Source organism: Paeniglutamicibacter sp. MACA_103 (assembly GCF_045798555.1).
GTDB lineage: Bacteria > Actinomycetota > Actinomycetes > Actinomycetales > Micrococcaceae > Paeniglutamicibacter.
In genome coordinates this window covers 1-43,547 of record NZ_JBIXLN010000043.1, presented here as the reverse complement: position 1 = coordinate 43,547, position 43,547 = coordinate 1, and the positions used below count along the sequence as shown (strand labels likewise).

Annotated in this window: 36 protein-coding genes and 1 tRNA gene; 5 read left to right on the top strand and 32 right to left on the bottom strand. The window is 69.7% G+C overall.

Annotated features, from left to right (window positions below; genetic code table 11):
* Positions 1 to 287: 287 nt before the first annotated feature.
* The 11 genes from ACIPVK_RS17665 to ACIPVK_RS17615 form a co-directional block, all read right to left on the bottom strand.
* Positions 288 to 363, bottom strand: a tRNA-Ala gene (locus ACIPVK_RS17665).
* Positions 364 to 435: 72 nt separating this feature from the next.
* Entirely contained in the window at positions 436 to 849 is a 414-nt protein-coding gene (gene rsfS / locus ACIPVK_RS17660; protein WP_407613289.1) for a ribosome silencing factor, read from the bottom strand.
* A gap of 39 nt (positions 850 to 888) precedes the next feature.
* A complete protein-coding gene (locus ACIPVK_RS17655; RefSeq protein ID WP_407613288.1) occupies positions 889 to 2,523 on the bottom strand; it encodes a hypothetical protein in 1,635 nt (544 codons plus the stop codon).
* Positions 2,524 to 2,535: 12 nt separating this feature from the next.
* Positions 2,536 to 3,165: a nicotinate-nucleotide adenylyltransferase gene (nadD, locus tag ACIPVK_RS17650; RefSeq protein WP_407613292.1), complete on the bottom strand. Its 630-nt coding sequence runs from the start codon at positions 3,163 to 3,165 to the stop codon at positions 2,536 to 2,538.
* Between the two features lie 4 nt (positions 3,166 to 3,169).
* Positions 3,170 to 3,394: a hypothetical protein gene (locus tag ACIPVK_RS17645; protein ID WP_407613287.1), complete on the bottom strand. Its 225-nt coding sequence runs from the start codon at positions 3,392 to 3,394 to the stop codon at positions 3,170 to 3,172.
* A 103-nt stretch (positions 3,395 to 3,497) separates the two neighbouring features.
* Positions 3,498 to 4,817: a glutamate-5-semialdehyde dehydrogenase gene (locus ACIPVK_RS17640; protein ID WP_407613286.1), complete on the bottom strand. Its 1,320-nt coding sequence runs from the start codon at positions 4,815 to 4,817 to the stop codon at positions 3,498 to 3,500.
* Positions 4,818 to 4,898: 81 nt separating this feature from the next.
* Positions 4,899 to 6,038 (bottom strand): glutamate 5-kinase, encoded by a 1,140-nt coding sequence (gene proB / locus ACIPVK_RS17635; protein WP_407613285.1) that lies wholly within the window; start codon positions 6,036 to 6,038, stop codon positions 4,899 to 4,901.
* Between the two features lie 9 nt (positions 6,039 to 6,047).
* A complete protein-coding gene (gene obgE, locus ACIPVK_RS17630; protein ID WP_407613284.1) occupies positions 6,048 to 7,619 on the bottom strand; it encodes a GTPase ObgE in 1,572 nt (523 codons plus the stop codon).
* Between the two features lie 150 nt (positions 7,620 to 7,769).
* Positions 7,770 to 8,024 carry a 50S ribosomal protein L27 gene (gene rpmA, locus ACIPVK_RS17625; RefSeq protein ID WP_217387816.1) on the bottom strand — a complete coding sequence of 85 codons (255 nt, stop codon included), beginning with the start codon at positions 8,022 to 8,024 and terminating at the stop codon, positions 7,770 to 7,772.
* Positions 8,025 to 8,072: 48 nt separating this feature from the next.
* Positions 8,073 to 8,381, bottom strand: a complete 309-nt coding sequence (gene rplU / locus ACIPVK_RS17620; protein ID WP_407613291.1) for a 50S ribosomal protein L21 — start codon at positions 8,379 to 8,381, stop codon at positions 8,073 to 8,075.
* A 192-nt stretch (positions 8,382 to 8,573) separates the two neighbouring features.
* Positions 8,574 to 11,936, bottom strand: a complete 3,363-nt coding sequence (locus ACIPVK_RS17615) for an Rne/Rng family ribonuclease (RefSeq protein WP_407613283.1) — start codon at positions 11,934 to 11,936, stop codon at positions 8,574 to 8,576.
* A gap of 565 nt (positions 11,937 to 12,501) precedes the next feature.
* On the opposite strand from ACIPVK_RS17615, the gene ACIPVK_RS17610 reads away from it, so the two are divergent.
* Both ACIPVK_RS17610 and ACIPVK_RS17605 read left to right on the top strand, forming a co-directional pair.
* The gene (locus ACIPVK_RS17610) at positions 12,502 to 13,131 is read left to right on the top strand and encodes a vitamin K epoxide reductase family protein (protein WP_407613282.1); all 630 of its coding nucleotides are present in this window, start codon (positions 12,502 to 12,504) and stop codon (positions 13,129 to 13,131) included.
* 16 nt (positions 13,132 to 13,147) lie between these two features.
* Positions 13,148 to 13,549 (top strand): DUF2809 domain-containing protein, encoded by a 402-nt coding sequence (locus tag ACIPVK_RS17605; RefSeq protein WP_407613281.1) that lies wholly within the window; start codon positions 13,148 to 13,150, stop codon positions 13,547 to 13,549.
* A 91-nt stretch (positions 13,550 to 13,640) separates the two neighbouring features.
* Here the strand turns inward: ACIPVK_RS17605 and ndk are convergent, their stop codons facing one another.
* Genes ndk through ileS form a run of 4 tightly spaced genes read right to left on the bottom strand, consistent with a single transcriptional unit; the run spans position 13,641 to position 19,239 of the window.
* Positions 13,641 to 14,057, bottom strand: coding sequence for a nucleoside-diphosphate kinase (gene ndk, locus ACIPVK_RS17600; protein ID WP_407613280.1), 417 nt, complete (start codon positions 14,055 to 14,057; stop codon positions 13,641 to 13,643).
* 49 nt (positions 14,058 to 14,106) lie between these two features.
* Positions 14,107 to 14,568 carry a DUF4233 domain-containing protein gene (locus ACIPVK_RS17595; RefSeq protein WP_407613279.1) on the bottom strand — a complete coding sequence of 154 codons (462 nt, stop codon included), beginning with the start codon at positions 14,566 to 14,568 and terminating at the stop codon, positions 14,107 to 14,109.
* Positions 14,569 to 14,572: 4 nt separating this feature from the next.
* Positions 14,573 to 15,937, bottom strand: coding sequence for a bifunctional folylpolyglutamate synthase/dihydrofolate synthase (locus ACIPVK_RS17590; RefSeq protein WP_407613278.1), 1,365 nt, complete (start codon positions 15,935 to 15,937; stop codon positions 14,573 to 14,575).
* Complete coding sequence (ileS, locus tag ACIPVK_RS17585; protein WP_407613277.1) at positions 15,934 to 19,239, bottom strand: isoleucine--tRNA ligase; 3,306 nt, start codon at positions 19,237 to 19,239, stop codon at positions 15,934 to 15,936. The genes ACIPVK_RS17590 and ileS overlap by 4 nt, the downstream gene beginning before the upstream one ends.
* A 389-nt stretch (positions 19,240 to 19,628) precedes the next feature.
* On the opposite strand from ileS, the gene ACIPVK_RS17580 reads away from it, so the two are divergent.
* Complete coding sequence (locus ACIPVK_RS17580; RefSeq protein ID WP_407613276.1) at positions 19,629 to 21,410, top strand: DUF222 domain-containing protein; 1,782 nt, start codon at positions 19,629 to 19,631, stop codon at positions 21,408 to 21,410.
* Here ACIPVK_RS17580 and ACIPVK_RS17575 read toward each other — a convergent pair.
* From ACIPVK_RS17575 to ACIPVK_RS17515, 13 genes are all read right to left on the bottom strand, one after another.
* Positions 21,407 to 21,781 (bottom strand): DUF898 family protein, encoded by a 375-nt coding sequence (locus tag ACIPVK_RS17575; RefSeq protein WP_407613275.1) that lies wholly within the window; start codon positions 21,779 to 21,781, stop codon positions 21,407 to 21,409. The two genes, ACIPVK_RS17580 and ACIPVK_RS17575, sit on opposite strands and share 4 nt — an antisense overlap.
* A 179-nt stretch (positions 21,782 to 21,960) precedes the next feature.
* Positions 21,961 to 23,472, bottom strand: coding sequence for an FAD-dependent oxidoreductase (locus tag ACIPVK_RS17570; protein ID WP_407613274.1), 1,512 nt, complete (start codon positions 23,470 to 23,472; stop codon positions 21,961 to 21,963).
* Positions 23,473 to 23,574: 102 nt separating this feature from the next.
* On the bottom strand, positions 23,575 to 24,843 hold the full coding sequence (gene cobA / locus ACIPVK_RS17565; RefSeq protein ID WP_407613273.1) for a uroporphyrinogen-III C-methyltransferase: 1,269 nt from the start codon (positions 24,841 to 24,843) through the stop codon (positions 23,575 to 23,577).
* 83 nt (positions 24,844 to 24,926) lie between these two features.
* On the bottom strand, positions 24,927 to 25,913 hold the full coding sequence (locus ACIPVK_RS17560) for an ABC transporter permease (protein WP_407613272.1): 987 nt from the start codon (positions 25,911 to 25,913) through the stop codon (positions 24,927 to 24,929).
* Entirely contained in the window at positions 25,903 to 26,625 is a 723-nt protein-coding gene (locus ACIPVK_RS17555) for an ABC transporter ATP-binding protein (RefSeq protein WP_407613271.1), read from the bottom strand. The genes ACIPVK_RS17560 and ACIPVK_RS17555 overlap by 11 nt, the downstream gene beginning before the upstream one ends.
* Positions 26,622 to 27,734, bottom strand: coding sequence for an ABC transporter substrate-binding protein (locus ACIPVK_RS17550; protein WP_407613270.1), 1,113 nt, complete (start codon positions 27,732 to 27,734; stop codon positions 26,622 to 26,624). The genes ACIPVK_RS17555 and ACIPVK_RS17550 overlap by 4 nt, the downstream gene beginning before the upstream one ends.
* 70 nt (positions 27,735 to 27,804) lie before the next feature.
* Entirely contained in the window at positions 27,805 to 29,184 is a 1,380-nt protein-coding gene (locus tag ACIPVK_RS17545) for a sulfate adenylyltransferase subunit 1 (protein WP_407613269.1), read from the bottom strand.
* Entirely contained in the window at positions 29,184 to 30,146 is a 963-nt protein-coding gene (gene cysD, locus ACIPVK_RS17540) for a sulfate adenylyltransferase subunit CysD (protein WP_407613268.1), read from the bottom strand. Before cysD ends, ACIPVK_RS17545 begins: the two co-directional genes overlap by 1 nt.
* Positions 30,147 to 30,228: 82 nt before the next feature.
* Entirely contained in the window at positions 30,229 to 30,981 is a 753-nt protein-coding gene (locus ACIPVK_RS17535) for a phosphoadenylyl-sulfate reductase (RefSeq protein ID WP_407613267.1), read from the bottom strand.
* The gene (locus ACIPVK_RS17530; RefSeq protein ID WP_407613266.1) at positions 30,978 to 32,711 is read right to left on the bottom strand and encodes a nitrite/sulfite reductase; all 1,734 of its coding nucleotides are present in this window, start codon (positions 32,709 to 32,711) and stop codon (positions 30,978 to 30,980) included. Before ACIPVK_RS17530 ends, ACIPVK_RS17535 begins: the two co-directional genes overlap by 4 nt.
* 76 nt (positions 32,712 to 32,787) lie before the next feature.
* The gene (locus ACIPVK_RS17525) at positions 32,788 to 33,540 is read right to left on the bottom strand and encodes a sirohydrochlorin chelatase (protein ID WP_407613265.1); all 753 of its coding nucleotides are present in this window, start codon (positions 33,538 to 33,540) and stop codon (positions 32,788 to 32,790) included.
* Positions 33,537 to 34,307 carry an SDR family oxidoreductase gene (locus ACIPVK_RS17520; RefSeq protein WP_407613264.1) on the bottom strand — a complete coding sequence of 257 codons (771 nt, stop codon included), beginning with the start codon at positions 34,305 to 34,307 and terminating at the stop codon, positions 33,537 to 33,539. The genes ACIPVK_RS17525 and ACIPVK_RS17520 overlap by 4 nt, the downstream gene beginning before the upstream one ends.
* A 74-nt stretch (positions 34,308 to 34,381) precedes the next feature.
* Positions 34,382 to 34,765: a DUF488 domain-containing protein gene (locus ACIPVK_RS17515; protein ID WP_407613263.1), complete on the bottom strand. Its 384-nt coding sequence runs from the start codon at positions 34,763 to 34,765 to the stop codon at positions 34,382 to 34,384.
* A gap of 133 nt (positions 34,766 to 34,898) precedes the next feature.
* Between ACIPVK_RS17515 and ACIPVK_RS17510 the strand changes: the two genes are divergently transcribed.
* Complete coding sequence (locus ACIPVK_RS17510; RefSeq protein WP_407613262.1) at positions 34,899 to 36,587, top strand: glycoside hydrolase family 13 protein; 1,689 nt, start codon at positions 34,899 to 34,901, stop codon at positions 36,585 to 36,587.
* Positions 36,588 to 36,781: 194 nt separating this feature from the next.
* Positions 36,782 to 39,409 (top strand): valine--tRNA ligase, encoded by a 2,628-nt coding sequence (valS, locus tag ACIPVK_RS17505; RefSeq protein ID WP_407613261.1) that lies wholly within the window; start codon positions 36,782 to 36,784, stop codon positions 39,407 to 39,409.
* A gap of 446 nt (positions 39,410 to 39,855) precedes the next feature.
* Here the strand turns inward: valS and ACIPVK_RS17500 are convergent, their stop codons facing one another.
* The 4 genes from ACIPVK_RS17500 to ACIPVK_RS17485 all read right to left on the bottom strand — a co-directional run bounded on the left by ACIPVK_RS17500 (position 39,856) and on the right by ACIPVK_RS17485 (position 43,328).
* Positions 39,856 to 40,479: a disulfide bond formation protein DsbA gene (locus ACIPVK_RS17500; RefSeq protein ID WP_407613260.1), complete on the bottom strand. Its 624-nt coding sequence runs from the start codon at positions 40,477 to 40,479 to the stop codon at positions 39,856 to 39,858.
* 84 nt (positions 40,480 to 40,563) lie between these two features.
* Complete coding sequence (gene clpX / locus ACIPVK_RS17495; RefSeq protein ID WP_407613259.1) at positions 40,564 to 41,856, bottom strand: ATP-dependent Clp protease ATP-binding subunit ClpX; 1,293 nt, start codon at positions 41,854 to 41,856, stop codon at positions 40,564 to 40,566.
* Positions 41,857 to 42,023: 167 nt separating this feature from the next.
* Complete coding sequence (locus ACIPVK_RS17490) at positions 42,024 to 42,686, bottom strand: ATP-dependent Clp protease proteolytic subunit (protein WP_407613258.1); 663 nt, start codon at positions 42,684 to 42,686, stop codon at positions 42,024 to 42,026.
* A gap of 45 nt (positions 42,687 to 42,731) precedes the next feature.
* The gene (locus ACIPVK_RS17485; RefSeq protein WP_407613290.1) at positions 42,732 to 43,328 is read right to left on the bottom strand and encodes an ATP-dependent Clp protease proteolytic subunit; all 597 of its coding nucleotides are present in this window, start codon (positions 43,326 to 43,328) and stop codon (positions 42,732 to 42,734) included.
* Between the last annotated feature and the right edge of the window lie 219 nt (positions 43,329 to 43,547).

The following is a 43,547-nucleotide window of genomic DNA, read 5'->3' as shown; positions in this document are numbered from 1 at the left end:
CCGGAGGAAGGGCTTTGGGCCAGGAAGGGATGGGCCGGCAGACCCTGCTAAACCGTGCCCTGACATGACAAAGCCCCGGGTGACACACCCGGGGCAGACACACTTTTTGTCCTATATGCCGCATGAATGCGATCCGACCGGCCGGCAGGGGGGTGAAGGACTCGACGTGAAGACCACCTGTTGCTTCGGCGGCGCAACCCGAAGGCCCCGGCGGGCCGGCCGGGGTTGACGGCACAAACGCGAAAAGGCCCCCGGCCGAAGCCGGAGACCTTTTCATTCACACATTTTGGTGGAGGTAAGGGGATTCGAACCCCTGACCTTCTGCATGCCATGCAGACGCGCTACCAACTGCGCCATACCCCCAAATGAGAGCCGCCCTTGCGGGCAACTCAACCATCATAGGCCACACAAAACGTGTGGCGCAAATCGAGGGGCCTAGAGCGAATCCGGGAGAGTTTCGACGTGCGACATGTCGGTGGCCGGTTCGCCGGTCGTCGGCAGTTCAATGACCGGGCAGTCGCCCCAGAGGCGCTCCAGGGCGTAGAAAACGCGGTCCTCGTTGTGCTGGACGTGGATCACGACGTCCGAGTAGTCAAGCAGGACCCAGCGGCCCTGGCCGCGGCCCTCACGGCGAACCGGGCGGATCTCGAACTTCTCGGCAAGCTTGTCTTCGATCTCGTCAACAATCGAATTGACCTGGCGCTCGGATGCCGCGGAGGCGATCAGGAACGCATCGGTGACGCCGAGGCGTTCGGAAACGTCCAAGGCTACGAGGTTCTCTGCCTGCTTCTCGGCTGCGGCAACGGCAGCGGTCTGCACCAAATCGATGGAATGTTCGTGGGCGCTCATGGGGTTCTCCTTGAGAAATTGGGTGCGACGCGGTGGGCGCTAGTTTGAGTTCAGGAACATGATGAGACCGGCAACGAGTGCCGCGCCTCCAACGGACAAAGCCGCGATGACCATCAAGTACATGTTGTTGGCACGGCGCATTCCGGCGGTCTGCACATCCAGTGGCTCAAGCCCCTGCGCGCGAACGGCACGCACGGGTGGGCGAGCCAACGAAGGCCCAACATTTTCGGCGGGGGCATCCTTGGTATCGGGTGCTTGCCCTGCCTTGCCGGCGCCCGGGGCCACGGGGGCCTTGGGGCCGGCGGGAGCGGCGGCCGCGGGCTTGGCCGCGCCCGTCCGTGCCGGTGCTGCTGCGGCAGCTTGTGAAGCGGCGGGCGACGTGGAGTCGCGAGCCGGTGCCTGGGCCGGAGTAGCAGCCTTTGGCTTGTGCGCAGGTGTGACCGCCGGGGCTTTCGCTGCCGGGGTCGTCGGCTTCGGCGCGTGGGGCGCCGAGGCCGGAGTCTTGGTGGCCGGAGCCTCGGGGGTTTGCCGGTTCTCGACAATGGTGCCCTGGTCGGTCATGGCGATGTTGTAGCCGCGCGTCAGCGGACCGGAGATGCCGGTGTTGACCAGCTTCTTCTCGATGTCCTCTTCGCGCAGGTGGTTCATCGCCCCGGTGAAGGGGTCCGAACGGCGGGCGCCGGCACGCTGGCTGTTTTCGTCCTGCATGCGCTGGCGCTCGGCGGCGCGGCGGGAAATGATCGCCGCACGGGCCGCAAGTTCGCGCTGCTGGGCCAGGACCTCGAGGTCCACGTCCGCCAGGTTTTCCTCGGGCTGGATCAGCAGCGGCTCGCTCGGGGCGGCTCCGCCGGAGCGCCGGCGCAGCGCCAGTGCCTCTTCGACGCTCATCTGCGGTGTCGGCGCAGCGGGAGCCGGTGTGGCAGGACGCACGCGCGGCGTGCCCGCGGCCGGCTTGGCGGGCGCGTTGGCAGGAGCCTTCGCGGCGGCCGCGGACTTGCCTGCCGCAGGCTTCGCTTCGGCAGGCTTGGATGCTCCGGGATTGCCCGCGGCACCGGCCTGGGGACGGGCGGGGGTCTGGGTCGCGCCCGGATCGGAGGCGGCGCCAGCGTCCTTGGCGGTGTTGAGCGCCTGGAGGCGCATCTGCTTGCGTGTCAGCGGTGCGGGATCGTCGGCAGGAGACGGATCCTTGGGGGAAAGCTCGGAGACTTCCTGTTCCAGCCGGCGGCGGGTGCGCAGGGCCTCGCGGTCACGTGCACGCTGCAGGGAAGTACGTTCGGTGCGCTGGGAAACGGCGTCGACCACTCCCGCGGCGGCGCGGCGGCTGCGCACGGGCTCTTCGCCCTGCGGCACGGGCTTGGCTGCGGACCCCGCGGCGGCCGGGGCGGCAGCTGCCGGCTTGGCGACCGGGTTGGCAGCCGGCGCCGGAGCCTTGGTGGCGGGAGCAGGGGTCTTGGCCTCAGGTGCGGGTGCCTTGGGCGCGGGCGGCGCCTTTGGCGCCGGGGTGGCGGGAGCGGGCACGGAAGGCTTGGCGGTCGCCGGCTTGCCGGCGGGGGTTGCCGGAGCCTGGCCCGGCGCCTGCTCTTGGGCAAGCTGGGCTTCGGTCTCGGCACGTCGCTGCTCCCGCAGGGCTCGCCTGCTGAGCGCGGGCCCGGTCTCGTCGCTCATCTTGTCCATTCCCGGCCGTCTCTATTCCTGGCCGTTGCTTACTGCGTTGTTCTTGTCGTTGTACAGCTTGTACTTGGCGATGTATTGCACCACGCCGTCCGGCACCAGGTACCACACCGGATGTCCGGTCCGCACCCGTTCCCGGCAATCCGTCGAGGAGATCGCCATGGCGGGGACCTCCATCAACGAGACGTCGTTGCGGTCCAGCACCGGCAGCTCGTGGCCGGGTCGGGTGACCCCCACGAAGTGCGCCAGTTGCCAGAGTTCCTCGGCGTCCTTCCAGCCCAGGATCTGGGCCATGGCGTCCGCGCCGGTGATGAAGAACAACTCGGCGTCCGGACGCTGCTCGCGCAGGTCCCGCAACGTGTCGATCGTGTACGTGGGCCCGGGACGGTCGATGTCCACGCGGCTCACGGTGAAGCGCGGGTTCGCCGCCGTGGCGATCACCGTCATCAGGTAGCGGTGCTCGGCCGGGGCCACGTCGCGGTCCAGCTTCTGCCACGGTTCCCCGGTGGGCACGAACACCACTTCGTCCAGGTCGAAGACCGCTGCGACTTCGCTGGCGGCCACCAGGTGGCCGTGGTGGATCGGATCGAACGTGCCGCCCATGACGCCCAGGCGAAATGGGCGGTCCGTTCGTTCGGCCGTCAGACGACTAGTGATGGCCGTGCTTGTTGGTGTGCGTGCGGTGCGTGTCCTCGGGCTCCGGCTTGACCTGGTGGCGGTTGCCGACGTTGGAGTAGGACATGGTGATCAGCAGCATCAGCAGGAACAGCAGGAAGATGCCGCCCCCGACAAGCAGTGCCTGCGTTTCGGTGGACATGCCGCCAGCGGCGCTTTCGGAGGCGGCAAGGGCCGCGTTCAGGGACTGGGTAAACATGTTTCTCCAGGTTGTTGCGTACCGGACGCGCACATGCGTGCACGGCACTGTGTTGTATCTTTTACGACTCGTTAGCCTCTATCGTACCCACCTTGGCACGCGGCTACGAACGAACATGCCCATCGCCCTGCACAATCCACTTGGTGGTGGTGAGCTCGCGCAGGCCCATCGGACCGCGCGCATGCATCTTCTGCGTGGAAATGCCGACCTCGGCACCCAGGCCCAGCTGTCCGCCGTCGGTGAAGCGGGTGGAGGCGTTGACGATCACCGCGGCCGAATCGACCTCGGCAATGAAGCGCTCGGCGTGGGCGAGGTTGTTGGTCAGGATCGCCTCGGTGTGCCCGGTGCTGTGCGCACGGATGTGCTTGATGGCGCCGCCCAGGTCATCGACCACGGCCACGGCCAGGTCCAGGTCCATGTACTCGGTGTCCCAGTCCGCCTCGACGGCGTCGATGGTGGGTACGCCTGCGGCCAGCACCTTGGCGCGGGCGTCCACGTGCAGGCGCACACCGGCCTTGGCCAGCGCCGCGAGGACCTCGGGCGCGGCCTTGGAGTGCACGTTGAGCAGCAGCGTCTCCACGGTGTTGCACACGCTGGGGCGCTGGGTCTTGGCGTTGAGCAGGATCGGCACGGCCATCGCGGCATCGGCCGATTCGTCGAGGTAGATGTGCACGTTGCCCTCGCCGGTCTCGATGACCGGGACGCTGGCGGTGGTGACCACGCGCTGGATCAGCTCGCGGCCGCCGCGGGGAATCAGCACGTCGATCTTCCCGCGCGCGCCCATCATCGCGTCGGCGCCGTCGCGGCCCCAGGCATCCACCGAGGACACGGCGTCGGCCGGCAGCCCCACGGATTCCAGGGCGTCGCGGATCAGGGCCAGCAGCGCCACGTTGGAGTGCGCCGCCGCGCTGCCGCCGCGCAGCAGCACCGCGTTGCCGCTTTTCAGGGCCAGCCCGGCGATGTCGACCGTGACGTTGGGGCGGGCCTCGTAGATCGCGCCGATCACGCCCATCGGGACGTGGACCTGGCGCAGCCGCAGCCCGTTGGGCAGGGTCTGGCCGCGCAGCACGGTGCCCACGGGGTCCGGCAGCCCGGCCAGTTCCTCCAGCGCGGCGATCAGCGCGTCCACGCGTGCGTCGTTGAGCTTGAGCCGGTCCAGCAGCGCGTCGGAGGTGCCGTTGGCGCGCCCGGCGGCGATGTCCTTGGCGTTCGCCTTGATGACGGCGGTGCGCTTGGCATCCAGCGAGGCCGCGATGGCCAGCAGCGCCCGGTCCTTCCAGTTGCGGTCGGCGCGGGCCAGCACGCGCGAGGCGGTGCGGGCGCGGTCGGCCAGCTTGCCCACGGCCACGCGGGCATCCTGGATGCCGGCGGCGGACCCTGCTACGTCGGAAAGAATCTGCGATGCGTCAATGTTCTGGCTCATGATCCCCCATTCTACGGTGGATGCGGCGAAGCCCGCCCCCATGTTAAGCACGGGGACGGGCTTCATCGCGCGGTCGCGACGCTAGACCACGACCAGGTCGTCGACGTGCACCACGGCGCGTTCGAATTGGCTGCCCAGGTCCTCGCCGAGTTCCCGGGTGGAGCGGCCGAGCATCTGCGGCAGTTCCGCGGAGGAGAAGTTCACCAGCCCGCGGGCGATCACCTGCCCGCCGGCGTCGGTGATTTCCACCGCGTCCCCGGCCTCGAAGGAGCCGTTGACCCCGGTGATCCCGGCCGGCAGCAGCGAGGCGACGCCGGAGGCCACGGCGCGCACGGCGCCGGGATCCAGCAGCAGCCGCCCCTGGGTGGTGGCCAGGTGGGCCAGCCACAGCATCCGGGTGGAGCGCCGTCCGCCGCGGGCGGAGAACCAGGTCCCCACGTCTTCCCCGGCCAGTGCCGCCGCAGCGTTCGCGGTGGAGGTGACCAGGGCGGGGATGCCCGATTCGGCGCTCATCGTGGCCGCCTCGACCTTGGTGGCCATGCCCCCGGTGCCCAGCCCGGCTCCCCCGGTGGACCCGATGCGCAGCGCCGCCAGGTCCTCGGACCGGTCGACGCGCGGCACCCGCACTCCCCCGGCGTTCGGGGGCGCGTCGTAGACCGCGTCGACGTCGGAGAGCAGCAGCAGCGCATCGGCCTTGACCAGGTGCGCCACCAGGGCCGCGAGCCGGTCGTTGTCGCCGAAGCGGATCTCGTGGGTGGCCACGGTGTCGTTTTCGTTCACGATCGGCACCACGCCCAGGGCCAGCAGCCGGTTCAGCGCGCGGAACGCGTTGGCATACTGCTGGCGGCGGATCAGGTCGTCGGCGGTCAGCAGGACCTGCCCGACGGTGACCCCGTGGGCGGAGAACGCCTGCGTGTACCTGGCCATGAGCAGCCCCTGGCCCACCGAGGCGGCGGCCTGCTGCGTGGCCAGGTCGCGCGGGCGGCGCCCCAAATCCAGGGGCGCCAGCCCGGCGGCGATGGCGCCGGAGGAGACCAGGATCAGCTCGGTTCCCGCGGTGCTGACCGCCGCGAGGCGGTCGACCAGGGAGCTGAGCGCCTCCTCGGAGATGCCGCCGGCGAGCGTGGTCAGCGACGAGGATCCGACCTTGACCACGATGCGGGAGGCACGGGGCAGGTCCCCGCGTTGGATGATGCCCGAGGGCTGGTTGGTGGCGCGCACGGTGCTGTGTTACTCCCCGGACTTGGGTAGCTGGTGCTTGTAGTTGACCGACTCCGTCCAGATCCCGGCCTTGCGCTCGGCTTCCAGGTCCTCGCGTGCCGCGGCCTTGGCGCCCTTGCGCGCCTCGTGCTGCGCCTTCTTCTCCTCGCGGGAGGGGCGTGCGCCGAATTCGGCCAGGCGCTCGTCCTGTCCGCGGCGTGAGCCCAACAGCTCGGCGCCGGCGGCCATGGTCGGCTCCCAGTCGAAGACCACGGCGTCGACCTCGGAGCCGATGACCACGGCGTCGCCGGGCTTGGCACCGAGCTTGTAGAGCTGGTTTTCGACGCCCAGCTTGGCCAGGCGGTCGGCCAGGTAGCCCACGGCCTCGTCGTTGCGGAAGTCGGTCTGCATGATCCAGCGCTCGGGCTTTTCGCCGATGACGCGGAAGAGCGGCTCGAGGTTGCGCTCCTCCTTGCGGATCACGAAACCGGCCTTGCTCTCCTTGGTGGCGCGCGGGCGCAGCACCTCGACGGCGACGGGAAGCGGGGCGGCCTCGATCTTGGCGCGCGCCTCGGTGACCAGCTCGGACATCGCGAAGGAGAGCTCGCGCAGCCCCTCGCGGCTCATGGCCGAGACCTCGAAGACGCGGTAGCCGCGCTTCTCCAGTTCGGGGCGCACGAACTCGGCCATGTCGCGTCCGTCGGGCATGTCGACCTTGTTCAGGGCGATCAGGCGCGGGCGTTCGTTCAGCGGGATGATCTGGCCGTCGGCGCCGGCGAACGAGGAGTCGACCTCGTAGGCGTCCAGTTCGGCCTGGATGGTCTCCAGGTCGGCCACCGGGTCGCGGTCGGTTTCCAGCGCGCCGCAGTCAAGCACGTGCACCAGGGCGGCGCAGCGTTCGACGTGGCGCAGGAATTCCAGTCCCAGGCCGCGGCCCTGCGAGGCACCGGGGATCAGGCCGGGCACGTCGGCGACGGTGTAGCGCACCTCGCCGGCCTGGACCACGCCGAGGTTCGGGACCAGGGTGGTGAAGGGGTAGTCGGCGATCTTGGGACGCGCTGCGGAGAGCGCGGCGATCAGCGAGGACTTGCCGGCCGAGGGGTAGCCCACCAGGGCGACGTCGGCGACGGACTTGAGTTCGAGGACGACCTCGGCGGCGGTGCCGGGGGTGCCCAGCAGCGCGAACCCGGGGGCCTTGCGGCGCTGGCTGGAGAGCCCGGCGTTGCCCAGTCCGCCCAGGCCGCCGGAGGCGACGACGTACTCGGACCCGTCACCGATCAGGTCGGCCAGGATCTCGCCGTCGCGGGTCTTGACCACGGTGCCCTCGGGCACCGGAAGGATGAGGGACTCGCCGTTCTTCCCGGGGCGCAGGTCGCCCTTGCCGCCCTCGCCGTTTCCGGCGTGGCGGTGCGGCGAGTGGTGGTAGGAAAGCAGCGTGGTGGTCTGGGCGTCGACGCGCAGGATCACCTCACCGCCGTTGCCGCCGCTGCCGCCGTCGGGTCCGCCCAGGGGCTTGAATTTTTCGCGTTTGATGGAGACACAGCCGTGTCCACCGGAACCACCGGAGACATGGAGGACCACTCGGTCGATGAAGGCTGCCACGGTTGAAAGCTCCTAGCAAAAAAGGGTGGCGTCTTCCGCTCGACGGCACTGGGCCGAAGCGCGGTAAAACACTGGGGGGTTGAAAAAACACATAGAGGGTGAGCCGTGCGGCCCACCCTCTACAGTGTAATGAATGCGGTTACGCGCTAGTTAGCCAGCGGTAACGATGTTCACGACTTTACGGCCGCGGCGAGTGCCGAATTCGACAGCCCCGGCTTCCAGTGCGAACAGGGTGTCGTCCTTGCCACGTCCCACGCCGGCGCCCGGGTGGAAGTGGGTGCCACGCTGGCGAACGATGATTTCGCCGGCCGAAACGACCTGACCACCGAAGCGCTTTACGCCAAGGTACTGGGCGTTGGAATCGCGACCGTTGCGAGTGGAACTCGCGCCCTTCTTATGTGCCATTGAAAATGCCTACCTTCAGGTAATGAGAATTCTTGGAATCAACCGCAATTAAGCGATCGAGGTGACCTTGACCTTGGTCAACATAGCGCGGAAACCCTGGCGCTTCTTGTAACCGGTCTTGTTCTTGAACTTCTGGATGACAATCTTCTGGCCGCGAAGGTTCTCAACGACCTCAGCGGTCACCGTTACCTTGGCAAGCTCATCGGCTGCCGAAGTTACCTTCTCGCCATCTACCAGCAGCAGGGCCGGCAATTCAATGGAGGCGCCTGGGGCAGCCTTCAGGCGGTCAAGGGTAACGAGGTCTCCAACAGAAACCTTTTCCTGGCGGCCGCCAGCGCGGACAATTGCGTACACCACGTGGGTACTCACTTCTACTCGACGTTCAATCTGTCTTGCTGCGCATCACTACCCCAAATGAAACCGGGGATTGCGCTGTGCTGGCACGCCGAGCGGAAGAATCCGATAGCTGGCGTTCGCACCGAGGATCTAGACTACGCTAAAAAGCGCTGCGGGGGCAAATACGGCTTGCCCCGCGAGTCGCCCAGATCCCTACTCTTTCAACTCTTTGACCGGCACCCCGACACCCAGCATAATCGGCGCATTGGCGGCGATTGGCGGCTGTGGGGCCTTGGATGGGTCAGCGAGCGAAGCGACATGGGAGGTACCCGATGCCGCCAGCGTGTCCGATGCCACAGAAACTGCGGTGTCGGATCCACCCTGCGGGCTCGTTGCACGGCGGCTGCGCTTGACGCGCGCCACCGGCTCGATGCCCGAAGTCTTTTTGGTTGCCGTTGCCGCCGGCGCCTCGGTGGGCGCATCGTCGGAGGCCTGCCCGGCCACACCGGAGATCACGGGTGCGGCTGCCGCTGCCGGCTGTTCACCGGTGGTTGCGGCATTCGCCTCGGGAGCCTTGGCGCGGGGCTTGCGGCGGGTGCGGGAGCGGGCCGGACGTGCGGAAGCGGACTCCGCTTCCTCGGCCTGGGCCGGTGCGTCCGTCGCCGGGGAATTGTCCGGCAGCGCGGCTTCCAGGTTCTCCAGGGTCAGCGACGGCGCGGTGGCCTCCGAGGAGGCGGCACGGCGGTTGCGGCGCGCCGCGGGAACCACGACGGACTCCCCCGCCACGGTCAACGTGGCTGCCTCTGCCTCTGCCTCGCCGTGTTCGTGGGCGGCGTGTGCCGCCGCGGCGATGTTGGCGAAGGCGGTGCGTGCGGCATCGGCCTTGGCGGCGTCCTCCGGCTCCCTGGCCTCGACCGGGGCGCCCGCGGCATGCTGGTCCTCGGCGTGCGCCTCGGATTCCGGACCGCGGTTGCGGCGGCGGCGCTCGGCCCGCGAGGGCTTCTGGTCGGCGCGGCTGCTGGGGCCGTGGGCCTCGCCCGCCGAGTTGAAGGACCGGCGGTGCTCGACCGGCACGTCGTGGGTGATCACGCCGCGGCCGTTGCAGGCCTCGCAGTTCTCCCCGAAGACTTCCAGCAGGCCGGTGCCCATGCGCTTGCGCGTCATCTGCACCAGTCCCAGGGAAGTGACCTCGGCGACCTGGTGCTTGGTGCGGTCGCGGCCCAGGCACTCGACCAGGCGGCGAAGCACCAAATCGCGGTTGGACTCGAGCACCATGTCGATGAAGTCGATGACGATGATGCCGCCGATGTCGCGCAGGCGCAGCTGGCGCACGACCTCCTCGGCCGCCTCCAGGTTGTTCTTGGTGACGGTTTCCTCGAGGTTTCCGCCCGAGCCGGTGAACTTGCCGGTGTTCACGTCGACCACGGTCATGGCCTCGGTGCGGTCGATGACCAGCGAGCCGCCGGAGGGCAGGAAGACCTTGCGGTCCAGTGCCTTGTGGATCTGCTCGTCGATGCGGAAGGCGCCGAAGATGTCCTCGTCGTTCTCCCACTTCTCCAGGCGCGAGACCAGGTCCGGCGCCACGTAGGTCACGTAGGCCTCGATGGTGTCCCAGGCCTCCTCGCCGGAGACGATCAGCTTGGTGAAGTCCTCGTTGAAGACGTCGCGGACCACCTTGATGGTCAAATCCGGTTCCCCGTAGAGCAATTCCGGTGCCAGGGTCTTGGTGGACGTCGAGGCGGCCTCGATGCCTTCCCACTGGGCGCGCAGGCGGTTGATGTCGTTCATCAACTCTTCCTCGGAGGCGCCCTCGGCGGCGGTGCGCACGATGACGCCCGCGTTTTCCGGCAGGTGGTCCTTGAGGATCTTCTTCAGGCGGTTGCGTTCCACGTCGGGAAGCTTGCGCGAGATGCCGGTCATCGAGCCGCCCGGCACGTACACCAGGTAGCGGCCCGGCAGCGAAATCTGGGAAGTCAGGCGGGCGCCCTTGTGGCCGACCGGGTCCTTGGTGACCTGCACCAGGACGGTGTCCCCGGACTTCAGGGCGTGTTCGATGCGGCGCGGCTGGCCGTCCAGTCCCGCGACGTCCCAGTTGACCTCGCCGGCGTAGAGCACGGCGTTGCGTCCGCGTCCGATGTCGACGAAGGCGGCCTCCATGGAGGGCAGCACGTTCTGCACCTTGCCGACGTACACGTTGCCGATCAGGGAGTCCTGCTGGGTCTTGGAGACGAAGTGCTCGGCCAGGATGCCGTCCTCAAGGACGCCGATCTGGATGCGGTCCTCGCGCTGGCGCACGATCATCTGGCGGTCGACGGATTCGCGGCGGGCCAGGAACTCGGCCTCGGTGATGACCTGGCGGCGGCGGCCGGACTCGCGCGAATCGCGGCGGCGCTGGCGCTTGGCTTCCAGGCGGGTGGATCCGCGCACGGCGGTGACCTTGTTGGAGACCACGGGTTCCAGGGTGGTGCGCGGGGCACGGACCCGGGTGATGGTGTTGGGCGGGTCGTTTTCCGAGCCGCCGGCCAGTTCCAGGTCGGCATCGCCGCGGCGGCGGCGACGGCGGCGGCGCGAGACGGCACCGGAGCCGTCGGCGTTTTCGTCCTCGGTGTCGTCGTGGGCGGACTCGCCGCGGGTGCGGCGTCCGCTGCCGGAAGGCTCCTCGTGCTCGTCGGTCTCGGAGGCCGCGCCGGCGGCGGGAAGGCTCGGTGCCTGGAAGATCAGCGAGAGCGCGGATTCGGGGATGGCGAACGGGTCGGTGATGGCCGCCGGCTCGATCTCGGTGGCTGCTTCCTCGGCCGTCTCGGTGTCCTCGTCCGCGGCGGGGGCCGCGGCCGGGGTTGCCTCGGCGTCCTTGGCTTCTGCTTCCTGGGTGGCGCGGGATCCGCGGCCGCCACGGGCCGGGCGGCGGCGCGTGGCCTTGGCCGGCTCGACGGCTTCGGCCGGCTGCTCGGCGGCCTCGACGGACGCCTCTTCCTCGGGGGCTTCCTCGGCTGCCGGCGCCTCGGTGTTCGATGCGGGGGCGGTGGCCTTGCGGCCGCGGCCACGGGCCGGGCGCTTGGCGGCGGTCTTCGGCTCGGCCGCCTCCGCGGCGGGGGCCTCGGACTTCTCTGCGGCGATTTCGGTCTTGGCTTCGGCGGCGGCCTGGGCTGCCGGTGCCTCGATGACCACGGGGGCTTCCGCTGCTGCCGCGCCCGGGGAGGTGACCCCGGAGGTGGCACGGCGCGGGCCGCGGCGTGCTGGGGCCTTGGCCGGGGCCTTCGCGGCCTCTGCCGCGGGTGCCTGGACCGGTGCCTTGCCGGTTGCCTCGGCCACGACCGACTCAACGGTGGCGGCTTGGGCCGGGGCGTTGCGGGTGGGCGCACCGCGGCGGGCGGTGGCGGTGCGCGGGGCAACGTTGGCGCGCACCTTGCGCGTCGGTGCGGCCGCGGCGTCGTTGAGCTCGGCCAGGGTCATGGCGCGGCGCGGCGGCGGCGGGGAGGGTTCGTTGAAGTTGCCGCGCGGTGGGCGGGTGGTGCGGGTGCGGCCCTTGGGGCCCTGGCCCATCGCTGCCTTTGATTCGTCGCGATTCAGTGCCATGTTAAAAGAGTGCTCCTCGGCGGGTCGGCTGCTCCCACAGATAGCGCGTCTTCCCTGGTTGGTTCGCCGGACCGGGCCTTGTGGCCGCGTGTCCCAGCGGAAGTCCTTGTAGTCGTCCTGACCGGGTGCGCCAACCATTGCGGGGCGCGGCATCCGTGCAGGACCAACGGCCCTTTTCCAAGCAAGCCGCTTTACGTTGCGGCGACCATATCGCGGTATTCGCTGAAGACCTTCGTATAGGCGGTCTCTACGCAGCAGATGCATCGCAATCGGGCTTGAAAGCCTGTCGTTGGGTTGAAAGCAGACTGTGGATCCACGAACAACCACTGCAATTGTCTCACATCGACACGCCGATGGACGCCGCGCCGCAAATCGGGGCGACACGCACGCGCCCGGCACATTGCCCCGCCCCTTGTGCCAAGCCCCGGCGCGGGGCGGGGGCGGGGCCCGGGGCGGCCACTAGACTTCAGGTACGGCCACCCGCCATTCCCGGCCCCGCCCGGCATCCACGCCGCGTTCCGGGGTGGCCGCACGCCGGAAAACCGAAAACCACGAGGGAGCACCGATGAGCACGTCCGAAGCAGCAGCGCCGCACAGCGAAGTGGACGCGGTGCCGCGCATGGCCCGGGCCCGGCCCTTCGGCCTGTTCCTGGTGCTCACCGGCGCGGTCGCCTGGATCGCCTCGGGCATCCTGGTGCTCGAGCGCATCGCCCTGTACAAGGACCCCGACTACGTGACCAGCTGCGATTTCAACCCCTGGGTTTCCTGCGGCACCGTCATGAAAACGACGCAGGCGGCCCTGTTGGGCTTCCCCAACCCGTTTTTGGGCATCGTGGGCTTCGGCATCGTGATCACCATCGGCATGGCGCTGCTTGCCGGGGCCCGCTTCGCCCGCTGGTACTGGGTCGGCGTGCAGGTCGGCGTCACCCTGGCGATGGCGTTCATCGTGTGGCTCTGGTCCCAGGCCCTCTACGAGATCAACGCCCTGTGCCCGTACTGCATGGTCGTCTGGGCGATGATGATCCCGATGTTCCTCTACACCACGGCGCGCAACATCGCCCACGGCGTGATCCCCGCCCCCGCGGCGCTGCGCCGTGCCGCGGGCGAATGGACCTGGGTTGCGGTCATCGTGCTGCTGGTCATCACCGCGGCCACCGTCGTCCTGCGCTTCCCGGGTGCATTCGTTGGCGCCTGAGGCCCCCGCCACCCGAATGACTCGGACGCGCTCCCGGCGGCTGGCCGCGATCGCCTGCGTGCCGCCGGTGATCGCCCTGGGCCTGGCCGCCCGATTCCTGGGCGCCGGCCTGCCGGCTGACCTGGCCGGCGGCGTGCTCTACGCGGTGCTTGTCTACGTGCTGCTCACCTTCCTGCGCCCGCGCGCATCGGCCTGGTCCAACGCGGCGATCGCCCTGGTGCTGTGCGTGCTCGTCGAGCTGCTGCAGCTCACCGGGATTCCGGCAGACCTCGCCAGGGCGTTCTGGCCCGTCCGGCTGGTGTTGGGCACGGGCTTCGCGCCCCTCGACCTGCCGGCCTACGCGATTGGCTCCGCGCTGGCGCTTGGCGCGGATGTGCTGCAGGGAAGGATCCGGGACCGGCGGCCAACCGCGAGCTGACCCCGTCCCCCGCGAACGATAAAGAGGGCCCGGCATTTCCACTCTCGTGGACGTGCCGGGCCCTCTTTCGCGGGGTGGGTACCCCCTTGGATCAGGAGAACCAGATGCCGATTTCGCGGGCGGCGGATTCGACCGAGTCCGAGCCGTGGACCAGGTTCTGCTGGACCTTCAGGCCCCAGTCGCGGCCCAGGTCCCCGCGGATGGTGCCCGGGGCGGCGGTGGTCGGGTCGGTGGTGCCGGCCAGCGAGCGGAAGCCGGGGATCACGTTCTGGCCCTCGGCGATGAGCGCCACCAGCGGGCCGGAGAGCATGAATTCGACCAGCGGCTCGTAGAACGGCTTGCCCACGTGCTCCTCGTAGTGCGCCTCGAGCAGTTCGCGGGTCGCGGAGACCTGCTTGAGCTCGGCGATGACGTAGCCCTTGGCCTCGATGCGGGCCAGGATCTGGCCTGTCAGCTGGCGCTTGACGCCGTCGGGCTTGATGAGGATCAGGGTGCGTTCAATGGCCATGGGTGCGGCTCCTTTGTCGTGGTGGTGCAAGTTGTCGTTGGTAATGATTCTACGGTTGGGCCGGGCCCGGGCCCGGTGTTTCCTCGGGGTGCGCCGCATCCCAGGCGGCCTGCTCGCGGGCGCGGCGGGCGGTCTCCAGGTCCATGGCCCGTCCCTTGGTGACCGCGTACCACCAGGTGGCGGCGAAGGCGGCGCCGATGAAGAACATCGAGGTCAGCAGGAACCCGGTGAGGATGAACAGCAGCTGCAGGCCCCAGCCGATGGCGTATCCCAGCGGTTTCTTCAGCAGCGCGCAGGTGAGGATGCACGCCACCGCGACCGCCGCACCGGCGCCGAGCACCAGGGCCGGGGACCATTCACCGCGCTTGAGCCCGAAGAGCGCCAGCGCCACGAAGATCGCCAGGAACGCCTCGAGCGTGAGCACCGTGGAGGCGAACATCACACGGGTCGAGCGCGGCTTCTTGGGCTGTCCCGGGCGCCAGTCGCGCTGCGCCTTGGTCATTTTCGCCATGTCCCTACTTCCCTCCCAGCAGCATGCGGGCCTCGCCCACCAGCGTGATGGACCCGGTGACCAGCACGCCGCCGCCGAAGTCCTCGCCGGCCTCGGAGCGCCCCACTGCCCATTCCAGGGCGTCGTCCAGGCGCTCGGTCACGTAGATGTCCCCCTCGTCGAACCCGGCTTCCAGGGCCATGGCGGCCAGTTCCCCGGCGGGGATGGCGCGCGGCGAATTGGACTGGGTGATGCAGATGTCCTCGGTGAGGTCCAGGTAGGATTCGCGCAGCTGCGCGAGCATGGCCGGCGCGTCCTTCTCCGCCAGGATCCCGATGACCAGCACCAGCTTGGTGAACCCGAAGGACTCCTTCACCGCCGCCGCCGAGGCGCGGATGCCGTCGGGGTTGTGCCCGGCGTCCAGCAGCACGGTCGGGGCCTTGCGGATGACCTCCAGGCGCCCGGGGCTGGTGGCGGCGCCGAAGCCCTCCATGACCAGGTCGTGGTTCAGCGCGGTCTCCCCGCCGCCGATGAACGCCTCCACCGCGGCCAGGGCGACGGCGGCGTTCTGTGCCTGGTGCTCGCCGTGCAGCGGCAGCAGGATGCCCGGGTAGCGCCCGGCCAGGCCCTGGATGTCCAACTGCTGCCCGCCGACGGCGACGGTGCGGTTTTCGACGCCGAATTCCACGCCCTCGAAGCGGTAGGGCGTTTCGAGCTCGCGCGCACGGTCCAGCAGCACCTGGGCCGCGTCCGCGGGCTGCGCGCTGGAGACCAGGAAGCCGCCGGGCTTGAGGATGCCGGCCTTCTCCTGCGCGATCAGCTCGACGGTGTCCCCGAGCAGGTCGGTGTGGTCCAGGGAGATCGGGGTCACCACGGAGACCTGCCCGTCGCCCACGTTGGTGGCGTCGGTGATCCCGCCCAGGCCGACCTCGATGATCGCCACGTCCACCGGGGTGTCGGCGAAGATCGCGAAGCCCAGGATGGTCACGGCCTCGAAGTACGTCAGCCGGTTCTCGCCCTTGGCGGTCAGCTCGTCGTCGACGATCTGCAGGTAGGGGCGGATCTCGTCCCAGATCCGCACGAAGGTCGTATCGTCCACCGACTCGCCGTCGATGGCGATGCGCTCGGTGACCGAGACCAGGTGCGGGGAAGAGTAGCGGCCGGTGCGCAGGTCGTGGGCGCGCAGCAGCGACTCGATCATCCGCGCGGTGCTGGTCTTCCCGTTGGTGCCGGTGACGTGGATGATCGGGAAGGCCTTGTTCGGCTCCCCCAGGATCTCCATGGCCCGGCGCATGGGCTCCATGCGCGGCTCGATCTTGTTTTCCGGCGCGCGGGCCAACAGCTCGGCGTAGACGCTCTCCACGGAGAACCTGTCATAGGTGTTGCTCATGTGTTGGGTCCCATTTCATTCTCGGCGGCCTCGGCCGCGGCCACGGTTTCGACGCTGACGACGGGGGCTTCCCCGTCGGCGGAGGTCAGCAGGACGAGTCCGAGGCTGAGCGTTTCGCCCTTGATGAGCTCGGCGTTGGCGTGCAGCGCCGCCACGGTGGCGGCGTCGGCGGTGATCTCGGTGCGGATGCGGTCCGAGACCAAAAGGTCCGCGTCCTTGCGGGCGGACTGGATGGCGCGGATCATGTCCCGCGCCGTGCCCTCGGCCGCCAGCTCTTCGGTGACAACCGTGTCCAGCACCAGGAAGCCGCCGCCGGGCAGCACGGCCGCGGCGATGGTGTCTTCGCCCTCGGTGGCCGCCACGACGGTTTCCAGCGTGTATTCGTGTTCCTCAAGGGCCAGTGAACCGGCGGTGACGGTTCCGGCATCGTCCACCGACCAGTCCCCGGACTTGGCGCCCTTGATGGCCACCTGCACGTTCTTGCCCAGGCGCGGGCCCGCGGCGCGGGCGTTGACGACCAGGCGCTGGCTGATGCCGTACTCCCCCGCATTGGCCTCGGCGGCGTCGATGAGCGTGAGCGAGCGCAGGTTCAGCTCGTCGCGGATGATCCCGGCGAAGGTGCCCTGAAGGGCAGCGGCGTTCGGCACCGCGACGGTCATCCCGGCCAGCGGCAGGCGCACGCGCAGGTTCGCGGCCTTGCGCAGCGAGGAGCCGACCGAGGCGATCTTGCGGGTGGTCTCCATCGCGGCGACCAACTCGTCGTTGCGCACGAACAGCTCCGCGTCGGGCCAGTCGGCCAGGTGCACCGAGCGCCCGCCGGTGAGCCCGCGCCAGATTTCCTCGGCCGCCAGCGGCAGCAGCGGGGCCGCGACGCGGGTGAGGGTCTCCAGCGCGGTGTACAGGGTGTCGAAGGCGCGGGTGTCCTCGTCGAAGAAGCGCTGGCGGCTCCGGCGCACGTACCAGTTGGTCAGCGTGTCCATGTAGCGGCGGATCTGCTCGGCGGCCTCGGAGATGTCGTAGCCGTCCAGCGACTTGGTGACCTCGCGGACCAGGTCCCCGGTGGCCGCGAGCATGTACGCATCCAGCGGGTCCTCGGAGCTGTGGGCGATCTTCGCCTCGTAGCCCGCTCCGTTGTTCGCGGCGTTGGTGTAGAGGGAGAAGAAGTGCCAGACGTTCCACATCGGCAGCAAGACCTGGCGCACGCCCTCGCGGATGCCCTGCTCGGTGACGACCAGGTTGCCGCCGCGCAGGATCGGGGACGCCATCAGGAACCAGCGCATGGCGTCGGAGCCGTCGCGGTCCAGCACCTCGTTGACGTCCGGGTAGTTCTTCAGCGACTTGGACATCTTCTGCCCGTCGGACCCCAGCACGATGCCGTGGCTGATCACGTTCTTGTAGGCCGGGCGGTCGAAGAGCGCGGTGGAGAGCACGTGCATGGTGTAGAACCAGCCGCGGGTCTGCCCGATGTACTCGACGATGAAGTCCGCCGGGTGGTGGGTGTCGAACCAGTCCTTGTTCTCGAACGGGTAGTGCGCCTGGGCGTAGGGCATCGACCCGGAGTCGAACCACACGTCCAGCACGTCTTCGACGCGGCGCAGCGTGCCGTTTTCGGCGCAGCCCTCGTGCGGGCGGAGAAGGTCGTCGATGAACGGGCGGTGCAGGTCCGGCTGGCCCTCGTTGTTCAGCGGCAGGCGCCCGAAGGCCGCCTTGATCTCTTCCAGGGAGCCGTGGACCTCGCTGTGGGTGCACTCGGCGCCGTCGCATTCCCACACCGGGATCGGGGATCCCCAGTAGCGGTTGCGGGAGATGGACCAGTCGCGGGCGTTGGCCAGCCACTTGCCGAACTGGCCGTCCTTCACGTTTTCCGGGATCCAGTTGATCTGCTGGTTCAGCTCCAACATGCGGTCCTTGACCTTGGTGACCTGGACGTACCAGGAGGAGATGGCGCGGTAGATCAGCGGGGTGCGGCAGCGCCAGCAGTGCGGGTAGGAGTGCACGTAGGAGGCCTGCTTGATGAGGCGCGCGTCGTCCTTGAGCACGGTGGTGATGGCCTTGTTGGCCTCGAACACCTGCACGCCGACAACCTCGGCCAACGGGCCGGACTTGAACACCGGCAGGAACTTCGCGCCCTCGTCGATCGAGAGGATCACCGGGATGCCGGCGGACTCGCAGATCTTCTGGTCCTCCTCGCCGTAGGCGGGGGCCTGGTGGACGATGCCGGTGCCGTCGGTGGTGGTGACGTAGTCGGCGACCAGGAGCTGCCAGGCGTTGGCCGTGCCCCAGGTCTCGGTGTCGGTGAAGGTGTCCCAGAGCGGTGCGTACCTGATCCCGGCCAGGTCCTTTCCGGCGTGGCGGGCGGTGATGGCGGCGGTGGCCGCGGCGGCGTCCGCGTAGCCCAGGTCCTTGGCGTAGGAGCCGAGCAGGTCCTCGGCCAGCAGGAAGCTTCCGCTGGCCGCCGAGGCCTTCACGCCGTTTTCGCCGGCGGGCACCACGACGTAGACGACGTCGGGTCCCACGGCCAGGGCCATGTTGGTCGGCAGCGTCCAGGGGGTGGTGGTCCAGGCCAGGGCCTGGACTCCGGCGAGTTCCTTCGAGACCGCGGATTCCCCGGCGAGCAGCGGGAAGGAGACGGTGACGGTCTGGTCCTGGCGGTCCTTGTACACGTCGTCGTCCATGCGCAGCTCGTGGTTGGACAGCGGGGTCTCGTCCTTCCAGCAATACGGCAGCACGCGGAAGCCCTTGTAGGTCAGGCCCTTCTCGGAAAGCTGCTTGAAGGCCCAGATGACCGATTCCATGTACTCGACGTTCAGCGTCTTGTAGTCGTTCTCGAAGTCGACCCAGCGCGCCTGGCGGGTGACGTAGTCCTGCCATTCACCGGCGTACTTCATCACCGAGCTGCGGCAGGCGTCGTTGAACTTGTCGATGCCCATGGCCTCGATCTGCGCCTTGTCGCTCATGCCCAGCTGCTTCATGGCCTCGAGCTCGGCCGGCAGCCCGTGGGTGTCCCAGCCGAAGCGGCGCTCCACGCGCGACCCGCGCTGGGTCTGGTAGCGGGCGACCAGGTCCTTGACGTACCCGGTGAGCAGGTGCCCGTAGTGCGGCAGGCCGTTGGCAAAGGGCGGGCCGTCGTAGAAGACGAACTCGTTGGCCCCGTCGACACCGGCATCGCGGGCGTCGATGGAGGCCTGGAAGGTCTCATCGTTCTTCCAGTAGGAAAGGACCCGTTCCTCGATCTCCGGGAAGCGGGGAGAGGATGGCGTTACGCCATGCGGGTCGGTCGAGGCCTTGGGGTAGCTGGTCATCTGCGGCAGTCCTGGTGATCGAAGGCGCGTGTGCGCTTAGGCGTTCTCCAACACAGGGACGATGACGGAGCAATTGGTCACTCCACCTCGCGGTACCACCCCGCTTGCCCGGTTCGCCCCGGGGTGTTCCCGGACCGTCCCTGGCCGCTCGTTGACTGCTGTGACGGGCTTACCCGCTTGGTTCTACCGGGCGCCTCCCGGGCATGGCCGGGTGTTCGCCGTTCTTCCAAGGACTCGCCGGTGATTGCCGGGTCGACGTCGTAGTGCCCCCAGTCTAGCGCGCCCGGGCGCCCGGCGCTCAATCCCGCCGGTTCCGGTCGCCGGCCACCGTTATCCACAGATCCGCGCATCGCGCCCCACGGCGCCGCGGCGGGGTCCATGCTTGGACCATGACCAACACGCCAACACTCGTTGCGGAGGTCCTGGACACCGTCAAGGCGGCGCTGCCGGGCCCGACCGACACCCCGGAAGGCCCGGCGGCTGCCGCCGGTTCCCGGGGCGAGGCGTTGCGCGTGCTCGCGGTGCTGGTTCCGGTGCTGCGCCTGGTCCTGGACCAGGCGGCGTCGGACATCGGTTCGTCCCCGGTCCGGGCCGCCGCCTTCGTGAAGCTCGCCGAGGACCTCTACCGGCAGGCCGGGTACGGCCAGCTGCTGGCCGCATCGCGCGCCGGGGATGCCCAGGTGCACACCATCGCCGAGGAGCCGCTGGCATCGCTCAACGGCTTGCTGGCGGACCCCGCCGCCTTCGCCGCCGGACCCGCGCTGCCGGGCGATGTTCCCGCCGCACCCGGGCTCATGCCGTTGTACCGCGACGACACCGACTTCCTGGCGGCCCAGTTGAACCTCACGCACTTCCAGGCGCAGCACCGGGTGCAAAGCGCCGAAAACCTGCTGCCGCACACCGGGTTCAACGGGAGGGAAGTCCCCGCGAAGTTCCCGCTGCTGGGCCGGGTGCTCAGCGATGCCGCCGCCGACCCCAAGGCCGTGGCCACGCTGGCCAAGAAGTTCGAGAACCTGGCCCCGGAACTGGCACCCGGCGGCGACGGCGCGGCCACCGCCCGCCGGCTGGAGGCGGAACTGGCCGAAGCGGCCCGCACCCGCAATGACCAGGGCACCGCGAAGTTGCTCAAGGACCAGGCCAAACGCCTCGACGACGATGCCGCGGCCCGTCGCGAGGACCTCGAGGACCTGTTCATCGGCGCGCACTTCCTGGGCCATACGCGCAAGGGCTACGAGTACAAGGTCATCACCACGGCCGAGGGCCATGAACTGCTGGCCACCGCCGCGGACATCCTCAACAGCCCCAAGACCAAGGCCGGAACCGCGCCCGCCCCGACGATTGAATCCGGCCCGCCGATCCCCGACTGGGCCGTGGATCCCGGCACACCACCGGAAGCACGTCCCCTTGCCGGATTCACCGACCTCGGTGTTGCGCCGGAGCTGGACCCCGGGATGGAAATGCGCCCCGGGGAAACCCTCGAACAGGCACTCACCCGGCAGCGGGCCCGCCGCTTGCACCAGCTCATCCTCGATTCGGTGCGCATCTCCACCAGCCCTCGCGAGCCCGGGTCCGATGACGGGCGCGGCGCGGACGGGCAGATGCCATTGGCACCGAACGTCACCTTGAACGTCACCATCGACCTGCAGACCTTCCTGGGCCAGCTCGAGGCGGCGGGGGTGACCGACCGCGGCGAAGACATCTCGGCGGCCAGTTGCCGGCGCCTGGCCTGCAACGCGGGGATCACCCCGATCATCCTCAACGGTGACGGGGTTCCGCTGGAACTTGGCCGCAGCCGAAGATACTTCAACCGGGCCCAGCGCCGGGCCATTGCCGTGCGCGACAAGGGATGCATCAATCCCGGGTGCACCATGCGGGTCGGCCGGTGCGAGGCGCACCATCTCGACGAATGGAACCTCGGCGGCAGGACCGATGTCTCACGAGGCTGTCTGCTCTGTCCGATCTGCCACCAGGCGTACCACGCGGGCAGGTTCCGGATCGAGATGATCCGCGGGCTCCCGCACGTCGTCCTGCCCGCATCCCGCGATCCCCTGCAAATACCCAGGCGCAATTGGGTCTTCCATCCCGCCGCCAACGCCGAGCGGGCGGCCTGGTCCACTCCCCTCGGGAGCGGAAGGCCGCCCGCGGGCACGGCAAGGTGCGCCGGAGGCTAGTTCACGACGGTGTTTTCAATCTTCCACGCGGTCAGGCGCGGGTACACCCAGAACGAATAGATGCCCAGGGTGATGAGGATCAGCAGGAACCACTTGATCCACAACCCGAAGATTCCCCACCCGGTGCCAACGAATTGCAGCGGCCGGCCCAGCAGGAAGGTGTTCTTGGCCCGCCAGCGCTCCACCAACACCACCGCAAACGGGTAGCAGATCCCCAACGTGAAGATGGTGATGGCCATGCCCAGCAATTGCGTGCCGAACCACGTTGCCGCCCCCCCGCGGAAGACGAAGACCTGGGTTCCGGGCGGGAAGTTCCCCAGTGCCGCGACACCCGTTCCGGGCTCGTTGTTTCCGCTGACCTGCATGCTCATGATGTTTTCCCCCTGGTGGTGAACGGGCTGACGGCAAGGTGCCGCCCGGCCGTGCTTGTACCTCGGAGCCTAGCCGGGCACCACCACGCTTTGGGGCCGCCCCGCCCTGGGAACGCAAAACCCCGGCCGGGTAGCGTGGGTTAGGCACCGCACATCCGCCGACCGGGGCTTCGTCCGCCTCAGGCGCGGGAGCGGGCCGCTTCGTCCGCCGTGCGCGAGACCGCGACCATCTGGGCGCGCTCGACGACCTTGATGCGTTCGCGCGGCACCGGCCCCTCGCGGGTCGGAGCCGGGGCGGCGGCCGCGCCGAGCGCCTGTTCGTGGGCATCCAGTGCCAGCCAGCCTTCCCAGCTGGTGTACTCGACCCCCTTGGAATCCAGCAGGCCGGTCACGGCGTCCGGGGCGGGGTTCGCGGCCACCGGCAACCCGGCGAGGTCCGCCAGCAGGTGGGCGATGGTCTCGGCGGCATCGCCCTTGGTGTGGCCGATGAGCCCGACCGGGCCGCGCTTGATCCAGCCGGTCGCGTAGAGCCCGGGCACCTGGGTGCCGCTGCCGTCCAGGACCTTGCCGCCGTCGTTGGGGATGGTGCCGGTGCGCCCGTCGTACTCGACGTCCTGCAGCGCGGAGCCGAAGTAGCCGACGGCCCGGTAGACGGCCTGCACCGGGTAGTCGACGAGCTCGCCGGTCCCCCGCGCCTGGCCGGTCCCGTCGAGCTCCTGGCGCTCGAACCTGATGCCGTCGACCTTGCCGTCCGCCCCGGCGATCTCCACGGGGGAATGCAGGAAGTGCAGGTGCAGCCGGCGGCTGGCGCGCCCCCCGGCAGCCCCTGCCTCCCCTGCTTCCCCGGCTTCACCGCGTTCCTCGCGCTCTTCCTGCTCGATGAGCCAGTTGGTCAGCGTGCCGACCATGGTCTTGACCTGGTTGTTGGACTTGATCAGCGCGTCGGAGGCCGCGTCGAACTCGAAGTCCTCGGGGTAGAGCACGATGTCCACATCGCGGCTGTGGCTCAGCTCGCGCAGCTCCAGCGGGGTGAACTTCACCTGGGCGGGGCCGCGGCGGCCGAAGACGTGCACGTCGGTGACCGGGGATTCGGCCAGGCCGCGGTACACGTTCTCGGGGATCTCGGTGACCAAAAGGTCCTCGGCGTGCTTGGAGAGCATCCGGGCGACGTCCAGGGCCACGTTGCCGTTGCCGATGACCGCGATTTCGGTGGCCTCGAGCGGCCAGGTGCGCGGCACGTCGGGGTGCCCGTCGAACCAGGAGACGAAGTCCGCGGCCCCGTGCGAGCCCTGAAGCTCGATGCCCGGGATGTTCAGGTCGGCGTCGTTGATGGCGCCGGTGGCGAAGATGACCGCGTCGTAGTGCGCCCGCAGCTCCTCCAGGTCCAGGTCCGTGCCGTAGTCGACGTTGCCGAAGAAGCGGATGTCCCCGCGGTCCAGCACCTTGTGCAGGGCCTTGACGATGCCCTTGATGCGCGGGTGGTCCGGGGCGACCCCGTAGCGGATCAGCCCGTACGGTGCCGGGTAGCGGTCGAAGAGGTCGATGGCGACCTCGAAGTCGCGCTCCGCCTTGGTGAGGATGTCGGCGGCGTAGACGCCTGCCGGGCCGGCCCCGATGATGGCGACGCGCAGCGGGCGTGAGCTGAAGGCGGCCGGTGTCGCGGCGGCGGCCGGCGTGTTCTTCTCGGTCATGGGTTCTCCTGGGGTTGCTAAGGGGGTTGCTGTGGGGTTGCGAAAGGGTTGCAGTGCGCGGGTGGTGCGGGAGTGGTGCGGGGTGTTGGTGCGGGTGCCGTCTCAGCCGACGGGCAGTGGCTGCCGCAGGTGGGCGGGAGCCGCCGGTGCCAGCCTGCCGGCTGCGTGCGGGCTGAGCCGCACCACGTCGCCGATGACGACCACGGCGGGGTTTGCCACGCCGATGGCCTCGGCGGTGGCGGCGATCGAGTCCAGCCGGTCGATGGTGACCCGCTGCTCCGGGGTCCACCCGCGCTCGATGACCGCGACCGGGGTGTCCGCGGGCAGCCCGCGTCCCAGCAGCGTGGCGGTGTTGCGCCCCAGCCGGGCCACGCCCATCAGCAGGACGAGGGTGTGGTCGGGCCGGGCCGGAAGCTCGGTGAGCTCGTCGTGCCCGGTGGCCATCGAGAATCCGGCGGCCACCCCGCGGTGGGTGACGGGGATGCCGGCGGCGGCCGGGACGGAGACCGCACTGGTCACCCCCGGCACGACCTCGACGGCGACGCCGTTTTCGCGGCAGTGGGCAGCTTCCTCGCCGCCGCGGCCCAGCACGAACGGGTCCCCGCCCTTGAGCCGGACCACCCGGTTCCCGGCACGCGCCTCGCGCACCAACACCGCGTTGATCTCGTCCTGGGTGGCCAGGTGGTCCCCGGGGGCCTTGCCGACCTCGATGATGCGCACCGAAGGGTCGAGCTCTTTGAGCAGGTCGCGCGGGCCGAGCCGGTCGGCGACCACCACGTCCGCGGCGGCCAGCAGCCGGCGCCCGGTGACGGTGATCAGCCCCGGGTCGCCGGGGCCGCCCCCGACCAGGGCGACCGAGCCGGTTCCGGCGCGGCGCCGGCGCAGCGGCAGCAGCCCGGTGTCGGCGGCCAGCGCGATGGCGTTGCGCAGCCCGGCGGCGCGGCGCGGGTCCCCGCCGGCGGTGACCGCGACGGTGATCCCCTCCTCGGTCCGGGCGACGGCGGGGGTCCAGGCGCTGGAGGCGGCGTGGTCCGAGGCGTTGACGCACCAGATCCGCAGCCCTTCCGCGTCGGCGGAAACCCGCGCGTCGAGCTCCCGGTCCCCGGTGGCGGTGTGGGCCAGCCACATGCCCTCCAGGTCCCCGGGCCCGTAGCCGCGCCGCAGCCAGGTGAGGCGTCCGGCATCGGCCAGCTCCTCGATCCCCGGAACCGCCGCCGGGGCGATGACGGTGACCCGTGCCCCGGCCTCGAGCAGCTGGTTGACCCGGCGTTCGGACACAGCCCCGGCCCCGACGCAGAGCACTGCCTTGCCGGAAAGGCGCAGGGCCAGCGGGTGGATGGGCGCCTCGCGGGGGGCGGTTGGCTCGAACATGCTCGGCTCCTGACGGTGGTGGAATCTGGTGGGTGTGTGGCGCGGGGCCACTGGTCGGTTCATCGGGTGTTTCCCTGCCCGGTTCATCGTCCGGCTCCGGGGGCCAGGCCGCGGCGGCGCAGCAGCCTGCGCTCCAGCGGGGCAAAGACCAGCAGTTCGACGGCGATGCCCACGGCGAGGATGGCCAGGATCGCGGAGACCACCACCGCCATCTGCGACAGGTCGCGGCCCTGCTGCAGCAGCGAGCCGAGGCCGAAGCCGATGGACCCGCCGACGGCGATGATCTCGGCGGCCATCAGCGAGCGCCAGGAGAACGCCCAGCCCTGCTTGAGCCCGGCCAGGTAGCCGGGCAAGGCCGCGGGCAGCACGATGCGCAGCAGCTGCTGGGTGCGGCTGGCCCCGAGCACGGTGCCCAGCCGGCGGTATTGCGGCGGGACCATGTCCACGCCGGAGAGGAACCCGTTGACGATGGAGGGGGTCGCGCCCATCAGCACCACGAAGAAGACCGTGGCGTCGGTCAGGCCGAACCAGATGATGGCGGCCGGCACCCAGGCGACACTGGGCAGCACCTGCAGCCCGGAGACCAGCGGGCCCAGGCCGCGGCGCAGCGTGGAGGAGGCCGAGAGCAGCAGCCCCAGCGGCGTGCCGATGGCCAGGGCCAGCGCGAAGCCGAGGACCCCGCGCTGCAGCGAGGTGAAGACCGCCTCGGCCAGCCGTCCGTCGGCGGCCAGGGACGCGGCGGTGCCGAGCACCTCGAGCGGGCCGGGGAAGAGGTCGGCGCGCGGGGACCCGAACCAGGCGGCCAGCTGCCAGAGGCTCAGCAGGCCCGCGAGGGTGCCCAGCGGCAGCAGGATCTTCCCGACCGGCGGGCGGGAGGCGGCCGTGTCGTCCTGCAGCCTGTCCAGGCCGGCCTCGAGCTCGCCGAGGTTGTCCGGGGCGTCCGGGGAGTCCGGGCCTTCGGGCGGTCCTGCCGCGTCCGGGTCCAAGGCGGGGTGCACGGCCGGGTCCGCGGCGCGGGCGGTGGCCCGTTCACGGGCAATGGCGGTGGCTGAAGTGATGCTAGTGGGCATGGTGGCGGATCTCCTCGCGTAGCCTCTGCGTGATGTCCCGGGTCAGGGCGGCCTGCGCGGCCGGGTCGGTGCGCACGTGTTCGGGGATCTCCCACTCGGCGGCGACCCTCCCGGGGCGGGAGGAGAGCAGCAGGACCCGCTGGCCCAGCCGCACGGCCTCGCGGACGTTGTGGGTCACGAACACCACGGTGCGCCGGTGGGCGCGCCAGATCCGTTCGAGTTCCTCGTGCAGCAGGTCCCGGGTGATCGCGTCAAGGGCGGCGAACGGCTCGTCCATCAGCAGCACCGGGCGGTCCTGGCCCAGGGCGCGGGCCAGCGAGGCGCGCTGGCGCATGCCCCCGGAGAGCTCGTGCGGGCGCTTGGCCCCGGCATCGGAAAGGTGGACCAGCTTCAGCAGCTCGGTGGCGCGCGCGGCGCGTTCGGCACGCGGCAGACCGCGCAGCTCCAGGGCCAGTTCGATGTTGGCCCGGGCGGTGAGCCAGGGCAGCAGGGCCGCGTCCTGGAACATGAACGCGGCGCCTCCGGCAGGGACGCTCACGGCGCCGGCCGTGGGCGGTTCGAGCCCGGCGACGATGTTCAGCAGCGTGGACTTGCCGCAGCCCGACGCCCCGAGGACCGCCACGAACTCGCCGTCGGCGATGGTGGTGGTGATGCCGGAGAGCACCGGTGCGGCCCCGTAGTCCTTGGACAGGTTCTCGATGACGATGCTCACTTGGTTCCCTTCGCGGCGCGCGCCTTGGCCAGGAACGCGGTGTCGACCAGCCCGTCGAGGTTCGCCGGTTCGGACAGGGAGGCGGCGACGGCGTTGGCCAGCAGGCGCGGGTAGGCCCCGGCCAGCGGGTCGGCGGTGAATTCCAGCTTGCCCAGCGCGCGTTGCAGCACGGCCGGGGCCAGGGCGGCGCCGGCAGTCTCCGCGAGCCGCGCGTTCAGCGTGGCCAGCACGTCGGCGGGCTTCGCGGTGTTGATCCAGTCCAGCGCGGCGAGGTGGCCGCGCAGCAGGGCCTCGACGGTGCCCGGGTGGCGGGCGGCGAAGGCCGGGGAGACGGCGAGCACCGTGGTCGGGAACAGCCCCGGCGCGCCGGTGTCCGTCCCGTCCCACAGCTCGGCCTCGTCGACGAGCACGCGCGCCCCGGCCTCCAGCACCAGCCGGGAGGCCCACGGTTCGGGCAGCCACGCCCCATCGATCTTTCCGGCACGGAACAGCTCCAGGCTCTGGGCGTTGGCCGTCGGGGTGATGGCCACCTCCCCGCCGCGCAGGTCGGTGTCCAGTCCCCGGGCAGCGAGCCAGGTCCGCAGCGCGACGTCCTGCGTGCCGCCGAGCTGCGGGGTGGCCAGGGTTCTCCCGCGCAGCGACGCGGCGTCGGCGAGCCCGGCGCGGACCACCAGCTGGGCGCCTCCCGCCGCAGCGCCGGCCAGCACGCGCACTCCCTGCCCGCCGCTGGAGGCGAAGGCGGCGATCGCCGGGTTCGGCCCCAGGTAGGCGGCGTCGATGGCCCCGGCGTTCAGCGCCTCGACGGCCGCCGGTCCGGCGCCGAAGAGGCTGGTGGCCAACTGCGTCCCGGAGCCCTGGAGCTCGCGGGCGAAGAAGCCCTTGGCCGTGCCGACCAGCGCCGGGGCGTGGGTCAGGTTGGCGAAGAAGCCCAGCCGCAGGGTGCCCGCCGCGGTGGCCGGAACGCTCTCCGCGGACCCGGGCCGCGGCACCGTGGTGGTGGCCGCGGCCCCGAGCACCAGCAGGCCCAGCAGCCCGGTGCCGCCGGCCAGCAGCGCCCGTCGGCCGGGGCCGCGGTGCGGGCCGGCGGCGGTGTACCGGATGGTGTCCATGGCGAGGTGTCCTTCTTTTGTCGGTGTGGGGTGGGATCGGGCGGGTGCCGGTCCGGGGCGGGGAGCCGCGCTAGGCGGCGGGGGCGAAGGTGGCGGCCCGGTCCCCGACCAGCCCGGCGGCAAGCGTGTTGCCGTCCTGCGGGTCGATGACCAGGAACGCGCCGGTGCGGTGGTGGCGCACGTAGGGCTCGGTGGGCAGTTCGCCGGCCAGCCTCAGCACCACGGTGCCGATGTCGTTCAGTTCCAGCACGTCGGCGGGCAGCAGCCCGAAGTCCTCCAGGTCCAGCCGTCCCTCGATGGCGGTGACCTTCGCGCGCACCGTCGCGGTCCCGTGCTTGATAAGCACCGTGGCGCCGGGACGCAGCGGGGCCGGCGAGAGCCAGCACAGCTGGCCGTAGAGGTCCGCCGAGGAGTCCGGCAGGGTGCCGGCCGCGGCGATGGTGTCCCCGCGGGCGATGTCCAGCTCGTCGGCAAGCCGCAGGGCGACGGAGGCCGGCGCCGCGGCGGACGCCAGTTCCACCCCCGCGGCATCGATCCCGACGACGGTGGTTTCCCGGCGCGGGGCCCCCGGGGTGGCGACGGTGACCGCGTCCCCCACGGCGATGGTGCCGGCGGCGATGGCCCCGGCGTAGGCGCGGTAGTCGCGGAATTCTTCCGGCTCCAGCCCCGGGGCCAGCGCACCCTGCGGGCGCAGCACCAGCTGGACCGGGAAGCGGAAGTCCTCGGCGGCGGCGTCCGATTCGTCGCGGGTGGGCAGGGACTCGAGCAGCCCCAGCAGCGTGGGCCCCGTGTACCAGGGCGTGTGCGCCGAGCGCTCCACCACGTTGTCCCCGACCAGCGCGGAGACCGGCAGGGTGTGCGGCACCGGCAGGCCCAACCCGGCGGCGACCCGGGCCACGTCGGCGGCGATGTCCGCGAAGCGTTGCCCGTCGTAGCCGATCAAGTCGATCTTGTTCACCGCGATGACCACGTTGGGCACGCGCAGCAGGCCGATGACGCCCAGGTGCCGGCGGGTCTGCTCGAGCACCCCCTTGCGGGCGTCGATGAGCACGATGGCCGCGTCGGCGGTGGAGGCCCCGGTGACGGTGTTGCGGGTGTACTGCACGTGTCCGGGGCAGTCGGCCAGCACGAAGGAGCGCTCACCGGTGCTGAAGTAGCGGTAGGCCACGTCGATGGTGATGCCCTGCTCGCGTTCTGCGCGCAGCCCGTCGGTGAGCAGCGCCAAGTCCAGGGTGCCGTCCCCGCCGCCGAAGCCGGTCTCCGCGGAGGTGCGGGCCAGCGCCTCGAGGGTGTCGGCGAGGACCGCCTTGGCGTCGTGCAGCAGCCGGCCGACGAGCGTCGACTTGCCGTCGTCGACCGAGCCGGCGGTGGCGAAGCGGAAGAGCCCGCGGCCGCCCAGGGCCGGTGCGGTGGCGTCCAATGCGGTGGTGTCCAGGTTCGTGGTGCTCATTAGAAATACCCGTCCTTCTTGCGGTCTTCCATGGCCGCCTCGGAGATGCGGTCATCGGCGCGGGTGGCGCCGCGTTCGGTGATGGTGGTGGTGGCGACCTCGGCGATGACCTTCGCGACCGTGTCGGCGTCGGAGAGCACCGCCCCGGTGCAGGACATGTCCCCCACGGTGCGGTAGCGCACGGTGCGCCGGGTCACCGGCACGCCGTCGCCCGGCCGGCTGCATTCGCCGACGGCCCGCCACATGCCCGAGTGCTCGAAGACCGTACGCTCGTGGGCGTAGTAGAGCGGCGGCAACGCGATGTTCTCGCGCTCGATGTAGCGCCAGATGTCCAGCTCGGTCCAGTTGCTGATGGGGAAGGCGCGCACGTGCGCCCCCGGGGTGTGGCGCCCGTTGTACAGGTTCCACAGCTCGGGGCGCTGGTTGCGCGGGTCCCACTGGCCGAACTCGTCGCGCAGCGACAGGATGCGTTCCTTGGCCCGGGCCTTGTCCTCGTCGCGGCGCCCGCCGCCGAAGAGCACGTCGAAGCGGTTGGCGCCGATGGCGTCCAGCAGCGGGGTGGTCTGCAGCGGGTTGCGGGTGCCGTCGGCGCGCTCGGTCAGCCGGCCGTCGTCGATGTAGTCCTGCACGCTGGCAACCACCAGGCGCAGGCCCAGGCGCTCCACGGTGTCATCGCGGAACTTGATGACCTCCTCGAAGTTGTGCCCGGTGTCCACGTGCAGCACCGGGAAGGGCACGGTGCCGGGCCAGAACGCCTTGGCGGCCAGGTGCAGCATGACCACGGAGTCCTTGCCGCCGGAAAACAGCATGGCGGGGCGCTCGAACTCGGCGGCGACCTCGCGCAGGATGTGGATGGATTCGGCCTCCAGCGCATCGAGCACGTCGATGTCGCTGGTGGTGCCGGTTGTGGTGCCGGTTGTGGCGGGGCCCGGGCGCGCGGGGGCGGCTGCGGTGGTGCTCATCTCTGGCTCCTTCGGATGGGTGCGGGTGCGGGTGCGGGTGGGGTTCGGTGGTTCGGGTGGCGGCCGGGGGCCAACGCGGTGCTCATCGGTGGATGCCGCATTCGGTCTTGGCCACCCCGGCCCAGCGGCCGGCGCGCGGGTCCTCGCCCGCGGCCACCGGCCGGGTGCAGGGGGCGCAGCCGATCGAGGGGTAGCCGTTGGACAGCAGCAGGTTCACCGGGACGCTGTGCGTGGTGGCGTGGGAAATCAGCTCGTCGAAGCTCCAGGAGGCCAGCGGGTTGACCTTGACCAACCCGTGCGCCGCATCCCACGTGACCAGCGGGGTGTTGGTGCGGGTGGGGGCCTCCTCGCGGCGGACCCCGGTGAACCAGAGCCGGTAGCCGGACAGCGCCTTGGCCAGCGGCTCCATCTTGCGCAGCCGGCAGCAGGCGGCGGGGTCGCGCTCGTGCAGCCTGGGCCCGAACTCGGCGTCCTGCTGGGCGACGGTGCTCACCGGGAGCACGTCGATGATCCGCACGTCGAGCGTTGCCGCGACCTCGTTGCGGGCCGCATGGGTCTCGGGGAAGTGGTAGCCGGTCTCCAGGAAGAGCACGTCGACCCCGGGCATTTGTTCGGCGACGACCGCCGGGAGCACCGCGTCGGCCATCGAGCAGGCAACGGCGACCTCGGCGGTGGCGAAGTTCGCCTGCACCCAGGCGATGACCTCGGTGGCGCTTGCGTCGAAGCCCAGCTCCGCGGCACCGGCCTCGGCCAGCGCGCGGTCCGCGGCGATCCGGGCGTCGGCGTCAGCAACCTCGGTGTTCGCGATGTCGGTGTTCGCGATGTCGGCGCTCATACGACCTCCTCGTCCGCGGCGCGGTGCGACCACGCGGCGAAGGATTCGCCGTCCGTCGAACCGGCCGAGTAGTTTTCCAGCACCCGCTCGATGTAGTCGGGCAGTTCCTGAGCGGTGACCTTCAGCCCGCGCACGGTGCGGCCCAGCCCGGCCTCCCCGCGTTCGGTGGAGGCCAGTCCCCCGCCCAGGTGGACCTGGAAGCCGGGGGTCTGTCCGCCGTTGCCGTCGGGCAGCAACTGGCCCTTCAGCCCGATGTCCGCGGTCTGGATGCGGGCGCAGGAGTTCGGGCAGCCGTTCACGTGCAGGCTCAGCGAGGCCGGCAGGCGCACCGCCGACTTCTCGGCGAAGCGGGTCTCGAGCTCGGCGACCGCGGCGATGGTCGTGTCCTTGGTGTCCACGATCGCCAGTTTGCAGAACTCGATGCCGGTGCAGGCAATCGCGGAGCGGCGGAAGATGCTCGGCGCGGTTTCCAGGCCCAGCGCGTCCAGTTCCGCGGCGGCCGCGGCCACCGACTCGGCGGGGATGTCCAGGGCCAGCAGCTTCTGGTGCGGGGTGGTGCGCAGCCGCTGGGATCCGTGGCGCTCGAGCAGGTCGGCCAGCTCCAGCAGCAGCGTGCCGGAGAGCCGGCCGGCGTTCGGGGAGGCGCAGATGAAGAAGCGCCCGTCCTTCTGCTCGTGGATGCCCACGTGGTCGCCGCGGGTCGTCGGCTCGGCGGGCACCGGCCCGTCAGGCAGCGCGTAGCCCAGATATTCGGTTTCCAGCACGGTGCGGAAGCGTTCGGGTCCCCAGTCGTTCATCAGGTACTTCAGCCGCGCCTTGTTGCGCAGCCGCCGGTAGCCGTAGTCGCGGAAGATCGACACGACGCCCAGCCACACCTCGGCGGCGATTTCGGGGCGCACAAACGCGCCGAGCCGCTCGGCAAGGCGGGCGCTGGTGGACAGCCCGCCGCCGACCCACAGGTCGTAGCCCGGCCCGTGCTCGGGGTGGTTGACGGCGATCAGGGAGATGTCGTTGATCTCGTGCACCACGTCCTGGGACGGGTGCCCGGAGATGGCGGTCTTGAACTTGCGCGGCAGGTTCGCCAGCTCGGGGTCCCCGATGAAGCGCTCGCGGATCTCGGCGATGACCGGGGTCGGGTCCAGGATCTCGTCCTTGGCGATACCGGCGACCGGGGAGCCGAGGATCACGCGGGGCACGTCCCCGCAGGCCTCGGTGGTGTCCAGGCCCACGGCCTCGAGCCGCCGCCAGATCTCCGGCACGTCCACGACGTCGATCCAGTGCAGCTGGATGTTCTGCCGGTCGGTCACGTCCGCGGTGTCCCGGGCGAAGTCGCGGGAGATCTCCCCGATGGTGCGCAGCTGCGCCGTGGTCAGCGTGCCGCCGTCGATGCGCACGCGGAGCATGAAGTAGCGGTCCTCGAGCTCGTGCGGCTCCAGGGTGGCGGTCCGCCCGCCGTCGATGCCGGGCTTGCGCTGGGTGTAGAGGCCCCACCAGCGGAAGCGGCCGTGCAGGTCGGTCGGGTCGATGGAGTCGAAGCCGCCGCGGGCGTACACGGTTTCAATGCGCTCGCGCACATTCAGGCCGTTGTCGTCCGCTTTGAACTCCTCGTTGGCGTTCAGCGGTGCGGGCCCGTCGATCTTCCACTGTCCGTGCGGCTTGGCCGCCGGGCGGGCCGGGCGGGCGGGCCGGGCGGTGCCGGTGCTTGCCGGGGTGTCGGTTGCCTGTGTCATGGCTTCGACACTAGGGCCGCCCGGCGGCGGCCCGCCAACGCCCCCGACCCGCAGCGTCATGCCGTAACGCGACGACCTATTCGGTGTCGGCGGACCCCTCCGCGAGCGCCTCGGCGAGTCTTCCGGCGACACATTTCGCGATTGTGACGCTGGGCAGCAGCGCCGTTGACACATAGTCCGCGCCGGCTCCGGCCAGCCGGTCGTGGAAGAACCCGGGGGCCAGCAGGAAGGAGGCGACCCCGACGCGCCCGGCCCCCGCGGCGCGCGCCGCGGCCACCGCCTCGGGCACCGACGGCGTGGCCGCCGAGCCGAACGCGACGGCCACCGGGTGGCCCAGTTCCTCCGCAAGCATCTGCGCCATCCGTGCGGCCTGCCGCTGCCCGGCCTCGATGCGCGTTCCCGCGGCGGCGAGCACCACGGCGTCCCCCGGCCGGTGCCCGGCCTCGGCCAGCCGGTTCGCCAGCACCTTGGCCAGGCGCGGGTCCGGGCCCACGGGTGCGCTCACCCCGGTGTGCGGGCGCGCGGCCGCCGCATCGGCGATGTCCACGCGGCTGTGGAAGCCCTCGGAGAGCAGCAGCGGCGCCACGATGGCCTGTTCGCCGGGAGGCAGCGCGGCAAGCACGGCTTCCAGCCGGGGTTCCTGCACGTCGACGTAGGCCTCGTGGACGGTCGCGTGGATGCCGTCGGCGGCGAGCTCCGCGGCCAGCTCCTCGCGCAACCCGTCCACGAGCCGGCGCCCGTCGGTGTTGTCGGTGCCGTGGGCGCAGGCCACGACGTGCAGCCGCCGCGGCCCGGGGCCGGCGGCTGGGGCGGGGGCGGGGATGCTCACGCCTGCCCGCGGATCAGCTTGTGGGCGGCGGCCTGGGCGACAGGGCGGATGACGATCTCGTCGAGGTTCACGTGGTGCGGGGCGTTGACCGCATAGGAGACGACGTCGGCCACGTCCCCGGCGCTCAGCGGCTTGGCCACCCCGGCGTAGGTCTTCTCCGCCTTCTCGCGGTCCCCGCCCAGCCGGCGCAGGGCGAATTCCTCGGTGTGCACCAGTCCCGGCAGCACCTCGATGACCCGCACGTTGTGTTCGACCTCCTCCAGGCGCAGCGCCTGGGTGAGCGCGCGCTGGGCGGCCTTCGCCGCGTTGTAGCCGGACCCGCCCTCGTAGCTGATAAGCCCGGCGGTCGAGGTCAGGTTGAGCACGGTGCCCTCGCCGTGGGCGCGGAGCATCGGCAGGAACGCGCGGGTGGTTTTCATGGTGCCCATGACGTTGGCCTGGAGCATGAAGTCCCAGTCCTCGTTCTTGGCCTCGGCCAGGTAGTCGGCGCCGCGGGCGCCGCCGGCAATGTTGATCAGTGTGTCGATGCCGCCGCCGGCCTCGACCGCGGCCAGCAGCCCGGCGACCTGGGCGTCGTCGGTCACGTCCGCGGGAACGGGCACCGCGCCGGTCTCCTCGGCGAGCGCCGCTAGCCGCTCGGCGCGGCGGGCGACTGCGTAGACTTTCCACCCGGAGGCGGTCAGGGCGCGGACGGTGGCCTCCCCGATGCCGCTGGAGGCCCCGGTGACGACGGCTGCGTGCTGGATGACTGGATTCTGTGATGACATGTCCGCATCCTATCCAGCGCGGCGTCCGGCTCCCAAGCGCAATGTCGGTTCGTGGCGCGGGTGTTCGGGAGCCTTCAGGTCCCGTTGCCCGTCCCTCTCCCCTGCTGCGCCCTGCGCAGGAAGTCGAGGAGCACCACCGCGTGGTTGTGCACCGTGTCGCGGGCCGCGTAGAGCAGCACCACGTCCTCGTGCTCCCGCGCGATCCCCAACAGCCGCTGGGCCCCCGCGGAGGCGGACCCGACGTCCAGTTCGTGTCGGTAGTGGTCGGTGAACTCGCCGAAGCGCTCGGCCTTGTGGCTGAAGGCGACGCGCAGCTCGGGCGAGGGCGCAACGTCCGTGGCCCAGTCATCGAGCGCCGCCCGCTCCTTGCCAAGTCCCCGTGGCCACAAGCGGTCGACCAGGATCCGGTAGCCGCCGTCGGCGGGTTCGTAGGCGCGCAGCAATCGAAAGGTACCCATGGCTCCAGCGTAGGACGGCCAGGACGAATCTTCCACGGCCACGACGGGGCCAAATGCGGGGAATCGAGTCGACGCGGCGACATACTGGAAGCACCCACGGCCCGCACGTTGTCCGAGAGGATCCACCCGCCCCATGAACAACCACGTCCCGGCACCCGTGCCTCCCGCCGATTGGTGGCGCCAGGCCGCCGTCTACCAGGTCTACCCGCGCAGCTTCGCCGACGCGACGGGAGACGGTCTGGGCGATTTGCCCGGGGTGACCTCGCGCATGGGCTACCTGGCGGAGCTGGGCATCGACGCCATCTGGCTCTCCCCCTTCTACCCCTCGGCCCTGGCCGACGGCGGGTACGACGTGGACGACTACCGCAACGTGGATGAGCGCCTGGGCACCCTGGAGGACTTCGACGCCATGGTCGCGGCCGCCCATGCGGCGAACATCAAGGTCATCGCCGACGTGGTGCCCAACCACAGCTCCAACCGCCACGAATGGTTCACCGCGGCCCTCGCGTCGGCACCGGGCTCCCCCGAACGGGCCCGCTACCACTTCCGCGACGGGCTGGGCGCAAACGGCGAACTCCCGCCCTCGGACTGGCCGTCGCACTTCGGCGGGCCGGCCTGGACCCGCATCACCGAAACCACCGGGGAGAACGCCGGGGCGCCGGGGCAGTGGTACCTGCACCTTTTCGCCTCCGAGCAGCCGGACTTGAACTGGGACAACCCGGAGATCCGCGAGGACTTCCACACCACGCTGCGTTTCTGGGCCGACCGCGGGGTGGACGGCTTCCGCGTCGACGTTGCCCATGCGCTGGCCAAGGACATGGCCCATCCGCTGCGTTCCAAGCCCTCGCTGGAAATCTTGGTTGATGACGGCAGCGACGTGCTCTTTGACCGCGACGAGGTCCACGAGATCTATGCGGGCTGGCGCGAGGTGCTCAACGAATACGACCCGCCGCGCATTGCCGTGGCCGAGGCCTGGGTGCCGTTCACCGACCGCCGCCTGCGCTACGCGCGGCCCACCGGGCTCGGGCAGGCCTTCAACTTCGATTTGCTGCAGGCCCCCTTTGCCGCCGCCGAGTTCCGCGCGATCGTGGCCCGCTGCCTCGAGGAGGCTCAGGCCTCCGGGGCGTCGTCCACCTGGGTGTTCTCCAACCACGACGTGGTGCGCCATGCCTCGCGCTACTCCCTGCCGGACGGCACCGACGCGGCTGCCCAGGACGCATGGCTGCTCTCCGGCGGCCGGAAACCGGCCACCGATCCGGCGCGCGGGCTGCGCCGGGCCCGGGCCGCAACGCTGTTCATGCTGGGCCTGCCGGGTTCCGCCTACCTCTACCAGGGCGAGGAACTGGGTCTCTTGGAGGCGGCGGACCTGCCCCTGGACTCGTTGCAGGATCCCACGTGGTTCCGCACCGGGAAGACGCTCAAGGGCCGCGACGGCTGTCGCGTGCCGCTGCCCTGGAACGCACAGGAGGAGCATCTGGGCTTCGGCGGCCCGCCGTGGCTGCCCCAGCCTGCCTGGTTTGCCGAGCATGCCGTCAGCGCCCAGGACGGGGTGGAAGGCTCCACCCTGCAGTTCTACCGCAGCGCCCTGGCGTGGCGCCGGAAGCTGCAAACCACCGAGTCCCTCCGCTGGGTTTCCGCGCCCGATGCCACCCTCGCGCACTACCGTCGGCCCAACGGCTGGGAGGTGCTCACCAACTTCGGCGCCGTTGCGTTGGAGCTGCCTGAGGGTCTCGACGCGGCAAGGATCGTCGTGGCCAGCGGCCCGCTGCCCGATGCATCCACCGTGGTCCCGGCGGAAACCACCCTCTGGTTCGCCCCGTAATCCAGTAGTCCAGTAGACCCGGAGACCCGTAGCCCGGTGGCGGTCTGCCCCGCTACCGCGGACGGCCCCGGGGCGCACGCGGCGTCGTCGCCTGCGCCCCCGGAGGGCCGGCGGCGTGCCTGTGGCGTGCTTGTGGCGTGCACCATCCGCGGCCGACTGGGGGGAATGCCCGCGCTCATGGGAGAATGGGGAACATGGCAGAAGACACCTTGGGCACAGACACGCCCGTCATCGTTTCCGTTCCGGACAAGCCCGTTCTCGAGGGCCTGGAGGAACGCCTTGGCGCCCGCTGGCGCGAGCAAGGCACCTACAAATTCAACGCAGAGACCACGCGCGAGCAGGTCTACTCGATCGACACTCCCCCGCCGACAGCCTCGGGCTCGCTGCACGTGGGACACATGTTCTCCTACACCCAGACCGACGTGCTGGCCCGCTACCAGCGCATGCGGGGCAAGAACGTGTTCTACCCGATGGGCTGGGACGACAACGGCCTGCCCACCGAGCGCCGCGTGCAGAACTACTACGGCGTGCGCTGCGACCCGACGTACTCCTATGTGGAGGGCTACCGCCCCCCGGCGACCCCGGCGAAGAACCAGCGCGACTGGGACGTCGTGTCCCGCAAGAACTTCATCGAGCTCTGCGAGGAGCTCGCGGTCGAGGATGAGAAGGTCTTCGAGCACCTTTTCTCCACCCTGGGCCTGTCCGTGGACTGGGACCTGACCTACCGCACCATCGACGACGTCTCCCGCTCGGTCTCCCAGCGCGCCTTCCTGGCCAACCTGGCCGCCGGCGACGCCTACATGGCAGAGGCCCCCACGCTGTGGGACGTCACCTTCCGCACCGCGGTGGCCCAGGCCGAGCTCGAGGACCGGGAAATGCCCGGCGCCTACTACCGCTACCCGTTCACCGCCGAGGACGGCACCCAGGTCTTCATCGAGACCACCCGTCCCGAGCTTTTGGCCGCCTGCGCCGGATTGGTCGCGAACCCGGACGACGAGCGCTACAAGCCGCTCTTCGGCAAGACCGTCACCTCCCCGCTCTTCGACGTGCCGGTGACCGTCTACCCGCACGCCCTGGCCAAGATGGACAAGGGCTCGGGCATCGCGATGGTCTGCACCTTCGGCGACTTGAACGACGTGACCTGGTGGCGCGAACTGCAGCTGCCGACCCGCGCCATCATCGGCCGCGACGGCCGCGTCATCGCCGAGACCCCGGAGTGGATCACCACGCAGGCCGGGGCCGAGGCCTACGCCGCGATCGCCGGCAAGACGGTGTTCTCCGCCAAGGAGGGCGTCGTCGAGCTGCTCGTTGCCGCCAACCTGCTCGACGGGGAGCCGAAGAAGATCTCCCACCCGGTGAACTTCTTCGAAAAGGGCGACAAGCCCCTGGAGATCGTCTCCTCCCGCCAGTGGTACATCCGCAACGGCGGGCGCGACGAGGAACGCCGCGAGCGCCTCATCAAGCGCGGCGAGCAGATCGAGTTCCACCCGGCGTTCATGCGCTCGCGCTACGAGAACTGGATCTCGGGCCTGAACGGCGACTGGCTGGTCTCCCGCCAGCGCTTCTTCGGCGTGCCGGTGCCCGTCTGGTACCCGCTGGATGCCGCCGGCGAGCCCGACTACGAGCACCCGATCCTGCCGACCGATGCGATGCTTCCGGTCGACCCGGCCGCGGACGTCGCCCCGGGCTACGAGGAGTCCCAGCGCAACGTCGCCGGCGGATTCGTCGGGGATGCCGATGTGCTCGACACCTGGGCCACCAGCTCGCTGACCCCGCAGATCGTGGGCCGCTGGAGCCGCGAGGAGGACTTCTTCAACAAGGTCTTCCCGTTCGACCTGCGCCCGCAGGGCCACGACATCATCCGCACCTGGCTGTTCTCCTCCGCCGTGCGCGCCGACGCGCTGCACGACGTCGCCCCGTGGAAGCACGCGGCGATCTCCGGCTGGATCCTTGACCCGGACCGCAAGAAGATGTCCAAGTCCAAGGGCAACGTGGTGGTCCCCACCGACGTGCTCAACGACTACGGCTCCGACGCCGTGCGCTACTGGGCGGCCAGCGCCAAGCTGGGTGCCGACACCGCGTACGAGATCAACCAGATGAAGATCGGCCGCCGCCTGGCGATCAAGATCCTCAACGCCTCCAAGTTCGTGCTGAACCTGGGTGCCACGCAGGCCAACGTCATCACCGGCGATGCCTCGGTGGTCACCAACGGACTGGACAAGTCCCTGCTGGCCCGCCTGTCCCAGGTCATCGACGACGCCTCGCGCGCCTTCGACGCCTACGACTACGCACGCGCGCTGGACATCACCGAGTCGTTCTTCTGGTCGTTCACCGACGACTACGTGGAACTGATCAAGGACCGCGCCTACGGTGCCCGCGGCGACGCGGAACAGGCCAGCGTGCTTGCGACCCTGGCCACCACGCTGGATTCGGTGCTGCGCCTCTTTGCCCCGTTCCTGCCCTTCGCCACCGAAGAGGTCTGGGGCTGGTGGCGCGCAGGTTCGGTCCACCGCGCCGAATGGCCCGGCTCGGCCCACCTGGCCGGCGCCCTCGACGGTGCCAACACCGCAGTGCTGCCGATCGTCGGCGAAGCGCTCTCGGGCATCCGCAAGGCCAAGTCCGAGGCCAAGGTCAAGCAGCGCACCGAGGTGCTCTCCGGGGTGATTTCCGCTCCCGAGGCCACCTTGGAGCTGCTGCGCAGCGGCCTGGGCGACCTGCTGGCCGCCGGCAACGCCAAGGACATGAGTTTGGTGGCCGCCGATGGCGACCTGTCGGTCAACGATGTGGTGCTGGCACCGGCCGAGGACACCGTCCAGGCCTAGTTCCGCACGCCGGGGCTCCCGGCAACGAGGGCGCTGTGCCCGTCCCCGCGGGGGCGGGCACAGCGCCCTCGCCTTTTCAACCGGGACCGTCCCCTCCTCCGGCATCGCGAAAGGCGGCAGACAGAGGGGAAGCCCCTTCGGCTGACAAACTAATGTCGGAGGGGCTTCGACTCGGTGTAGGTTCTCGTACAGCGTTGATTTGAAGAACCGAACAAAATCCTCGTTGCGTGGGTCTTGCTGCTTCGCTGCTGCAGCCGAGCTAGAAGAGATTCCAATAGCTCGTCACCGCGAATTTGGTTTTTGTTCAGCATCATTCCGGTAGTGATGCGTATTACTTTTATACGCTCCGGCCCGCAAGCCAGCAAGGGGTCGGTGCAAACTTTGTGGTTTGCCCCGACCCCATGCTCAAAAGTTTGGCCCTTTGGGCCATTGACAGGTTTTGGCCGTCAGTTGGCTTCGACGTCGAACTGCGGGCTCTCGGTGCGGCTGCGCTTGATCTCGAAGAAGTACGGGAACGATGCCAGGCCGACGGCAGCGTCAAAGAGCTTGCCGGCCTCCTCGCCCTCGGGAATGCGGGTGATGACGGGGCCGAAGAATGCTGTCCCGTTCAAGGCCATCACCGGCGTGCCGACGTCCTGTCCAACCCGGGAAATCCCGTTCTCGTGGCTTGCCTTCAGCGCCTCGTCGTGGTCGGTGCCGGTTGCGGCCGTGGCCAACTCCGGATCCAGCTCCACCTTGGCCAGGGCACGGGAAATGACCTCGTTGTAGTCTTCGACCTTTTCGTGGTGCAACAGCTCGCCCATGGCGGTGTAGAGATCGCCCAGCACCGCGTCTCCGTGCTTCTGCGCGGCGGCGATCAGCACGCGGACCGGACCCCAGCCCTTGGCCACGAATTCCCGGTAGTGGTCGCTCAGGCCCTCCCGGCCGTCGTTGAGCACCGAGAGCGACATGACATGCCACGCCACCTCGATGTCGCGGACCTTCTCGACCTCCAGGACCCAGCGGGACGTCGCCCAGGCGAAGGGGCAGGCCGGGTCGAACCAAAAATCAACGTGAGTCTTCTCGGACAAGGTACTTCTCCTTCAATTGAACGACATGGGGGGACGGCCCCGGACTTCGCGGCAAGGCCGGGTCCGGGGTGCCCGACGGGGTGGCTAGGCGGACTTCTTCCCGCGCTTGTCCGCGACCTGCGCGGAAATCAGCGACGGTTCGGCGCCATTGAGCACCACGTCGGCGGTGATGACGACCTCGGCGACGTCTTCGCGGCTCGGCATTTCGAACATGGTGGCGCTGAGGGTTTCCTCCAGGATCGCGCGCAGTCCGCGGGCACCGGTGTCGCGTGCCAGGGCGAGGTCGGCAATGGCTTCCAGGGCACCGAGCTCGAAGGTCAGCTCCACGCCGTCCATGCGGAACATCTTCTGGTATTGCTTGATCAGCGCGTTCTTCGGTTCCGACAGGATCTTGATCAACGACTCGCGGTCAAGCTTTTCCACGGTGCTGATCACCGGCAGGCGGCCGATGAACTCCGGGATGAGCCCGAACTTCAACAGGTCCTCCGGGCGCACGTCGGAATACGAGGCAGCCTCGGACTTCAGCGCCGAAAGCGGGGCACCGAAACCGATCCCCTTGCGTCCGGCGCGGGAGGAGATGATCTCCTCGAGTCCGGCAAAGGCGCCGGCGACGATGAACAGCACGTTGGTGGTGTCCAGCTGGATGAATTCCTGGTGCGGGTGCTTGCGTCCGCCCTGCGGCGGAACCGCGGCGACGGTGCCCTCGAGGATCTTCAGCAGGGCCTGCTGCACTCCCTCGCCCGAGACGTCGCGGGTGATCGAGGGGTTTTCGCTCTTGCGCGAGATCTTGTCGATCTCGTCGATGTAGATGATGCCCTGCTCGGCCTTCTTGACGTCGTAGTCCGCCGCCTGGATGAGCTTGAGCAGGATGTTTTCGACGTCCTCGCCCACGTACCCGGCCTCGGTCAGCGAGGTGGCATCGGCGACGGCGAAGGGGACGTTCAGGCGCCGGGCCAGGGTCTGGGCCAGGTAGGTCTTGCCGCAGCCGGTGGGTCCGATGAGCAGGATGTTGGACTTCGCCACCTCGACCTCGTCGAGGGAGTTGGCGTCGGAGAGCGCCGAGACGGATTTGGCCGCGGCACCGCCCTGGATGCGCTTGTAGTGGTTGTACACGGCCACCGCCAGAGAGCGCTTGGCGCCCTCCTGGCCGATGACGTATTCCTGCAGGGAGTCGAAGATTTCCTTCGGCTTGGGCAGTTCGAAGTCGACGCCCTCTTCGACCTCGGCGAGCTCTTCCTCGATGATCTCGTTGCAGAGCTCGATGCATTCGGTGCAGATGTAGACGCCGTGGCCGGCAATCAGCTTGCGAACCTGCTTCTGGCTCTTGCCACAGAAGGAACACTTGAGCAGATCAGACCCTTCACCCATGCGTGCCATCGTATTGGTCCCCTTATCTGGTACCGGTAAGACCGGCCCGAGAGAACCGGAAAATGCTGAACTGCCTTAACTCTATGACAGAGCGCCGTCAGAATGGGCGAACGGGCGGCCCGTGGTGCGCATATTTCGCGCCCCGCAGAAGCCGCCCGTCCCCCCGTGTCCCGCCGTTAGCGGGTGATGCTGCCCTGTGCCTTGATCTTGCGCGGGGTCAGGACCTCGTCGATCAAACCGTAGGTCTTGGCCTCGGCGGCCGTCATGTAGAGGTCGCGCTCGATGTCGTTGCCGACTTCCTCAGCGGTCTTGTTGCTGTGCCCGGCCAGGGTGGTCTCGAGCCAGGCGCGCATGCGCATGACTTCCTCGGCCTGGATCTGCAGGTCGCTCGCGGTGCCGCGTTCGCCTCCGCCCATGGCGGGCTGGTGGATCAGCACGCGTGCGTTGGGAAGCGCCAGGCGCTTGCCCGGGGTGCCGCCGGCCAGCAGCACCGCTGCGGCGCTGGCTGCCTGGCCCAGGCACACGGTCTGGATCTCGGGGCGGACGAACTGCATCGTGTCGTAGATGGCGGTCATCGCGGTGAACGAGCCGCCCGGCGAGTTGATGTACAGGGTGATGTCGCGCTCGGGGTCCATGGACTCGAGGACGAGCAGCTGGGCCATGACATCGTCCGCCGAGGCGTCGTCGACCTGGGCACCAAGGAAGATGATGCGGTCTTCGAAGAGCTTCGCGTACGGGTCCTGGCGCTTGAACCCGTAGGGGGTGCGCTCCTCGAACTGCGGAAGGATGTAGCGTGCCGAGGGCATTTCGCCGGAGGTGGCATGCGGGGTGAAATTCATCGTATCTCCTGGGAAATCAGTTAGGTCTGCCGGGGTTCCGTCGCGTTACTTTGCTGCAACCCCGCCGCCACCGGAGACGATGCCGGAGGACTGGGCGATGTGGTCGAAGAAGCCGTACTCGAGGCCTTCGGTGGCGGTGAACCACTTGTCGCGCTCGTTGTCCTTCAGGATGGTCTCGACGGTCTGGCCGGTCTGCGTGGCGGTCAGCTCGCTCATGACCTTCTTCATGTGAAGGATCAGCTCGGCCTGGATGCGGATGTCCGAGGCGGTGCCGCCGATGCCGCCGGACGGCTGGTGCATCAGGATGCGGGCGTTCGGGGTGGCGTAGCGCTTGCCCGGGGTGCCCGAGGAGAGCAGGAACTGGCCCATGGAGGCGGCCAGGCCGGTGGCGACGGTGACGACATCGTTGGGGATGTACTGGATGGTGTCGTAGATCGCCATGCCGGCGGTGATGGAACCACCCGGGGAGTTGATGTACAGGTAGATGTCCTTCTCCGGGTCTTCCGCGGAGAGCAGGAGCAACTGCGAGCAGATCGCGTTGGCGTTGTCGTCTCGGACTTCCGAGCCGAGCCAAATGATCCGCTCCTTGAGGAGTCGATTGTAGATGTAGTCCTCACGTGCGGCCGGATCTACCGAAGCCATCGTGGGAGTGCGGGAGTCACTGGACATGTTCTGATACCTCTCCGTGATGCCGTGCCCCGATGTTCTGTCCGTCGGGCCACCGGCTCTTTACTTCCTTGAACATTACTGCCTTGGCCAGCGACTTTGGCGGTGCAGGGGCAGCTGTTCGCTGTCGGCGCATGGGGGCCGGGGCGGGCATCGCCGTGGGCTTAAAAGAGGGGTTAAAAGCAGGCGCGGGGG

Coding starts and splice junctions, on each gene's coding strand:
- ACIPVK_RS17615 (WP_407613283.1), bottom strand. CDS start 11,936: ATGGCACTGAATCGCGACGAATCAAAGGCAGCGATGGGCCAGGGCCCC.
- ileS (WP_407613277.1), bottom strand. CDS start 19,239: ATGACCAGCTACCCCAAGGCCTCGACCGACCCGCATGGCGTAACGCCA.
- ACIPVK_RS17485 (WP_407613290.1), bottom strand. CDS start 43,328: ATGGCTTCGGTAGATCCGGCCGCACGTGAGGACTACATCTACAATCGA.
- ACIPVK_RS17515 (WP_407613263.1), bottom strand. CDS start 34,765: ATGGGTACCTTTCGATTGCTGCGCGCCTACGAACCCGCCGACGGCGGC.
- ACIPVK_RS17535 (WP_407613267.1), bottom strand. CDS start 30,981: ATGAGCGCCGACATCGCGAACACCGACATCGCGAACACCGAGGTTGCT.
- ACIPVK_RS17510 (WP_407613262.1), top strand. CDS start 34,899: ATGAACAACCACGTCCCGGCACCCGTGCCTCCCGCCGATTGGTGGCGC.
- clpX (WP_407613259.1), bottom strand. CDS start 41,856: ATGGCACGCATGGGTGAAGGGTCTGATCTGCTCAAGTGTTCCTTCTGT.
- ndk (WP_407613280.1), bottom strand. CDS start 14,057: ATGGCCATTGAACGCACCCTGATCCTCATCAAGCCCGACGGCGTCAAG.
- ACIPVK_RS17590 (WP_407613278.1), bottom strand. CDS start 15,937: ATGAGCAACACCTATGACAGGTTCTCCGTGGAGAGCGTCTACGCCGAG.
- rsfS (WP_407613289.1), bottom strand. CDS start 849: ATGAGCGCCCACGAACATTCCATCGATTTGGTGCAGACCGCTGCCGTT.
- ACIPVK_RS17530 (WP_407613266.1), bottom strand. CDS start 32,711: ATGACACAGGCAACCGACACCCCGGCAAGCACCGGCACCGCCCGGCCC.
- ACIPVK_RS17655 (WP_407613288.1), bottom strand. CDS start 2,523: ATGGACAAGATGAGCGACGAGACCGGGCCCGCGCTCAGCAGGCGAGCC.
- rpmA (WP_217387816.1), bottom strand. CDS start 8,024: ATGGCACATAAGAAGGGCGCGAGTTCCACTCGCAACGGTCGCGATTCC.
- ACIPVK_RS17520 (WP_407613264.1), bottom strand. CDS start 34,307: ATGTCATCACAGAATCCAGTCATCCAGCACGCAGCCGTCGTCACCGGG.
- ACIPVK_RS17490 (WP_407613258.1), bottom strand. CDS start 42,686: ATGAATTTCACCCCGCATGCCACCTCCGGCGAAATGCCCTCGGCACGC.
- ACIPVK_RS17545 (WP_407613269.1), bottom strand. CDS start 29,184: ATGAGCACCACGAACCTGGACACCACCGCATTGGACGCCACCGCACCG.
- ACIPVK_RS17580 (WP_407613276.1), top strand. CDS start 19,629: ATGACCAACACGCCAACACTCGTTGCGGAGGTCCTGGACACCGTCAAG.
- ACIPVK_RS17550 (WP_407613270.1), bottom strand. CDS start 27,734: ATGGACACCATCCGGTACACCGCCGCCGGCCCGCACCGCGGCCCCGGC.
- ACIPVK_RS17595 (WP_407613279.1), bottom strand. CDS start 14,568: ATGGCGAAAATGACCAAGGCGCAGCGCGACTGGCGCCCGGGACAGCCC.
- ACIPVK_RS17575 (WP_407613275.1), bottom strand. CDS start 21,781: ATGAGCATGCAGGTCAGCGGAAACAACGAGCCCGGAACGGGTGTCGCG.
- cysD (WP_407613268.1), bottom strand. CDS start 30,146: ATGAGCACCACCGCAGCCGCCCCCGCGCGCCCGGGCCCCGCCACAACC.
- valS (WP_407613261.1), top strand. CDS start 36,782: ATGGCAGAAGACACCTTGGGCACAGACACGCCCGTCATCGTTTCCGTT.
- ACIPVK_RS17610 (WP_407613282.1), top strand. CDS start 12,502: ATGAGCACGTCCGAAGCAGCAGCGCCGCACAGCGAAGTGGACGCGGTG.
- ACIPVK_RS17640 (WP_407613286.1), bottom strand. CDS start 4,817: ATGAGCCAGAACATTGACGCATCGCAGATTCTTTCCGACGTAGCAGGG.
- ACIPVK_RS17605 (WP_407613281.1), top strand. CDS start 13,148: ATGACTCGGACGCGCTCCCGGCGGCTGGCCGCGATCGCCTGCGTGCCG.
- ACIPVK_RS17570 (WP_407613274.1), bottom strand. CDS start 23,472: ATGACCGAGAAGAACACGCCGGCCGCCGCCGCGACACCGGCCGCCTTC.
- cobA (WP_407613273.1), bottom strand. CDS start 24,843: ATGTTCGAGCCAACCGCCCCCCGCGAGGCGCCCATCCACCCGCTGGCC.
- ACIPVK_RS17645 (WP_407613287.1), bottom strand. CDS start 3,394: ATGTTTACCCAGTCCCTGAACGCGGCCCTTGCCGCCTCCGAAAGCGCC.
- ACIPVK_RS17560 (WP_407613272.1), bottom strand. CDS start 25,913: ATGCCCACTAGCATCACTTCAGCCACCGCCATTGCCCGTGAACGGGCC.